52 protein-coding genes and 8 tRNA genes are annotated in these 57,671 nt (G+C 50.9%); 18 read left to right on the top strand and 42 right to left on the bottom strand.

Annotated features, from left to right (window positions below; all coding sequences use genetic code 11):
* Positions 1–248 precede the first annotated feature (248 nt).
* Genes AACS80_RS14785 through leuS form a run of 5 tightly spaced genes read right to left on the bottom strand, consistent with a single transcriptional unit; the run spans position 249 to position 5,733 of the window.
* The gene (locus tag AACS80_RS14785; protein WP_135404663.1) at positions 249–860 is read right to left on the bottom strand and encodes an adenosylcobalamin/alpha-ribazole phosphatase; all 612 of its coding nucleotides are present in this window, start codon (positions 858–860) and stop codon (positions 249–251) included.
* Positions 861–883: 23 nt separating this feature from the next.
* Positions 884–1,525 carry a nicotinate-nucleotide adenylyltransferase gene (gene nadD / locus AACS80_RS14780; protein ID WP_064528967.1) on the bottom strand — a complete coding sequence of 214 codons (642 nt, stop codon included), beginning with the start codon at positions 1,523–1,525 and terminating at the stop codon, positions 884–886.
* Between the two features lies 1 nt (position 1,526).
* Complete coding sequence (gene holA / locus AACS80_RS14775) at positions 1,527–2,558, bottom strand: DNA polymerase III subunit delta (protein ID WP_130222596.1); 1,032 nt, start codon at positions 2,556–2,558, stop codon at positions 1,527–1,529.
* On the bottom strand, positions 2,558–3,136 hold the full coding sequence (gene lptE / locus AACS80_RS14770) for an LPS assembly lipoprotein LptE (RefSeq protein WP_135409664.1): 579 nt from the start codon (positions 3,134–3,136) through the stop codon (positions 2,558–2,560). Before lptE ends, holA begins: the two co-directional genes overlap by 1 nt.
* 14 nt (positions 3,137–3,150) lie before the next feature.
* On the bottom strand, positions 3,151–5,733 hold the full coding sequence (leuS, locus tag AACS80_RS14765) for a leucine--tRNA ligase (RefSeq protein ID WP_138183871.1): 2,583 nt from the start codon (positions 5,731–5,733) through the stop codon (positions 3,151–3,153).
* 235 nt (positions 5,734–5,968) lie between these two features.
* Here leuS and AACS80_RS14760 point away from each other — a divergent pair, with 235 nt between their 5' ends.
* Positions 5,969–6,451 carry a zinc ribbon-containing protein gene (locus AACS80_RS14760; RefSeq protein WP_001044880.1) on the top strand — a complete coding sequence of 161 codons (483 nt, stop codon included), beginning with the start codon at positions 5,969–5,971 and terminating at the stop codon, positions 6,449–6,451.
* Between the two features lie 70 nt (positions 6,452–6,521).
* Here AACS80_RS14760 and ybeQ read toward each other — a convergent pair whose 3' ends face one another.
* Entirely contained in the window at positions 6,522–7,499 is a 978-nt protein-coding gene (gene ybeQ, locus AACS80_RS14755) for a Sel1 family TPR-like repeat protein YbeQ (protein ID WP_135409665.1), read from the bottom strand.
* A gap of 163 nt (positions 7,500–7,662) precedes the next feature.
* Here ybeQ and AACS80_RS14750 point away from each other — a divergent pair, with 163 nt between their 5' ends.
* Complete coding sequence (locus AACS80_RS14750; RefSeq protein WP_135409666.1) at positions 7,663–8,370, top strand: DUF1266 domain-containing protein; 708 nt, start codon at positions 7,663–7,665, stop codon at positions 8,368–8,370.
* On the top strand, positions 8,367–9,794 hold the full coding sequence (locus AACS80_RS14745; RefSeq protein ID WP_135409667.1) for a J domain-containing protein: 1,428 nt from the start codon (positions 8,367–8,369) through the stop codon (positions 9,792–9,794). The genes AACS80_RS14750 and AACS80_RS14745 overlap by 4 nt, the downstream gene beginning before the upstream one ends.
* 9 nt (positions 9,795–9,803) lie before the next feature.
* On the opposite strand, the gene AACS80_RS14740 is transcribed toward AACS80_RS14745, so the two are convergent.
* Complete coding sequence (locus AACS80_RS14740; RefSeq protein ID WP_130222604.1) at positions 9,804–10,358, bottom strand: tetratricopeptide repeat protein; 555 nt, start codon at positions 10,356–10,358, stop codon at positions 9,804–9,806.
* Between the two features lie 101 nt (positions 10,359–10,459).
* Here AACS80_RS14740 and AACS80_RS14735 point away from each other — a divergent pair, with 101 nt between their 5' ends.
* Together AACS80_RS14735 and djlC are read left to right on the top strand one after the other, a co-directional pair.
* Positions 10,460–11,167: a DUF1266 domain-containing protein gene (locus AACS80_RS14735; protein WP_135409669.1), complete on the top strand. Its 708-nt coding sequence runs from the start codon at positions 10,460–10,462 to the stop codon at positions 11,165–11,167.
* On the top strand, positions 11,164–12,615 hold the full coding sequence (djlC, locus tag AACS80_RS14730) for a co-chaperone DjlC (protein ID WP_135409670.1): 1,452 nt from the start codon (positions 11,164–11,166) through the stop codon (positions 12,613–12,615). Before AACS80_RS14735 ends, djlC begins: the two co-directional genes overlap by 4 nt.
* Before the next feature lie 59 nt (positions 12,616–12,674).
* Here djlC and hscC read toward each other — a convergent pair whose 3' ends face one another.
* The 11 genes from hscC to miaB form a co-directional block, all read right to left on the bottom strand.
* Complete coding sequence (hscC, locus tag AACS80_RS14725; RefSeq protein WP_135409671.1) at positions 12,675–14,345, bottom strand: molecular chaperone HscC; 1,671 nt, start codon at positions 14,343–14,345, stop codon at positions 12,675–12,677.
* A gap of 83 nt (positions 14,346–14,428) precedes the next feature.
* Entirely contained in the window at positions 14,429–15,364 is a 936-nt protein-coding gene (gene rihA / locus AACS80_RS14720) for a pyrimidine-specific ribonucleoside hydrolase RihA (protein ID WP_135409672.1), read from the bottom strand.
* A gap of 117 nt (positions 15,365–15,481) precedes the next feature.
* Entirely contained in the window at positions 15,482–16,207 is a 726-nt protein-coding gene (gltL, locus tag AACS80_RS14715) for a glutamate/aspartate ABC transporter ATP-binding protein GltL (protein ID WP_000631384.1), read from the bottom strand.
* Positions 16,207–16,881 (bottom strand): glutamate/aspartate ABC transporter permease GltK, encoded by a 675-nt coding sequence (gene gltK / locus AACS80_RS14710; protein ID WP_000272828.1) that lies wholly within the window; start codon positions 16,879–16,881, stop codon positions 16,207–16,209. Before gltK ends, gltL begins: the two co-directional genes overlap by 1 nt.
* Complete coding sequence (gene gltJ, locus AACS80_RS14705) at positions 16,881–17,621, bottom strand: glutamate/aspartate ABC transporter permease GltJ (protein WP_000020944.1); 741 nt, start codon at positions 17,619–17,621, stop codon at positions 16,881–16,883. The genes gltK and gltJ overlap by 1 nt, the downstream gene beginning before the upstream one ends.
* A gap of 169 nt (positions 17,622–17,790) precedes the next feature.
* Positions 17,791–18,699, bottom strand: coding sequence for a glutamate/aspartate ABC transporter substrate-binding protein GltI (gene gltI, locus AACS80_RS14700; protein ID WP_001309342.1), 909 nt, complete (start codon positions 18,697–18,699; stop codon positions 17,791–17,793).
* 395 nt (positions 18,700–19,094) lie between these two features.
* Complete coding sequence (gene lnt / locus AACS80_RS14695; protein WP_135409673.1) at positions 19,095–20,633, bottom strand: apolipoprotein N-acyltransferase; 1,539 nt, start codon at positions 20,631–20,633, stop codon at positions 19,095–19,097.
* Between the two features lie 24 nt (positions 20,634–20,657).
* Positions 20,658–21,536: a CNNM family magnesium/cobalt transport protein CorC gene (corC, locus tag AACS80_RS14690; protein WP_001278605.1), complete on the bottom strand. Its 879-nt coding sequence runs from the start codon at positions 21,534–21,536 to the stop codon at positions 20,658–20,660.
* Between the two features lie 89 nt (positions 21,537–21,625).
* Positions 21,626–22,093 carry an rRNA maturation RNase YbeY gene (gene ybeY, locus AACS80_RS14685; protein ID WP_130206518.1) on the bottom strand — a complete coding sequence of 156 codons (468 nt, stop codon included), beginning with the start codon at positions 22,091–22,093 and terminating at the stop codon, positions 21,626–21,628.
* A complete protein-coding gene (locus AACS80_RS14680; protein WP_001018040.1) occupies positions 22,090–23,130 on the bottom strand; it encodes a PhoH family protein in 1,041 nt (346 codons plus the stop codon). The genes ybeY and AACS80_RS14680 overlap by 4 nt, the downstream gene beginning before the upstream one ends.
* A 152-nt stretch (positions 23,131–23,282) precedes the next feature.
* Positions 23,283–24,707: a tRNA (N6-isopentenyl adenosine(37)-C2)-methylthiotransferase MiaB gene (gene miaB / locus AACS80_RS14675; RefSeq protein WP_000162740.1), complete on the bottom strand. Its 1,425-nt coding sequence runs from the start codon at positions 24,705–24,707 to the stop codon at positions 23,283–23,285.
* A 145-nt stretch (positions 24,708–24,852) separates the two neighbouring features.
* On the opposite strand from miaB, the gene ubiF reads away from it, so the two are divergent.
* On the top strand, positions 24,853–26,028 hold the full coding sequence (gene ubiF / locus AACS80_RS14670) for a 3-demethoxyubiquinol 3-hydroxylase (RefSeq protein ID WP_135406198.1): 1,176 nt from the start codon (positions 24,853–24,855) through the stop codon (positions 26,026–26,028).
* A gap of 153 nt (positions 26,029–26,181) precedes the next feature.
* Here ubiF and AACS80_RS14665 read toward each other — a convergent pair.
* From AACS80_RS14665 to AACS80_RS14630, 8 genes are all read right to left on the bottom strand, one after another.
* Positions 26,182–26,256, bottom strand: a tRNA-Gln gene (locus tag AACS80_RS14665).
* 37 nt (positions 26,257–26,293) lie between these two features.
* Positions 26,294–26,368, bottom strand: a tRNA-Gln gene (locus tag AACS80_RS14660).
* A 37-nt stretch (positions 26,369–26,405) separates the two neighbouring features.
* Positions 26,406–26,480 (bottom strand) — tRNA-Gln (locus tag AACS80_RS14655).
* A gap of 48 nt (positions 26,481–26,528) precedes the next feature.
* A tRNA-Met gene (locus AACS80_RS14650) sits at positions 26,529–26,605 on the bottom strand.
* Positions 26,606–26,620: 15 nt separating this feature from the next.
* Positions 26,621–26,695, bottom strand: a tRNA-Gln gene (locus AACS80_RS14645).
* A gap of 34 nt (positions 26,696–26,729) precedes the next feature.
* Positions 26,730–26,804: transfer RNA gene (locus AACS80_RS14640), tRNA-Gln, on the bottom strand.
* A 23-nt stretch (positions 26,805–26,827) separates the two neighbouring features.
* Positions 26,828–26,912, bottom strand: a tRNA-Leu gene (locus AACS80_RS14635).
* Positions 26,913–26,921: 9 nt separating this feature from the next.
* Positions 26,922–26,998 (bottom strand) — tRNA-Met (locus AACS80_RS14630).
* Positions 26,999–27,330: 332 nt separating this feature from the next.
* Here AACS80_RS14630 and AACS80_RS14625 point away from each other — a divergent pair.
* Positions 27,331–27,768 carry a hypothetical protein gene (locus AACS80_RS14625; RefSeq protein WP_135409674.1) on the top strand — a complete coding sequence of 146 codons (438 nt, stop codon included), beginning with the start codon at positions 27,331–27,333 and terminating at the stop codon, positions 27,766–27,768.
* A 41-nt stretch (positions 27,769–27,809) separates the two neighbouring features.
* Here the strand turns inward: AACS80_RS14625 and asnB are convergent, their stop codons facing one another.
* From asnB to nagB, 5 genes are all read right to left on the bottom strand, one after another.
* On the bottom strand, positions 27,810–29,474 hold the full coding sequence (asnB, locus tag AACS80_RS14620) for an asparagine synthase B (RefSeq protein WP_000337081.1): 1,665 nt from the start codon (positions 29,472–29,474) through the stop codon (positions 27,810–27,812).
* A gap of 396 nt (positions 29,475–29,870) precedes the next feature.
* Positions 29,871–30,623: a ribonucleotide monophosphatase NagD gene (gene nagD, locus AACS80_RS14610; RefSeq protein WP_000153129.1), complete on the bottom strand. Its 753-nt coding sequence runs from the start codon at positions 30,621–30,623 to the stop codon at positions 29,871–29,873.
* Positions 30,624–30,670: 47 nt separating this feature from the next.
* Complete coding sequence (gene nagC / locus AACS80_RS14605; protein ID WP_130260227.1) at positions 30,671–31,891, bottom strand: DNA-binding transcriptional regulator NagC; 1,221 nt, start codon at positions 31,889–31,891, stop codon at positions 30,671–30,673.
* A gap of 8 nt (positions 31,892–31,899) precedes the next feature.
* Entirely contained in the window at positions 31,900–33,048 is a 1,149-nt protein-coding gene (nagA, locus tag AACS80_RS14600) for an N-acetylglucosamine-6-phosphate deacetylase (protein WP_130259012.1), read from the bottom strand.
* 61 nt (positions 33,049–33,109) lie between these two features.
* Positions 33,110–33,910: a glucosamine-6-phosphate deaminase gene (gene nagB, locus AACS80_RS14595; protein ID WP_130260225.1), complete on the bottom strand. Its 801-nt coding sequence runs from the start codon at positions 33,908–33,910 to the stop codon at positions 33,110–33,112.
* Between the two features lie 333 nt (positions 33,911–34,243).
* Between nagB and nagE the strand changes: the two genes are divergently transcribed.
* The 4 genes from nagE to chiQ all read left to right on the top strand — a co-directional run bounded on the left by nagE (position 34,244) and on the right by chiQ (position 40,353).
* The gene (nagE, locus tag AACS80_RS14590) at positions 34,244–36,190 is read left to right on the top strand and encodes a PTS N-acetyl glucosamine transporter subunit IIABC (RefSeq protein WP_135409676.1); all 1,947 of its coding nucleotides are present in this window, start codon (positions 34,244–34,246) and stop codon (positions 36,188–36,190) included.
* 268 nt (positions 36,191–36,458) lie between these two features.
* A complete protein-coding gene (gene glnS, locus AACS80_RS14585; RefSeq protein WP_135490952.1) occupies positions 36,459–38,123 on the top strand; it encodes a glutamine--tRNA ligase in 1,665 nt (554 codons plus the stop codon).
* Positions 38,124–38,570: 447 nt separating this feature from the next.
* Positions 38,571–39,977, top strand: coding sequence for a chitoporin ChiP (gene chiP / locus AACS80_RS14580; protein ID WP_135409677.1), 1,407 nt, complete (start codon positions 38,571–38,573; stop codon positions 39,975–39,977).
* A gap of 49 nt (positions 39,978–40,026) precedes the next feature.
* Positions 40,027–40,353 carry a ChiQ/YbfN family lipoprotein gene (chiQ, locus tag AACS80_RS14575; protein WP_000733594.1) on the top strand — a complete coding sequence of 109 codons (327 nt, stop codon included), beginning with the start codon at positions 40,027–40,029 and terminating at the stop codon, positions 40,351–40,353.
* Positions 40,354–40,609: 256 nt separating this feature from the next.
* Here the strand turns inward: chiQ and fur are convergent, their stop codons facing one another.
* From fur to ybfF, 5 genes are all read right to left on the bottom strand, one after another.
* Entirely contained in the window at positions 40,610–41,056 is a 447-nt protein-coding gene (gene fur, locus AACS80_RS14570; protein ID WP_000131706.1) for a ferric iron uptake transcriptional regulator, read from the bottom strand.
* Positions 41,049–41,135 (bottom strand): fur leader peptide, encoded by an 87-nt coding sequence (gene uof / locus AACS80_RS14565; protein WP_010380762.1) that lies wholly within the window; start codon positions 41,133–41,135, stop codon positions 41,049–41,051. The genes fur and uof overlap by 8 nt, the downstream gene beginning before the upstream one ends.
* Before the next feature lie 209 nt (positions 41,136–41,344).
* The gene (fldA, locus tag AACS80_RS14560) at positions 41,345–41,875 is read right to left on the bottom strand and encodes a flavodoxin FldA (RefSeq protein ID WP_010346538.1); all 531 of its coding nucleotides are present in this window, start codon (positions 41,873–41,875) and stop codon (positions 41,345–41,347) included.
* Positions 41,876–42,014: 139 nt separating this feature from the next.
* A complete protein-coding gene (gene ybfE, locus AACS80_RS14555; RefSeq protein ID WP_064528940.1) occupies positions 42,015–42,308 on the bottom strand; it encodes a LexA regulated protein in 294 nt (97 codons plus the stop codon).
* A 139-nt stretch (positions 42,309–42,447) separates the two neighbouring features.
* The gene (ybfF, locus tag AACS80_RS14550; RefSeq protein ID WP_135409678.1) at positions 42,448–43,212 is read right to left on the bottom strand and encodes an esterase; all 765 of its coding nucleotides are present in this window, start codon (positions 43,210–43,212) and stop codon (positions 42,448–42,450) included.
* A 184-nt stretch (positions 43,213–43,396) separates the two neighbouring features.
* Here ybfF and seqA point away from each other — a divergent pair, with 184 nt between their 5' ends.
* The 3 genes from seqA to AACS80_RS14535 all read left to right on the top strand — a co-directional run bounded on the left by seqA (position 43,397) and on the right by AACS80_RS14535 (position 46,288).
* Entirely contained in the window at positions 43,397–43,942 is a 546-nt protein-coding gene (gene seqA / locus AACS80_RS14545) for a replication initiation negative regulator SeqA (RefSeq protein WP_130209830.1), read from the top strand.
* Positions 43,943–43,970: 28 nt separating this feature from the next.
* A complete protein-coding gene (pgm, locus tag AACS80_RS14540; protein WP_001295675.1) occupies positions 43,971–45,611 on the top strand; it encodes a phosphoglucomutase (alpha-D-glucose-1,6-bisphosphate-dependent) in 1,641 nt (546 codons plus the stop codon).
* Between the two features lie 182 nt (positions 45,612–45,793).
* A complete protein-coding gene (locus AACS80_RS14535; RefSeq protein WP_135409706.1) occupies positions 45,794–46,288 on the top strand; it encodes a hypothetical protein in 495 nt (164 codons plus the stop codon).
* A gap of 114 nt (positions 46,289–46,402) precedes the next feature.
* Here the strand turns inward: AACS80_RS14535 and kdpE are convergent, their stop codons facing one another.
* The 6 genes from kdpE to kdpF are packed head-to-tail and all read right to left on the bottom strand — an operon-like array spanning position 46,403 to position 54,168.
* A complete protein-coding gene (kdpE, locus tag AACS80_RS14530) occupies positions 46,403–47,080 on the bottom strand; it encodes a two-component system response regulator KdpE (RefSeq protein WP_130209834.1) in 678 nt (225 codons plus the stop codon).
* Complete coding sequence (gene kdpD, locus AACS80_RS14525) at positions 47,077–49,761, bottom strand: two-component system sensor histidine kinase KdpD (RefSeq protein ID WP_131162591.1); 2,685 nt, start codon at positions 49,759–49,761, stop codon at positions 47,077–47,079. The genes kdpE and kdpD overlap by 4 nt, the downstream gene beginning before the upstream one ends.
* A complete protein-coding gene (kdpC, locus tag AACS80_RS14520; protein ID WP_135409679.1) occupies positions 49,754–50,326 on the bottom strand; it encodes a K(+)-transporting ATPase subunit C in 573 nt (190 codons plus the stop codon). The genes kdpD and kdpC overlap by 8 nt, the downstream gene beginning before the upstream one ends.
* A gap of 8 nt (positions 50,327–50,334) precedes the next feature.
* Entirely contained in the window at positions 50,335–52,383 is a 2,049-nt protein-coding gene (gene kdpB / locus AACS80_RS14515) for a potassium-transporting ATPase subunit KdpB (RefSeq protein WP_135409680.1), read from the bottom strand.
* Between the two features lie 22 nt (positions 52,384–52,405).
* Positions 52,406–54,079 (bottom strand): potassium-transporting ATPase subunit KdpA, encoded by a 1,674-nt coding sequence (gene kdpA / locus AACS80_RS14510; RefSeq protein ID WP_135409681.1) that lies wholly within the window; start codon positions 54,077–54,079, stop codon positions 52,406–52,408.
* Positions 54,079–54,168, bottom strand: a complete 90-nt coding sequence (gene kdpF, locus AACS80_RS14505) for a K(+)-transporting ATPase subunit F (RefSeq protein ID WP_001365534.1) — start codon at positions 54,166–54,168, stop codon at positions 54,079–54,081. The genes kdpA and kdpF overlap by 1 nt, the downstream gene beginning before the upstream one ends.
* Positions 54,169–54,480: 312 nt before the next feature.
* Here kdpF and AACS80_RS14500 point away from each other — a divergent pair, with 312 nt between their 5' ends.
* From AACS80_RS14500 to AACS80_RS14485, 4 genes are all read left to right on the top strand, one after another.
* A complete protein-coding gene (locus AACS80_RS14500; RefSeq protein ID WP_000424924.1) occupies positions 54,481–54,687 on the top strand; it encodes a YbfA family protein in 207 nt (68 codons plus the stop codon).
* 274 nt (positions 54,688–54,961) lie between these two features.
* Positions 54,962–55,153, top strand: a complete 192-nt coding sequence (locus tag AACS80_RS14495; RefSeq protein WP_240727080.1) for a hypothetical protein — start codon at positions 54,962–54,964, stop codon at positions 55,151–55,153.
* Between the two features lie 151 nt (positions 55,154–55,304).
* Complete coding sequence (locus AACS80_RS14490; protein ID WP_138183849.1) at positions 55,305–56,849, top strand: hypothetical protein; 1,545 nt, start codon at positions 55,305–55,307, stop codon at positions 56,847–56,849.
* 5 nt (positions 56,850–56,854) lie between these two features.
* The gene (locus AACS80_RS14485; RefSeq protein WP_138183848.1) at positions 56,855–57,265 is read left to right on the top strand and encodes a hypothetical protein; all 411 of its coding nucleotides are present in this window, start codon (positions 56,855–56,857) and stop codon (positions 57,263–57,265) included.
* The last annotated feature ends 406 nt before the right edge of the window (positions 57,266–57,671 follow it).

Here is a 57,671-nt window from a genome sequence, read left to right as displayed (position 1 = left end):
GGGTGAAATAAAAAAGATAAAAATGGTCTGTCAGTATACCTGAAGCAGAGGCGATTTCGGGACAAATGTCAGCAAATCGGCTCTTGAAAGTGGGCTATCATCCCACCCCGCGTCACAGATTGCATCGCCATTTTTGTAAAACAATTTCTACAAAGTCGTGTATGGCGGAAACGTCAGGTTGCGGAGAATATCAGCCTGCCCGGGCCTGTCAATGTCCGTTGCGGCTTACCTGTAAAAAAACAGAAAAGTCATGCATCTTCGCACCAGATGGCGCGGCTATTGAGGACACGTAGAGTTGCGAACTCGTCATTGATATCAATGGCGCTCCAGCAGCCCTGGTCTACACGAAAATGCCACATTGCCTCGGGAGGCATGCCGATTAAGCGGGCAATCAACAGGCTCAACACACCCTGGTGGCTAACGATCAATATGTTTTTGTGCTGCTGATACTCACCAAGTCCGGCAATAAACCTTTCTATCCGCTGTGAAAATGCCTGAAAGCCTTCACCGCGAGTAGGGACGGTATGCTGCCAGTCATTGCACCAGGCACTATAGTTTTCGGCATCTTCTTGCATCAGCTCGCGATGATGCCGCATTTCCCAGTCACCAAAAAACATTTCGTTGAGTTCAGGGATGATTTGCACAGGGAGTTGACGGTCGTCAAGAACCAGGCGCGCGGTGTGCTGCGCCCGTTCCAGTTCACTGCATAAAACCCTATCGAAGGGAACATCACGTAGCAGTGTATGCAAGCTTTTCGCCTGCGCGATACCGCGCTCTGTAAGTGGTGTAGGCGCATGACCGCTGTATAACCCGTCGACATTCGCTTGCGTTTCACCGTGACGAATTAACCACAGTCGCATCATTCCCTCCGTGACGGCAGATATCAGCGATACAAGCCTTGTTGGTTAATGTAAGTCAGTACTGATTCTGGTAACAATTCCTCACAAGATTCGCCGTTTTGCAAACGTTCGCGGATGATTGTCGCCGAGATGTTGAACCACGGCGTTTCGGCGAGATAAATTTTACCAGCAGGCTGAAGATGCAGATCTTCCGGATTATGCGTCAAATGATCTTCCAGCCACTGCTGGTACTGCGGCTGTGCCATTTCCAGCGGATAACCTGGACGTCGACAGACTATCAAATGTGCATTGTCGAGAATCGTTTCGTATTCATACCAGGTCGGAAAGTTCAGCAGCGAGTCCTGACCGATAATAAACGCCAGCGGCACATCTGGGCCTTGCTCCTGTCGCCACTCTTTTAACGTCTGCGACGTGTAAGAGGGGGCATTACGCTTTAACTCGCGTTCATCAAGGGTAAACAGCGACTTGTCGGCAATCGCCAGTTCAAGCATATGTTTTCGCTGCACGCTGTTCGCTTCAGGCTGGGGGCGATGCGGAGGAACGTTGTTAGGGATAATCGTTACTCGCGTCAGACCAATCAGATTCGCCAGCGTTTCCACGGGTTTTAGATGGCCATAATGCACCGGGTCGAAGGTGCCGCCAAACAGAGCTTGTAAAGATTTCATATCAACCGTCGATAAATACGTCTGCCAGTGGTTTATGACACAAAAGAAGAGATAATCCCTCCAGTTCTGCCCACACGGACTGACCGTAATCTTGTTTGAGAGTAAGTTCCGTTCGTGTCAGGAGTTGTACAGCCTGACGTAACTGTGGCTGACTCAGGCGATTTAGCGCTTCGCTAATCATGTTACGACGGTTCTGCCATACCCGATGCTTATCAAACAGCGCACGCAGTGGAGTATGAGCAGACTGACGCTTCAGATTAACTAGCAGCAATAGCTCACGTTGCAAAGTACGCAACAATATCACCGGCTCACTGCCTTCCAGGCGCAACTGCTGAAGAATATGCAATGCACGCTTGCTTTTGCCACTCAACAAAGCGTCAACCCAATGAAAAGGGGTGAAATGAGCGGCATCATTCACCGCTTGCTCAACGCGCGGCAGTGTCAGTTTGCCGTCCGGCCAGAGTAGCGATAAACGCTCCAGTGCCTGTGCCAGTGCCAGCAGGTTTCCTTCATAACAGTAGCAGAGCACCTGATTCGCCGCGTCATCCAGTTCTAAATTGAGCTGTTTTGCTCGCGCGGCAACCCAGCGAGGAAGCTGGGCTTGTTCTGGGGTCTGGCAAGTAACCTGCACGCTACGGTTTGCAAGCGCGGTAAACCAGGCGGCATTTTCCTGCGCTTTGCTCAATTTATTACCGCGTACGATCAACAGCAAATCGTCATGCAGCAATCCGGTGAGCGTGAGGAGTTGTTCATTGATCGCCGCATTTGGTCCATTTTCAGGTAGCACTAACAACAAAGTTTGCCGACTGGCAAACAGGCTCATTGCCTGGCATAGCGAAAATATTGCGTTCCAGTCCGTGTTGGGATCAATGGAAAAAGTATGGTGTTCTTCAAACCCTTGTGCGGCGGCGACCTGACGAATGGCGTCCTGGCTTTCTTGCAACAACAGGGGATCGTTACCAAGTAAAAGATAGGCCGCGCGCAACCCTTCAGTGAGCTGCGCGCGGAGCTGTTCCGGGTACAACCGAATCATCAGTTACCCAGCGTGGTGGAGACGCGTGCAGGCGTTGCTGTGGTATCCGTTGTTGTCGACGTTTCTTCGTCGGAACGGACGTCCGCAGCGCGAATGCTTGGCAGCTTACGAATAAGCTGTTCGGCGGCACGGTCGTACATCTCTTTAATGATCATGTCCTGCTCGTTATCTTTCGCTAACGCCATTTGCGGGTTATCGAAGAACGAACGGAAGACTTTGGCGCTAATCGGGTAGATATCTCGTCCAGGAATCAATACCGACGCGCTAACAGTCATCACCATCTGATATTCCGCAGTTTGACCATTACGGAAAACCGACGCGGTATCCTGTGAGATTAATACAGCGCCCAGACGCAGGGATGGAACATCCTTACGCGTGGTTTCTTTATCGAGCAACTCGACGCCGTTCAGACGTAACTGATTACGCACTGCACGGCTTAACGGCCCGTTCGGGTCACCGGAGTCCAGGATCATAACCTTCATAGTGGAAGGGACCTGCGTGGTATCACGCAGATGCCAGCCACACCCGGCGGTGATTAACACCGCCAGAGATAACAACAATGTTGCCAGATATCGCACGCTTCCTCCCGCGCTTAGCCAACGACCAGATTGAGGAGTTTACCTGGTACGTAAATCACTTTACGCACGGTAACGCCATCAAGATATTTTGCTACCAGATGTTCCTGGCCAGCACGTTCGCGAACCTGTTCTTCCGTTGCGTCCACCGGAACGGTGATTTTGGCACGGACTTTACCGTTAACCTGAACAACGACCAGCGTGGAGTCTTCCACCATCGCTTTTTCGTCAGCCACCGGCCACGGCGCGTTGTCGATATCGCCTTCGCCTTTCAGCTCCTGCCACAGCGTGAAACAGATGTGTGGGGTGAACGGGTTAAGCATACGAACTACTGCCAGCAGCGCTTCCTGCATCAGGGCGCGATCCTGCTCGCCATCGGTCGGTGCTTTCGCCAGTTTGTTCATCAGCTCCATAATCGCCGCAATTGCGGTGTTGAAGGTCTGACGACGGCCGATATCATCGGTCACTTTAGCGATCGTTTTATGCACATCGCGACGCAGCGCTTTCTGATCTTCAGTCAGTGCATCGACGTTCAGTGCCGCAACATCGCCTTTCGCAGTATGCTCGTACACCAGTTTCCAGACACGTTTCAGGAAGCGGTTAGCCCCTTCCACGCCGGACTCCTGCCATTCAAGAGTCATATCCGCCGGAGAAGCAAACATCATAAACAGACGAACGGTGTCCGCGCCGTAACGTTCAACCATCACCTGCGGGTCGATACCGTTGTTCTTCGACTTGGACATTTTGCTCATGCCGGTATAAACCAGTTCATGGCCTGCCGCGTCTTTCGCTTTCACGATACGGCCTTTCTCGTCACGTTCAACGATAGCATCAACCGGGGAAACCCAGTTACGTTCGCCGTTTTCGCCAACATAGTAGAAGGCATCTGCCAGCACCATACCCTGACACAGCAACTGTTTCGCTGGTTCGTCAGAGTTCACCATGCCTGCATCACGCATCAGTTTGTGGAAGAAGCGGAAGTAGAGCAGGTGCATGATGGCGTGTTCGATACCACCAATGTAGATATCCACCGGCAGCCAGTAGTTAGCCGCTTCGGAATCCAGCATACCTTCTTTGTACTGCGGGCAAGTGTAGCGCGCATAGTACCAGGAGGACTCCATAAAGGTGTCGAAAGTGTCGGTTTCACGCAGCGCTGGCATACCGTTAACGGTAGTTTTTGCCCACTCCGGATCTGCTTTAATCGGGCTGGTAATGCCGTCCATCACCACATCTTCCGGCAGGATCACCGGCAGCTGGTCGTCCGGGGTCGGCATTACAGTACCGTCTTCCAGCGTCACCATCGGAATCGGTGCGCCCCAGTAACGCTGACGGGAAACACCCCAGTCGCGCAGGCGGTAGTTCACTTTACGCTCGCCAACGCCCATCGCAGTCAGTTTATCGGCGATGGCGTTGAAGGCCGCTTCATGGTCAAGACCGTTGAACTCGCCAGAGTTGAACAGCACGCCTTTTTCAGTCAGTGCCTGCTGAGAAAGATCGGGCTCAGAGCCGTCAGCTGCCAGGATAACTGGTTTGATGTTCAGGCCGTATTTAGAGGCAAACTCGTAGTCGCGTTGGTCGTGACCCGGAACCGCCATAACTGCGCCCGTGCCGTACTCCATCAATACGAAGTTTGCTGCCCAAACGGGAATTTCTTCGCCCGTTAATGGGTGAACCGCTTTAAAGCCAGTATCGACGCCTTTTTTCTCCATCGTCGCCATTTCGGCCTCGGCAACTTTGGTGTTACGGCATTCGTCAATAAAGGCCGCCAGTTCTGGATTATTTTCCGCCGCTTTCTGCGCCAGCGGATGACCTGCCGCTACCGCCAGGTAGGTACAACCCATAAAGGTGTCCGGGCGAGTAGTATAAACAGTCAGCGTGTTGTCATAGCCGTTAACGTTGAAGGTGATTTCTACGCCTTCGGAACGACCAATCCAGTTACGCTGCATGGTTTTAACGGTGTCTGGCCAGTGATCCAGTTTATCCAGATCGTTGAGCAGTTCGTCAGCGTAAGCGGTGATTTTGATAAACCACTGCGGGATCTCTTTACGTTCAACTTTGGTATCGCAGCGCCAGCAGCAGCCGTCGATAACCTGTTCGTTCGCCAGTACGGTCTGGTCGTTCGGGCACCAGTTGACCGCAGAGGTCTTCTTATACACCAGGCCTTTTTTATACAGCTCGGTGAAGAATTTCTGTTCCCAACGGTAGTATTCCGGCGTACAGGTTGCCAGCTCGCGGCTCCAGTCATAACCAAAGCCCAGCATTTTGAGCTGGTTTTTCATGTACGCGATGTTGTCGTACGTCCACGGTGCTGGCGCGGTGTTGTTTTTTACCGCCGCGCCTTCCGCAGGCAGACCAAACGCGTCCCAGCCGATCGGCTGCAGAACGTTTTTGCCCAGCATGCGCTGGTAACGGGCGATCACGTCACCGATGGTGTAGTTACGTACGTGGCCCATGTGTAGTCGACCAGAAGGATAGGGAAGCATAGACAGGCAGTAATACTTCTCTTTGCTCTCGTCTTCGGTTACTTCAAATGTGCGCTTCTCATCCCAGTGAAGCTGTACTTTGGATTCTATCTCTTCCGGGCGGTATTGCTCTTGCATGGCAGCCAGTGGTCCTGTTTTCATTACGGCTACAAAAGTAGCGTTAGAGGTGGTTTTTCAGATCCGCATAGCATAGCCCAAACGTCCGCGTCAAAACAGCCTTTCGCGCACTCGACGTTGAAATCGCACAGCGGTAATCCTTGCACGAATTTACACACTCTGTGGGCAGTCTTGCAAAGTTGAGCGTAAATAACGTCTATTATTATAGCCAGTTAACGACACGGGAGATGAAATGATGAACAAGGTTGCTCAATATTACCGTGAACTGGTGGCGTCATTAAGCGAGCGACTGCGTAATGGCGAACGCGATATCGATGCACTGGTAGAACAGGCGCGTGAGCGTGTAATAAAAACAGGGGAGTTAACGCGGACCGAGGTCGATGAACTGACTCGGGCCGTCAGACGTGACCTGGAAGAGTTCGCCATGAGTTATGAAGAGAGCCTGAAGGAAGAATCCGACAGCGTTTTTATGCGGGTGATTAAAGAAAGCCTCTGGCAGGAACTGGCGGACATCACCGATAAAACGCAGCTTGAATGGCGTGAAGTTTTCCAGGATCTCAATCATCACGGGGTTTATCACAGCGGAGAAGTGGTAGGGCTGGGGAATCTGGTCTGCGAAAAATGTCACTTCCATCTCCCGATCTACACGCCGGAAGTGCTGACGCTATGCCCGAAGTGTGGTCATGATCAGTTCCAGAGACGTCCGTTCGAGCCGTAATAGTTTGATTTTGCACACCAATAAAGAGAATTTGGGCCGAATGAAATTCCCCGGCCCTTGTTTTTTATCTCTACAGTAAATCTTCAATCTCACGGATTTCTTGACTGACATCTCTGGTACCGGATGACTGAACTTTACGATACAGGTCGAGAGCCTGTCGGAGATCAACAGGTCTTCCTTCTCCGTAGTGATACATAATGGCCAGGTTATACCAGGCAGTGGCATGATCGCATTCAGCGGCTTTCGTAAACCATTCAAAGGCCGCGTTATAATCTTTCTCAACGCCTTGCCCATGTTTATACATATAGCCGATGTTAACGTAAGCGCCGATGCTTCCCTGAGCGGCAGCCTTCAGATACCAGTACATCGCTTGTTTATAGTCCTGGTCTACCCCTTCGCCAGCGTTATAAGCCCACGCAATTTGAAACTGGGCGTGCCGATTACCCTGCTGTGCGCTTTTCAAATACCAGAATGCGGCGAGAGTCTTGTTTTGAGCAACGCCTTCTCCATCTTTATAAAGATCGGCCAGATTGTCTTGCGCGTCACTATGGCCTTGCAATGCAGCTTGTTTGTACCAGAAAAATGCCAGCGCATAGTCTTGTGCGACTCCGTTGCCATTTCTGTACATCCACCCAAGATTATTTTGCGCATAAGACATTCCGCTCTCCGCGGCTATCTGATACCAGGCAACCGCTTCTTTATCGTTGGGGTCTTCTCCACGATCCAGTATCCAGCCAAGGACGTTGGAAGCGAAAGTATGTCCTTGTAGGGCTGCTTTTTTCAGCCAAAAGATGGCTTGCTCATTATCTTTATGACGGCTTTTATCCTCGGAGTATTTCCGCCCTAAGGAATATTGTGCTTCACAATGGCCTTGCTCAGCGGCAAGCTTTAGCCAGTAAAAGGCCTTTTCGTCGTCCGGAGAGTCAATTGCACTATCGCGATTGTAATAAAATCCAACAATATATTGAGCTTCACTATCGCCTTGTTCAGCACGTTCGATAATCTCATCTATTGATAAATTATCGCAGCAACTTGACGTAAATATCATTATCATTTCCTTATGGTTGCAGATAAAGCATATTATATTTTTATATGTTCCATTTTTGCGTAAACCTTATTTTATGCGTATTATGTTGCGTCAGAAAAGTATAAATAAATGAGCCTCGTAATGTGGTTTGCATTCATTAAATGAATGTTTAAGGATAAATTATATGGACATGGAGTCGCAAAAAATATTGTTTGCACTTTCCACTCCGATGGAAATACGCAATGAATGCTGTTTACCTTCGCATTCATCCCCCAAAATGTATTTAGGTACATGCTTTTTTGACCTTTCTTCCTCCTGGGGAATTGATGACCGTGATGACCTGCTGCGCACAATTCACCGAATGATCGATAACGGTCATGCCGCTCGGTTGGCAGGATTTTATCACCGCTGGTTTCGTTATTCGCCATGTGAATGGCGTGACTATCTTGCTGAATTAAATGAGCAAGGTCAGGCTTACGCGCAATTTGTCGCCAGCACCGCCGAATGCTGTGGCGAAGGGGGGATCAAAGCCTGGGATTATGTCCGGATGGGTTTTTTAAGCCGGATGGGCGTACTTAATAACTGGTTGAGTGAAGAAGAAAGTCTATGGATCCAGTCGCGCATTCATCTACGGACTCTACGTTATTATAGTAACTGGCGGCAATACTTTGCCGGTTATACCTTTGGTCGGCAATATTGGCAGTCTCCCGAGGATGATAATCTGCCTTTATTACGTGAATTCTTAGCGCGTAAAGAATACGACGACTCCGGCAATGATATGTTTTATCAATTATTTGCCAGTGACGATGCATATTACGCGACCTTACCCTGGCAACAACTGGCTAACTACCCCGCATGCCCGGAAACGCTTAAGGATATGAGCGACCTATGAAAAATTGCTGGAAGATCCTCGACATAGAGGAAACAACTGACGTCGATATTATCCGTCGCGCTTATCTGGGGTTGTTACCGTCCTTTCATCCAGAAACCGATCCACAGGGCTTTAAACAACTGCGTCAGGCGTATGAAGACGCGCTACGGATTGCGCAGTCGCCTGCTAAATCTGTTTGGCAACCAGAAGAACATGAAGTTGCAGATCATGAAATTCTGCTCGCCTTTCGTGCGTTACTTGCCTCTGATAGCGAACGTTTTCTGCCCTCAGCCTGGCAGCGATTCATTCAGCAATTAAATTATTGCTCGATGGAAGAGATTGATGAATTACGCTGGTTGTTGTGCGCGATAGCTATGAACACTGCCCATTTATCCTTCGAGTGCGTGGTGTTATTAGCAGAAAGATTGCGGTGGTTGCAGGAGGAAAACACCGGGGAAATAGACGAAGAAGAACTGGAATCCTTTTTATATGCCATTGCGAAGGGGAATATTTTTAACTTCCAGACCATCCTGCATCTGTCCGTTGCCGTGCAAAATGACACCATTGATTTTTACCAAATGTTCGCTCGGATTTGGTCATCGCATCCAGAATGGCTGACACTGTATTTAGCGCAACATCGCGCAGTGATTATCCCCGATGATGCAAAACTGCACAGAAATTTACTGTGCTGGTATACCTCAAGCCGCCTGGGATTACCTGAACTCCTGGATTACGCCCGGTCGTGGCGGGAAACTGAACCTGATAATGAAGATGCGCGTTATTATGAATACGCGCAACGTGTCTATTGTGGAGAAGGCGAAAACCTGCTGGCAGAACTTTGTGATTACTGGCGCAAGTCTCCCTCTACCCAGGCGGATGCTTTAATGTTGCAATGGTGCCGTCAGCATCGGGTCGATTATTACCCATTAGTGGTGATGATGATTGAAGCTCGTGAACTGGTTAACGATCAGGGAAAATCGTTACTTTATGTTCCTGGCGACAGCGCCCGTACGCGCTTTCAATTATACGAAATACTCAGCGATGAAAAACTCTCCGCGCTGGGGCGTTCTCTGGTCGAGATGGTTTTGCACAAAGGGCGTAAGCCGCGAATCTCACTCACGCGTGATACAGAGCATCCCTTATGGCCATTATATTTAGTTGCGAAACAATTAGTGCTGGCGAACCAGCCTACAGAAGAATCATTAATGCCGATCGTCGCTCGTCTTGATGCAGAAGATCGTTGCCCACTGGAAGCATTAATTATTCGTCGATTATTAATTCAGTCGGCGAATTTTACCGAGAAGCAAACCGTCGAACCGGAGCCGCAACCGCAGCCAATGCCTGTTGATGATGGTGGGCCGGGCTGTCTGGGCATCATTAAAATTATTTTCTATATTTTTATTTTTGCTGGTTTGATAGGGAAAATACTCCATCTCTTCGGGTGACAGTCGACGTTAATGTGCGGGAAGCCCGGCAAGTAATCTTTCCGCATTTTTGTAATGTTGTTTGGCGGCCAGTTTTAACCATTTTTGAGATTCATAATGGTTAACATTAATACCAGTGCCATTTCTGTAGATCAAACCCAAAGTATATTGAGCATGAGCATACCCTTGTTCAGCTGCTTCCTTATACCAGAGAATTGCTTTACGGGTATCGGGTTTGACTCCCAGGCCTTTCAGGTAGATCCACCCCAGTTTGCTTTGTGCGCGCGGATTTTCCTGTTCTGCTGATTGCTCATACCAGTATCTCGCCTGTGTATAATCCAGTGGTTTACCGCCGCTACCATGAAGATAAAATTCGCCAAGGCGGTATTGCGACGTTGAGTGACCATGAATCGCGGAAAGCTCCGTTGCTGCCGTGGTAAACGGTAGACTGCCTGGTGATCTTAAATAATCAAAGACATAATTCACCATAGCTTTATCGCGCAAAGTCGTTTTCTTAGGTTGGCTAATACAAGTGATAGCCGCAACTATAAATATTGCGAATATAAAATATATTTTTTTGTTCATTTATCAATACTTCGATTTTCTTTTTATTTTGAAAGCGTCAAGTTTATACTCATCATTAATAAAAAAGTAGTCAGTTAATGTACTTAAAGGATTGTTAATAAATGGATAAGGAAGAACAACGCCTTCTATTTGCGCTTTCTACGACAATGGAGATTCTTAATAAGGGATGCAAGCCTGCACATGACTCGCCAAAAATGTATACCGGAATAAAAGAATTTGATCTGTCATCATCTTGGGGAATAAATAATCGTGATGATTTAATTCAGACTATTTACCAAATGACCGATGATGGTCACGCAAATGATTTAGCCGGGTTATATCTGGCATGGCATCGCTCTTCACCTGAAGAGTGGAAAGCATTAATTGCTGGCGGCTCTGACAGAGGGCTGATTTATACCCAATTTGTTGCACAAACCGCTATGTGCTGCGGGGAAGGGGGAATCAAAGCCTGGGATTATGTTCGAATGGGGTTTCTGTCACGGGTCGGTGTGCTCAACAAGTGGCTGACGGAAGAAGAGAGTTTATGGCTGCAATCGCGCGTCTATGAACGAGCACACCATTACTATCACAGTTGGATGCACTATTTTTCCGCCTATTCGTTAGGACGTCTCTACTGGCAATCCGCTCAGTGCGAAGACAACGCTTCGCTACGCGAGGCGCTGACCTTGTACAAATACGATAGCGCCGGGAGTCGGATGTTCGAAGAGCTGGTAGCGGGAAGCGATCGTTTCTATGCCACGCTTCCCTGGCGGCCATTAACTGACCAGCCTGAATGCCCGGCAACGCTTAAGGATGTGAGCGACCTATGAAAACATGTTGGCAAATCCTCGAAATCGAAAGCACAACACAAGTTGATATTATCCGTCAGGCTTATCTTGCTCGTTTACCGTTGTGTCATCCCGAAACCGATCCGCAGGGGTTTAAAGCGTTACGCCAGGCCTATGAAGAGGCGCTGCGACTGGCGGTAAATCCTGTCGAGGAAGCAGATAATGAAGATAAAGATGCCGCCGCTGAACATGAAATACTACGTGCATTCAGGACATTACTGGATTCAGAAAGTGATCGTTTTCAGCCCTCCGCCTGGCAGAAATTTATTCAGCGATTAAATACCTGGAACATGGAGGATGTCGAACAATTACGCTGGCCGCTGTGTGCAATCGCTATAGAAGCGCGATATCTTTCATTAAATTGTGCTTCTTTGCTGGCAGAGCGTTTGAACTGGCATTCATTTAGTGACAGCGAAGGAATGGATGAAGAAGAGCGGGAGGCTTTTCTTGAGGCTATTCAGGCTGGTGATTGTTTCGATTTCCGTAGCCTTCTGGAATATCCCGTCGCGTTACAGAACCAGACTGTTGAATATTACTTCGCGCTGGAACGTTGCTGTCGTTACCATCCTGACTATGTCACTGCATTTTTGGCGATGGCAGGTCCGTGGTTAATTCCTGATGATGCGAAGTTGCATCGCAAACTACTGCGCTGGTACAGCTCGGTGCAAACAGGTATGGCGGAACTCATTCCTGTTGCCCAACAGTGGCAAACGGAAGAACCAGAAAGCGAAGATGCCCGGCATTACCAGTGTGCACAACGTTTGTACTGCGGCGAGGGGGAAAGCCTGCTTGCCGATCTCTGCGTGTACTGGGAAAGTTACCCATCTACACAAGCCGATAATTTGTTATTGCAGTGGAGCAAACGTCATTGCCCGGATTACTTCGCGTTATTAGTGATGGTTATCGAAGCGCGAAGCATGATTGATGCACAAGGTAAGCCGCTGAAATATGTTCCTGGCGAGAGCGCCCGGACGCGGTTGCTATGGGCGGAAATTTTACATAGCGGAAAATTATCGCCGTTAGGTCAATCGTTTATCGAGTCGTTATTCTTCAAACGCAAAGCATGGGCGTGGTGGAAATCGAGAGTCGGTAGCGAGACAGGGCAAGATTCACCGTTACTGGATCTGTATCGGGTAGCGGAACAGGTAGTACTGGAAGCGTTTCCGAAACAAGAGATGCTGACCCGTCTTAATACAAGGCTGGAAGGCGGAGACGCTCATCCATTAGAGGCCATTATCACCCGGATGCTGTTAACGAAAGTGAAACTCGAACCGGTGGATGAAGATGTCGATGAGCCTATACCTGAAAATCATGAAGAGAAAAATGATGAGGATGAAAAACCACAGAGCATTACCAGCATTATTAAAATCAGCTTAACGGTGCTGGTGATAGGTTATGCTCTCGGCAAAATCGCGATGTTGTTTAGTTGACGATGTGTTTTTTGCGCCGATGCCAGATGCAGCGTTCACGCCGCATCCGGCAGCCGTGTTTAAGGGATCTCAATGGCCAAATAATCGCTCGCCCGTCGACGAACTTCATCGACGCGGGCCATATCGTTTGACTGTAACGCCTCATCAAAATCGGTGATCACCCGGCCAATCTCTTCTCGCTCGTCACCCAGCGCCCGCGCCCACAACTCTTCCAGTTTGGCTTTAAAGGTACGGTTGATGAGCATATCGCGCGGATAAATTTTCAATGCGGATAACCGCGCCCGACTCTCTTCAATCTGCTGAGCGCTCAATGTTACCGGACTGTGATTAATGACTCTGGACTTAACGCTGCCGTCTTCCAGAAGCACGTCAACTTCAAGCAACCCGTTGATATCATAACTAAAGCGAATATCAATTGACTGATAAGCCCCGGTTTTCTTCAACGGCACATCGAATGATTCCACCAGAATGTTATTTTTAACTTGGTGGTTTTCTCCCTGATAGACGTTAACCGTAATTGAATCCTGTTCCGGGTGCATGGTTGAATAAGTTTCTACACGCGATACAGGCACTGTGGTGTTTCGTTCAATAATCGGCGAGAAAATGCCGGAAACGCCCTGGCGGTTAACTTCAACGCCCAACGAGTAAGGGCAAATATCGGTGAGGATCACTTCTTCAATATCTTCGCTGCGTAAGCGGCAGGCGGCCTGGATCGCTGCGCCCAGCGCGACAATGGTGCTCGGATCGTAACTTTGATACGGTAGTTTGCCAAACAGACGCACGGCGATTCGCTGCACCAGCGGCATTTGTGACGCACCGCCGACCAGTACCAGGCTGTCGATTTGACTCGGCTTCAGACGTGCATCGCGCAACGCCTGTTCAATCGGCACACGCAAGCGGTTGAGTAGCGGTAACCACAAATCTTCCAGTTCGTTCTCGTAAAATTCGCATTCACGTGTTTCTTCCTGGTACTGCCAGCGAATGTGCATTGGCGATTGATTGCTACATTTTGCCGCTTCCACGCAGGCGTATAAGGCTGCCAGTTCGCTCTCGTTAAGCGTGGTTTTGGCAACTTCCGCGCGTTTTAAAACCTCATCGACCAGCATATGAGTAAAATCTTCGCCACCGAGGAAGTTATCGCCAGCGGAGGCGTGAACTTCAATCACCGGCGTGGCGTACTCGAGCACCGTGACGTCAAACGTGCCGCCACCGAGATCAAAAACCAGCGAGCGGGTATTTTGCTGCGTATGCAGGCCATACGCCATCGCGGCTGCCGTTGGCTCATTAATCAGGCGCACTGCATTTAGCCCGGCTAACTCTGCTGCTAAACGGGTATGCTTGCGTTGTTCATCACTGAAATAAGCAGGAACAGAGATCACCACATCTTTAATCGGTTGTTGCAGGAATTCTTCGGCATCTTCTTTTAATGAACGCAATACCAAAGAGGACAATTCCGGTGCATTAAATGTGTCACCGCCTAAACGCCAGTTGGTATTACTGCCCATCGCGCGTTTAAATAACGCTGCGGTTTTATCAGGATGCGATGTGCGCCTGGACACTGCCGGTTTACCGACCAGAATATGGTTATTTTCATCCATGCTAATTATGGATGGTGTTAAATATTCACCGAATTTATTTGGAATTAATTGTGCGGCACCGTCTTTCCAGACAGCAATTAAACTATTGGTAGTACCGAGATCGATACCAATGGCGAGTTCTGCATTATCCATTGCATTTATATCTTGAAAGAAAAAGAGATAACCAGATTAAGACCACCCTGGTAAAACGTGGTGATCTTAATCAATAAGGAGTATTAAGCGTAAAATTTCAGACGTTCAGCCAGTAAATCAACAAAGCCCTGACGATCAACATCGACCATTACAGTGGCATTCGGTTTATTACCGGTCAGATAGTAATAATCAACAACTGTCATCCCCTGGGTATATTTCCCCTGTGTTTCAACGCCGACCCAGCGCTCCGCGGTGGTAAACAACTCGGGTTTCAATAGCCAGGCAATGGTGCACGGATCGTGCAGCGGCGCGCCGACAAAGCCCCATTTTTCGTCTTTATGATATTCGAGGAAGAAATCCAGCAGTTCGGCAACAATGGTTGAAATCGGGTTACCAATCGCGCGGAAACGCTCGGTGTCTTCAACGTGGATTTGTGCTTTGTGAGTGACATCCAGACCGGCCATCACCACCGGAATCCCTGACTGGAAGACAATCTCCGCTGCTTCCGGGTCAACGTAAATATTAAACTCGGCGGCTGGCGTCCAGTTACCAAGCCCCATTGCACCGCCCATAATCACGATACGGGCGATTTTGCTGTGCAGTTCCGGATGGCTATTGAGCAGCAAGGCGACGTTAGTTTGCGGTCCGGTAGAAACAATGGTGACAGGTTCCGCACTTTCACGCAGCGTTTTCGCCATCAGCTCTACCGCCGTACAGTTTTGCGGTGCAAACGTCGGTTCCGGTAATGCCGGACCATCCAGACCGCTTTCGCCGTGTACGTTGTCCGCGATAATCAACTCACGCATTAACGGTTTCACCGCACCGCCTGCTACCGGAATATCGGTGCGATTAAGCAAGGTCAGCATACGCAGAACATTGCGTAATGTTTTATCGGGTGTCTGGTTTCCGGCGGAAGATGTGATGGCTTTGACATCAAGCTCTGGTGAGGCGAGGGCGAGAACTATTGCGATAGCGTCGTCATGACCTGGGTCGCAATCTAACAGAATTGGCAGTGCCATTGTTGCTCCTTGTTGTGTGTTTCTTTGCGACAAGGGTAACGCCGGAATGTAACAGATACGAGGACCGAAACGATAAAGCGTGAGATGGCGCGCACTTGGGTATGCGCGCCAGAAGGATTAGTGCAGGATTTTCGCGAGGAAGTCTTTTGCGCGGTCCGATTTCGGATCATCGAAGAAAGCGTCTTTCGGCGAGTCTTCGACAATTTTTCCCTCGTCCATAAAGATCACTCTATTCGCCACTTTACGGGCAAAGCCCATTTCGTGGGTCACCACCATCATGGTCATCCCCTCGTTCGCCAGTTCCACCATCACGTCCAGCACTTCGTTGATCATCTCCGGATCCAGCGCCGATGTCGGTTCGTCGAACAGCATGGCAATAGGATCCATGCACAATGCGCGAGCGATCGCCACACGCTGCTGCTGACCGCCGGAAAGCTGCGCCGGAAACTTATTGGCATGTGCGGAAAGTCCCACGCGCTCCAGCAATTTCAATGCTTTTTCACGAGCCGGCGCTTTATCGCGTTTAAGCACTTTCACCTGCGCCAGGGTCAGGTTTTCGATAATCGACAGATGAGGGAACAGCTCGAAATGCTGGAACACCATCCCGACGCGGGAACGCAGCTTTGCCAGATCGGTTTTCTTGTCGTTAACCACGATACCATCGACGGTGATTTCACCTTGCTGCACCGGTTCGAGGCCGTTGACGGTTTTAATCAGCGTTGATTTGCCAGAACCAGACGGGCCGCAAACCACCACCACTTCGCCTTTTTTCACTTCGGTTGAGCAGTCGGTCAGCACCTGAAAGTGACCATACCATTTTGAAACATTTTTCAGGGTAATCATTATGCTGTCCTTCTTTTCAAGTAGCTGACCAACAACGACGCGCTAAGGCTAATAACGAAATAAACAAATCCGGCAAACAGGATCATCTCAACCTGCGTACCATCACGCTCACCAATGGTTGAGGCGGTACGGAAGAAATCGGCCAGAGATAACACATACACCAGTGAGGTATCCTGGAACAGTACGATACCCTGAGTGAGCAGCAGCGGCACCATCGCGCGGAACGCCTGCGGCAGAATAATCAGTTTCATCGACTGCCAGTGAGTCATTCCCAACGCCAGCGCGGCGCTCGACTGACCACGAGAAATACTTTGAATACCGGCGCGGATAATCTCTGAATAGTAGGCCGCTTCAAACATCGAAAACGCCACCATCGCAGAAATTAAACGAATATCGGTTTTCGGCGATAATCCCAGCACGTTTTGCAGAAAACCCGGCACAATCAGGTAAAACCACAACAGTACCATTACCAGTGGGATCGAACGGAACACGTTAACGTAGGCTTTGGCAAACCAGGCAACGGGCGCAAAGCTCGATAAGCGCATCACCGCCAGCATGGTGCCCCACAAAATACCAATCACGACTGCCGTGACGGTGATTTTCAGGGTGATCACCAGCCCATCCAGCAGATACGGCAGGGAAGGGACAATAGAACTCCAGTCAAACTCGTACATTATTTGCCCCCCATATTGCCGGGCAGGCGAACTTTACGTTCAACCAGCGTCATCACCAGCATGATAACCGCGTTAATCAACACATACGCCAGCGTGATGGCGGTAAACGACTCCCAGGCGTGGGCCGAGTAGTCGAGCAATTTACCCGCCTGCGCCGCCATATCTACCAGACCGATAGTCGAGGCGATGGCGGAGTTTTTCACCAGGTTCATCATCTCGGAAGTCATCGGCGGGACGATAACGCGATAAGCGTTAGGCAGCAGCACATAGCGGTAAGCCTGCGGCAGCGTCAGCCCCATCGCCAGCGCGGCATTCTTCTGCCCGCGCGGTAGCGACTGAATGGCGGCGCGTACCTGTTCGCAAACACGGGCGGCGGTAAACAGCCCCAGGCAGAGCATGGATGAAAGGAAAAACTGAATATTGGGATCCAGCTCGGCCTTAAACCACATGCCGATTTTCTCCGGCAGCAGCTCTGGGATCACCAGATACCAGGTAAAGAATTGCACAATCAACGGCACGTTGCGGAACAGTTCGACATACAACGTACCCAGACCGGAGAGAAAACGGTTTGGAACGGTACGTAAAATGCCGAAAAATGAACCGACGAGGAAAGCGATAATCCAGGCGCAGATCGACAAAGCGATCGTCACCTGAAAACCACTCCAGATCCAACCAAGATAGGTGGTGTTGCCGAACGGGGCTTGTTGTAAAAAAATACCCCAGTTCCAGTCTATAGACATAAATCTACTCCAGAAAAAAGAGGGTAGCAGCGTTAACTGCTACCCTCGAAGATTGTTACCCAGCGTATTGCGGTTTTCAGGCCCGATGGGGAACGACCATCAGGCGTATAGTCTGTCCGTGCTACGTAACAATCGAGAGGGCTGGAATTTCCGCCCCTGGTTCTTGTAATTAGTTCAGTGCCTTGTCATTCGGTTCTTTGAACAGTGCTTTCATTTCGTCTGACAGTTCGAAATTCATGTTCAGGTTTTTCGGCGGAATTGGATTTTTGAACCATTTATCAAACCATTTTTCCGCTTCACCGGAGGTCTGGACCTGAGCGATGGTGTCATCCATCAACTTTTTGAACTGCGGATCGTCTTTACGCAACATGCAACCGTAAGCTTCCTGAGACTGCGGCTTGCCGACGATTTCCCAGTTGTCTGGTTTCTTCGCCTTTGCACGTTCACCGGCCAGCAGGGCATCATCCATCATAAAGGCAACGGCACGACCGCTTTCCAGGGTGCGGAAAGAGTCACCGTGGTCTTTGGCGCTGATGATGCGCATGTTCATTTTTTGCTCTTCATTCAGTTTGTTGAGCAGAACTTCAGAGGTGGTGCCGGAAGTGACTACGACGGCTTTGTCTTTCAGGTCGGCAAAATCTTTAATATCGCCGCCTTTTTTGGTCAGCAGGCGCGTACCGACCACGAAAATAGTGTCGGAGAAAGCCGCCTGTTTTTGGCGCTCGACGTTGTTAGTGGTAGAACCACATTCAAAATCGAAAGTGCCGTTTTGCAGCAGAGGAATACGGTTTTGTGAGGTGATCGGAATCAGTTTCACCTGCAAGTCCGGTTTGTTGAGTTTCTTTTTCACTGCTTCAACAATGGCGTTGGAGTAATCCTGCGAGTAACCCACCACTTTTTGCTGATTGTCGTAATAAGAAAAAGGTACTGAAGATTCACGGTGACCGACCACAATCACACCGTTTTTGGCGATTTTGTCTAGTGTACTGCCCGCTGCCGGGGCGGCGTCATCTGCCTGTGCCAGTCCTGCGGAAAGCGCCAGGGCCAGGATTGCTGTGGCAGGTTTACGTAATTGCATATCCAACTCCTTTATCTTCTGCGTTAAAAACGCATGGATACCCGTTGTGAGTGTTTGTGTTGTTATCATCTGCAACTTTATTGTGCAGTGTTGTGCTTGTTAGGTAACATTTAGTTTGGCCAAATGTAAAGATATTGCTGTTTTATTGTTTGTTTTTGCGAGATGCACCGCACCATTCCGAAGCAAAATTCTTAAAATGCACCTTTTTGGTGCTACCGGTGGATTGTTGTGGTGCAACCGGGTTGCGCTAATGCCGGTTCAAGGTTTGCCTTGTATAACAAAGCAATAGATGTGCCAGAAATGGACAGAAGAATGGTGAAGGTGGAAAAGGTGTGCATGCCGCATCCGGCGAGCGTGCCGAAATACGGGATGTATTCCGGCACGATAAGAAGGGATTATTTACGTCGCTGACGCAGACTCATCAACACAGCGGCAAAACCAAACAGCGCCGTCAGCACCCACAGCGGCCAGTTGCCGGTACGTGCGTATGGCGTGAGTCCGGTAGTCGGCGTCACGTTAGTGGTTAACACCTCGCGGGTGAATTGCGGGATCATCGCCTGAATCTCACCTTGAGGACCAATCACCGCCGTAATGCCGTTATTGGTGCTGCGCAGTAGCGGGCGCGCCAGCTCCAGCGCACGCATTCGCGCCATCTGGAAGTGTTGCCATGGACCAATAGACTTACCAAACCACGCATCGTTGGAGATAGTCAGCAGATAGTCGGTATCCGGGCGGAAGTTATCGCGCACTTGCTCGCCGAGAATGATCTCGTAGCAAATGGCCGCAGTGAGCTGAATGCCGTTCACCGACAGCGGTGGCTGGATATATGGCCCACGGCTGAATGACGACATCGGCAGATCAAAGAACGGTGCTAACGGACGCAGAATCGACTCCAGCGGGACAAACTCGCCAAACGGCACCAGATGGTTTTTGTTATAGCGATCGGCTGATTCGTAGCTGTACGGTGCACCTTTACCCAGCGTGATGATGGTGTTGTAGGTATCGTAGCGGTTCTGCTTATTGAGACGCGCGTCGACAATCCCGGTGATCAACGAGCTACCTTTCTCACGCAGAACGCCATCCAGCTCTTTGAGGAACGGTTGCTGATTAATTTCCAGATCGGTTATCGCTGACTCCGGCCAGATAATCAACGATGATTTGCCCATCAGCGGTGCCGTTGCGTTGTAGTAAATCTTCAGCGTATTAAGAAGCTGGCCTTCGTCCCATTTCAGCGATTGCGGAATATCGCCCTGAACCATCGAAACCTGAATGGTTTTCTCCGGTTGCGGGGTAAACCACTGGATGTAACGCAGCGGGAAGGGAAGGGCAAACAGCACGACGGCCACCGCCAGCGGACGCCAGTTGCGTTTGACCAACGCCAGTGCCAGCAGGCCGCTAACCATCATTAGCAGGAAGTTAATGGCTTCCACGCCCATTATCGGTGCCAGCCCTTTTAACGGGCCATCAATCTGGCTATAGCCGAACTGTAACCACGGGAAGCCTGTCAGTACCCAACCGCGCAGAAACTCGGTCACCTGCCAGAGAGCAGGGGCGGCAATCGCCACGCGTAGCCAGGTGGTTTTCGGCCACAGACGCGACAACACGCCAGCAAACAGTCCGGTATACAGCGACAGATACGCCGCCAGCAGTACCACCAGGAAGATGTTAACCGGGCCAGGCATTCCGCCAAAGGTCGCGATGCTGACATAGACCCAGTTAATACCGCTGCCAAAGAGGCCAAATCCCCAGCAAAAGCCAATAGCGGCAGACTGGAGTGGACGGCGGTTAAAGGTCAACGCCTGAAGCCCCATCAGCGAAATAATCGCCGCAGGCCAGACGTCATAAGGAGAGAAGGCCAGCGTTCCGCAGGCACCGAATAATAACGCCAGCAGCAGGCGAATGCGCTGGCGTTCAATTAATGAGGCAAAAGCCATGTAGTTATCTATCCAGTTTCGGTTTTATTCATCCAGCTTCGGCTGGGGTGAGTCATCCGGGATTTTGACATGAACCTGAATAATACGCCGACTGTCGGCCATCGCCACTTTGAACTGGTAACCGTCGATGTCGATAGTTTCGCCACGCGCCGGAAGATGCCCAAATGCCTGCATCACCAAACCACCGATAGTGTCAACCTCTTCATCGCTAAAGTGGGTGCCGAACGCTTCGTTGAAGTCTTCAATGGAAGCCAGTGCGCGCACGGTCCAGGTATGACGACTCAGCTGACGGAAGTCGATATCATCTTCTTCGTCATACTCGTCTTCAATCTCACCAACAATCAGTTCCAGGATGTCTTCAATGGTCACCAGACCGGAAACCCCACCGAATTCGTCAATGACGATCGCCATGTGGTAACGCTGAGAGCGAAACTCTTTCAGCATCCGGTCTACGCGCTTACTTTCAGGAACGACAACCGCCTGACGTAACACTTTGTCCATGCTGAAGGCTTCAGCATCGCTGCGCATAAACGGCAGCAAGTCTTTCGCCATCAGAATCCCTTCAATGTGATCTTTGTCTTCGCTAATCACCGGGAAACGTGAGTGGGCGGACTCGATGATGACATCAAGGCATTCGTCCAGCGTCTGGTTGCGTTTCAGGGTAATCATCTGGGAGCGGGGGATCATGATGTCGCGAACGCGTTGGTCTGCGATGTCCATTACCCCTTCGAGCATATCGCGCGTATCTTCGTCGATAAGGTCGTTCTGCCCGGAATCACGGATCAGCGCCAGCAGTTCGTCACGGTTTTTCGGTTCACCGTGGAAAAGTTGGCTGAGTAACAGGGAGAAAAATCCCTTCTTGTTGCTTATCGTGTCACTACTGTGTGAATTGTCGTCGCTCATGGCGTCGTATGGGTTCTCATGTTAGTTAATCAAAACGCCGTCGTTAATCACCAACGGCGGGGACATCTGCCAGTCAAATGCCTGGCAAATTATTCTTTCTCGGCAATGTACGGATCCTCATAGCCCAGAGCAAGCATAATCTCTGTTTCGAGGGCTTCCATTTCTTCTGCTTCGTCATCTTCGATGTGATCGTAACCTAACAAATGCAGACTGCCGTGCACCACCATATGCGCCCAGTGCGCCTCCAGTGGTTTGCCTTGCTCCTGAGCTTCCTTCTCAACCACCTGACGGCAGATAACCAGATCGCCCAGTAGCGACATCTCCATGCCAGGCGGCACTTCAAACGGGAAGGAGAGCACGTTGGTCGGCTTATCCTTACCGCGATAGGTCATATTCAGACTGTGGCTTTCGGCGGTGTCGACCACGCGAATAGTCACTTCCGACTCTTCCTGAAACTGCGGGATCACCGCATTCAGCCATGTCTGAAACTGGCTCTCTTCCGGTAACCCGGAATTATCTTCACATGCCAGTTGTAAATCGAGGATCACCTGACTCATTTTTGTTCCTGTTCTTCGCGCTTGCGTTCTGCCGCCAGCGCCGCTTTACGTTTTTGTTCGGCTTCTTCCCAGGCTTCATAGGCGTTAACGATACGCGCCACCACCGGGTGACGAACCACGTCTTCGCTGTGGAAGAAGTTAAAGCTGATCTCTTCGACATCGGCCAGCACTTCGATGGCGTGACGCAAACCAGACTTGGTATTACGCGGCAGGTCGATCTGCGTGACGTCGCCGGTGATAACCGCTTTTGAGTTAAAACCGATACGGGTCAGGAACATCTTCATCTGTTCGATGGTGGTGTTCTGGCTCTCATCAAGAATGATAAACGCGTCGTTCAGCGTACGACCACGCATATAGGCCAGCGGCGCGACTTCAATAACGTTGCGCTCAATCAGTTTCTCGACTTTCTCAAAGCCGAGCATTTCAAATAGCGCGTCGTACAGCGGGCGCAGATACGGGTCTACTTTCTGGCTTAAATCGCCAGGCAGGAAGCCCAGTTTCTCACCGGCTTCTACTGCCGGACGAGTCAGCAGAATACGGCGAATTTCCTGACGCTCCAGGGCATCAACTGCCGCAGCCACTGCCAGGTAGGTTTTACCCGTACCCGCCGGGCCAACGCCGAAGGTAATGTCATGGTCGAGAATATTGGCGATGTACTGCGCCTGGTTTGGCGTGCGCGGCTTAATTACGCCGCGTTTGGTTTTGATATTGACCGCTTTGCCGTACTCCGGCACGCTCTCTGCGCTTTGCTCCAGCACGCGCGCTTCTTTAATCGCAAGGTGGATCTGTTCTGGTTCGATATCCTGAATCTGACCGCGCATTGGGGCGGTATCGACATACAGGCTGCGCAGAATGTCTGCCGCGGCGGTGACGCAAATCGGGCGGCCGGTCAGTTTAAAGTGGTTATCGCGGCGATTGATTTCGATGCCGAGACGGCGTTCGAGTTGTTTGATGTTGTCATCAAACGGGCCGCACAGGCTCAACAGACGCGCGTTGTCTGCTGGCTCCAGGGTGATTTCGCGAGTGTCTATGTTCAAACCGTTCCTCTTATCTGTATGCCGCCGGAAGCTGAACATTCACCGGCCTATAAGGAAATTATTCACGCCACAGGAAAAAGGCGCAAGCATTGCGATAAAGATGGGGATAAAGAGAGAAAAAACAAGGCCCACCGGAACGGCAGGCCTGAGAATTACGGCTGATAATAACCCACGCCAAGGTCGTTTTCTTTGCGGGTACGGGCAATCACTGATTCCGGTGTTTCTGCCACGCGCAGACCCATTTCATCTTCAGTACGCACCACTTTACCGCGCAGAGAGTTCGGGTAGACGTCGGTAATTTCTACATCGACGAATTTACCGATCATATCCGGCGTGCCTTCGAAGTTGACCACGCGGTTATTTTCCGTACGCCCGGAAAGCTCCATGATGCTCTTACGCGATGTACCTTCTACCAGAATACGCTGGGTGGTGCCGAGCATCCGGCGGCTCCACGCCATCGCTTGCTGATTAATGCGCTCTTGCAGAATATACAGACGCTGCTTCTTCTCTTCTTCCGGAACATCATCAACCATATCGGCGGCTGGTGTACCCGGACGTGCAGAGAAGATAAAGCTGTAGCTCATGTCGAAATTGACGTCGGCAATCAGCTTCATCGTTTTCTCGAAGTCTTCGGTGGTTTCGCCAGGGAAGCCAACGATGAAGTCAGAACTGATCTGAATATCCGGACGCGCCGCACGCAGTTTACGGATGATCGCTTTGTACTCCAGTGCCGTATGAGTACGGCCCATCAGGTTCAGAATGCGATCAGAACCGCTCTGTACCGGCAGATGCAGGAAGCTCACCAGCTCCGGCGTGTCGCGATACACTTCGATGATATCGTCGGTGAATTCGATCGGATGGCTGGTGGTAAAGCGAATACGATCGATCCCGTCGATCGCAGCAACCAGACGCAGCAGATCGGCAAACGATCCTGTGGTGCCGTCGTAGTTTTCACCACGCCAGGCGTTCACGTTCTGACCGAGCAGGTTGACTTCACGCACGCCCTGAGCCGCAAGCTGGGCAATTTCAAACAGAATATCGTCGGACGGACGGCTTACCTCTTCACCACGGGTGTAAGGCACCACGCAGTAGGTGCAATATTTATTGCAGCCTTCCATGATGGAGACAAACGCGGTCGGCCCTTCGGCGCGCGGTTCCGGCAGACGGTCAAACTTCTCGATTTCCGGGAAGCTGATATCTACAACCGGGCTGCGGTCGCCGCGCACGGAGTTGATCATCTCCGGCAGACGATGCAGCGTTTGCGGCCCAAAAATAATATCGACATAGTGGGCGCGCTGGCGAATGTGCTCGCCTTCTTGCGATGCCACGCAGCCACCGACGCCGATAATCAGGTCTGGATTCTTCTCTTTTAACAGTTTCCAGCGACCCAACTGATGGAAGACTTTTTCCTGAGCCTTCTCGCGGATTGAGCAGGTGTTCAGCAGCAGCACATCCGCTTCTTCCGCCACGTCGGTCAGTTGATAGCCGTGGGTGGCATCCAGCAGATCGGCCATCTTCGATGAATCGTACTCGTTCATCTGACAGCCCCAGGTTTTAATATGGAGTTTTTTGGTCATCGACTTGCTCTTGCGAAATAGTAGCCAGGAATGCAGGGCGCATAGTGTAATGCTTTGCTGCCGTTGTGACCAGTATGAGCGTTATCAGCCCTTGGGGGTAAAAATCCTGTAAACTTAAAGCATATTGCTAACAGGATGATTGACCATGACAAATCAACCAACGGAAATTGCCATTGTCGGCGGAGGAATGGTCGGCGGTGCACTGGCGCTGGGACTGGCACAGCACGGATTTTCGGTAACGGTAATCGAGCACGCAGAACCTGCGCCGTTTGTCGCTGACAGCCAGCCGGATGTGCGGATCTCGGCGATTAGTGCGGCTTCGGTATCATTGCTTAAAGGTTTAGGCGTCTGGGATGCAGTACAGGCTATGCGTTGCCATCCTTACCGCAGACTGGAAACCTGGGAGTGGGAAACGGCGCATGTGGCGTTTGACGCCGCTGAACTTAAGTTACCGTTGCTGGGCTATATGGTAGAAAACACTGTCCTGCAACAGGCGCTTTGGCAGGCGCTGGAAGCGCATCCGAACGTGACGTTACGTGTGCCAACCTCGCTGATTGCGCTGCATCGCCATAATGATCTTCAGGAGCTGGAACTGAAGGGCGGCGAAGTGATCCGCGCGAAGCTGGTGATTGGTGCCGACGGCGCAAATTCGCAGGTGCGGCAGATGGCGGGAATTGGCGTTCATGCCTGGCAGTATGCGCAGTCGTGTATGTTGATTAGCGTACAGTGCGAGAACGATCCCGGCGACAGCACCTGGCAGCAATTTACCCCGGACGGACCGCGTGCGTTTCTGCCGCTGTTTGATAACTGGGCATCGCTGGTGTGGTATGACTCTCCGGCGCGCATTCGCCAGTTGCAGAATATGAATATGGCGCAGTTACAGGCGGAAATCGCGAAGCATTTCCCGTCGCGTCTGGGTTACGTGACACCGCTTGCCGCTGGTGCGTTTCCGCTGACACGCCGACATGCGTTGCAGTATGTGCAACCAGGGCTTGCACTGGTAGGCGATGCCGCGCATACCATCCATCCGCTGGCGGGGCAGGGAGTGAATCTTGGTTATCGTGATGTTGATGCCCTGATTGATGTTCTGGTCAACGCCCGCAGCTATGGCGAAGCGTGGGCCAGTTATCCTGTCCTCAAGCGTTACCAGATGCGGCGCATGGCGGATAACTTCATTATGCAAAGCGGTATGGATCTGTTTTATGCCGGATTCAGCAATAATCTGCCTCCGCTGCGTTTTGTGCGTAATCTTGGGTTGATGGCTGCGGAGCGTGCTGGCGTGTTGAAACGTCAGGCGCTGAAATATGCGTTAGGGTTGTAGCCTTATAACATTGCCGGATGCATGCCAACCGTAGGTCGGATAAGACGCGGCAGCGTCGCATCCGACATTGAAGGATAAGACGTGTCAGCATCACATTCGGCATTGAATATACGCAGAAAAGCAAAAAGCTCGCCGAAGCGAGCTTTTTTAATGTGGCTGGGGTACGAGGATTCGAACCTCGGAATGCCGGAATCAGAATCCGGTGCCTTACCGCTTGGCGATACCCCAACTGGGTGCACTTACAAAGTAAGCGTCTTGAATAAATTGGCTGGGGTACGAGGATTCGAACCTCGGAATGCCGGAATCAGAATCCGGTGCCTTACCGCTTGGCGATACCCCAACTGGGTGCACTTACAAAGTAAGCGTCTTGAATAAATTGGCTGGGGTACGAGGATTCGAACCTCGGAATGCCGGAATCAGAATCCGGTGCCTTACCGCTTGGCGATACCCCAACAAATTTGTTTTTGAATTTGCCGAATCTATTCGACAGATTCAGAATTTGGTGGCTACGACGGGATTCGAACCTGTGACCCCATCATTATGAGTGATGTGCTCTAACCAACTGAGCTACGTAGCCAGATTATTTCTTCGATGGCTGGGGTACCTGGATTCGAACCAGGGAATGCCGGTATCAAAAACCGGTGCCTTACCGCTTGGCGATACCCCAATAACCGGGCGGTGAACCGCTTACTCGAAGAAGATGGCTGGGGTACCTGGATTCGAACCAGGGAATGCCGGTATCAAAAACCGGTGCCTTACCGCTTGGCGATACCCCATCCGTACAACGCTTTCTGGTGAATGGTGCGGGAGGCGAGACTTGAACTCGCACACCTTGCGGCGCCAGAACCTAAATCTGGTGCGTCTACCAATTTCGCCACTCCCGCAAAAAAAGATGGTGGCTACGACGGGATTCGAACCTGTGACCCCATCATTATGAGTGATGTGCTCTAACCAACTGAGCTACGTAGCCATCTTTTTTTTCGCGATACCTTATCGGCGTTGCGGGGCGCATTATGCGTATAGAGCCTTGCAGCGTCAACATCTTTTTCAAGGAAAATTGCTCGAAAGTGACTGTTTGGTTAGGTTGCGAACAGCGTGGCGCTATATTCGTCAATTATTGTTTACTTTGTGTTTTTTCCCCACCCTACAGCCATTCTTTTGTCATACAGGATGAAATTCGGAATTCAACAATAGTGGTGGGAAATTAATCCATGAAATACTGGCCCGTTGCAACAGGACAGGGCAGGGATCGCTACGCCTGCATCTCTGCTATCACTTCAGGCGATTTATTGAGGGAATACTATGCTGCGTTTTATGACGATGTTGATGGGTGTCTTAATACTTATGCAATCCGCGTTTGCCGATACGGTCAAACCGGAAATCGGTAAATATGTTTTTGGCTATCGTGGGCAGGAAGGCGCTGTGGTGTGGATGATGCGAATCGGGCCGAAAGCGTCTAATGAGGCACTCGTTCAGGTATCGCATGTTGATAATGACATCGATGGTCAGATTTTTCGCTGCAAAGTAAAAGTATTACAGGAAGGTGAGAAATCTTATACCGCTGTAATCAAGGGTGAATCTTTTGAGTTATTACGCCTGAAAGAGGGAAATGGAAGCCTGCATATCCCGGAGGAATCGGCAACCTGGTCAGTCGATTACAGTAATGAGTTATCTGACAGCGATGTAGCAAATCCGGAACATTTCCTCACTGCATATCAGAATCAACAAGCTCCACAGTAACTGAAATTGCCCCGGATTTCTCCGGGGCAATATTACACGTCTTATTTATACGCTGACTGGTGAACGCCAACCGCACGACCAGACGGATCGTCCATTTTCTTGAACGCCTCATCCCACTCAATCGCTTTAGCGGAAGAACAAGCGACGGAAGGACCGCCCGGCACGCACTCAGCGGCGCTCGGAAGCGGGAACAGTTCTTCAAAAATCTCCCGGTACAGGTACGCTTCTTTTGAGGTCGGCGTGTTGTATGGGAAGCGGAAGCGGGCTGTTTCCAGTTGCTGATCAGAAACCTGCTGTGCCGCCACTTCTTTCAGTGTGTCAATCCAACTGTAACCGACGCCATCGGAGAACTGCTCTTTCTGCCGCCAGGCAACACTTGCAGGCAGGTACGACTCAAAACATTCACGCAGGATGTGTTTTTCCATCTTACCGTTACCGCACATTTTATCCTGCGGGTTAATACGCATCGCCACGTCGAGGAATTTCTTGTCGAGGAACGGAACGCGTGCTTCCACGCCCCAGGCTGACATCGCTTTGTTGGCACGCGCGCAGTCATACATATGCAGGGCCAGCAGTTTACGCACTGTCTCTTCATGCAGTTCTTTAGCGTTCGGCGCTTTGTGGAAGTAAAGATAACCGCCAAACACTTCGTCAGAACCTTCACCGGACAACACCATTTTAATGCCCATAGCCTTGATCTTACGCGACATTAAATACATCGGTGTTGAAGCGCGAATAGTGGTCACATCATAAGTTTCGATGTGGTAAATCACATCGCGGATGGCATCCAGACCTTCCTGTACAGTGAAGTGAATTTCGTGGTGCACAGTGCCCAGATGGTTCGCCACTTCCTGGGCTGCTTTCAGATCAGGAGAACCCGGCAGACCTACGGCAAAGGAGTGCAACTGCGGCCACCAGGCTTCAGAGCGTTCCTGATCTTCCACGCGACGGGCGGCGTATTTCTTGGTGATTGCGGAAATAATTGAGGAATCCAGACCACCCGAGAGCAGCACGCCGTAAGGCACGTCTGACATCAGATGGCTTTTAACGGAATCTTCCAGCGCCTGACGCAGCTCGTTTTTGTCGGTCACGTTATCTTTCACCGCATCGTAGTCGAACCAGTCGCGATGATAATAAGAACGGATTTCGCCGTCCTGACTCCACAAATAGCTCCCTGCCGGGAACTCTTTAATCGTGCGGCAAACTGGCACCAGGGCTTTCATTTCTGAGGCCACATACAACTGACCGTGTTCGTCATACCCCATATACAGTGGGATGATCCCCAGATGGTCGCGACCAATCAGATATGCATCTTTTTCGCTGTCGTACAGGGCAAAGGCAAACATGCCCTGCAAGTCGTCGAGAAATTCCGGCCCTTTTTCCTGATACAGCGCGAGGATCACTTCGCAGTCAGATCCAGTCTGGAACTGGTAACGATCGCCATACTCGGCACGCAATGCCTGGTGGTTGTAGATTTCACCGTTTACCGCCAGTACGTGGGTTTTTTGTTGGTTGTAGAGAGGTTGCGCCCCCGCGTTAACGTCAACAATTGACAGACGTTCGTGGGCGAGAATGGCGTTATCGCTGGCATAAATACCGGACCAGTCCGGGCCACGATGACGCATCAGGCGTGACAGCTCGAGTGCTTTCTTCCGCAGCTCAACTGCGTCTGTTTTGATATCGAATACGCCAAAAATTGAACACATAACCTTCTCCGTTAACCTGGTATTTGTTGCTTGTTGTGTTTGCTTGTTTAAAAAAATGCCGCAAAGCAGCACTGTGCGCAAGCGATTTGGCGGTGAAAAAATAAAAAACGTAATGGTGATTGTCGATTGGTGAAAAAAGGTCTGGTGTGAGGATATATTTATTGATGAATCGATAATTTCTAGCGGGTTTTATTGAATGGTTATATTTTACGGTGGCCAAATTGCTGACAAAGTGCGATTTGTTCATGCCGGATGCGGTGTGAACACCTTATCCGGCCTACAAAATCATGAAAATTCAATATATTGCAGGAGCTGCGTGGGCCTGATAAGCGTAGCGCATCAGGCAGTTTGGCGTTTGTCATCAATATCAACCACGCCCTGAGACGTGGTTGGTATTCAGATAACGTCGATTTCAGCGACTGACGGGTAAATCCAGCTGGGGCGGAAAGGCATACTGTCGATATCGTCGAGTGACGAAACACCAGAAAGCACCAGAATCGTCTCCAGACCTGCCTGGAAGCCGGCCAGAATATCGGTACGCAGGTTATCGCCGACAATCACCGTTTCTTCCGAATGCGCCTGCATTTTGTTTAATGCCGCGCGGATGATCCACGGACTCGGCTTACCAACATAGAACGGTTTGCGCCCGGAGATTTTCTCAATCCCTGCACACAACGCGCCACAGGCGGGATAAAAACCGCGCCCGTGGGTGTCCGGGTTGGTGGCGATAAAGCGTGCACCATTAGCGACGAAATAGGCCGCTTTATGCATCATGTCCCAGTTGTAGGAGCGTGTTTCGCCAACAATCACAAAATCAGGGTTCACATCGGTAATCGTAAAACCAGCTTTGTACAGCTCATGAATCAGCGCGCCTTCGCCCACCACATACGCTTTCTTGCCTTCCTGGCGACGCAGGAAATCGGCGGTTGCCATCGCGGAGGTATAAAACACGCTGTCCGGCACATCGACACCGGCAGTGGCAAAGCGGTTCGCCAGATCTTGCCCGGTCTGCGAAGGATAGTTGGTCAGCAACACCAGCGGCAGGCCTTTATCCATAATCCCGTGCAAAAATTCCGCTGCACCCGGTACGGCGACGTTATCGTGCATCAGCACGCCGTCGATATCGCAAATTACATTTTTAATGGTCATGGACTACTCAGAATATTGACAACAATAAGCGCCACTATAAAAGCACATTAATTTTCCAGCAAATGCTGGAGCAAAATACCGTTGAGCATGGCGCGTTTTACCAGCGCAAAAGCGCCGATTGCCGAGCGGTGATCCAGCTCAGAACGTACCACCGGTAGATTAGTGCGAAACGCCTTCAGTGCCTGAGTATTAATGCAGCTTTCGATAGCAGGGAGCAGCACTTTATCGGCTTCGGTGATCTCACCAGCGATAACAATTTTTTGCGGATTAAATAAGTTGATAGCAATGGCGATGGTTTTGCCCAGATGACGACCGACATACTCGATCACTTCCGAGGCCAGGCTATCGCCTTTGTTCGCGGCTTTGCAGATTGTTTTGATGGTGCAATCGTCCAGTGGTACACGGCTCTGGTAGCCCTGCTTTAATAAATTCAACACCCGTTGTTCAATGGCAGCGTTGGCAGCGATAGTTTCCAGGCAGCCGAAGTTGCCACAGTGGCAGCGTTCTCCCAGCGGTTCGACCTGAATATGGCCAATTTCACCGACGTTGCCGTTGCGGCCAATAAAAATGCGCCCATTAGAGATAATCCCGGCCCCCGTTCCGCGATGGACACGCACCAGAATGAAGTCTTCGCAATCCTGACTTGCACCGAAGTAGTGCTCTGCCAGCGCCAGACTGCGGATATCGTGGCCGACATAACAGGTCACTTTAAAACGTTCTTCCAGTGCTTCAACCAGCCCCCAGTTTTCCACCTGAATATGCGGCATGTAGTGAATTTTGCCGCTGTCCGGATCGACCAGCCCTGGCAGGATCACTGAAATGGCGATCAGCTCCCGCAGCTTGCGCTGGTGGTTATCAATAAACTGAGTAATGGCATTCAGCAGGGCATGTTCCAGCGTCTGCTGGGTACGTTCCGGTAGCGGGTAATGTTCTTCTGCCAGAACTTTGCTGCTGAGATCAAACAGGGTGATGGTGGCGTCGTGGCGACCGAGACGTACGCCAATTGCGTGGAAATTGCGGGTTTCGGTGACGATAGAGATAGCGCGGCGGCCTCCGGTGGAGGCCTGCTGATCAACTTCTTTGATCAGCCCGCGTTCGATAAGCTGACGCGTAATTTTGGTTACGCTGGCGGGGGCAAGCTGGCTTTGCTCAGCAATCTGAATTCGCGAGATTGGCCCATGCTGGTCAATCAGGCGATAAACCGCCGCGCTGTTAAGCTGTTTTACGAGATCAACATTACCTATCTGAGCTTGTCCGCCTGGTGTCATACTTTCTCTTATTGGGTTACGACCTCGTTACCGTTAACGATGGTCCTGGTGATTTTAAAATCAGGTGTGAATGCGGTCAGGTTGGCCACTTTACCTGCGGCGAGCGTGCCGAGACGTTTTTCAACGCCAATCGCACGAGCCGGATAGAGCGTCGCCATACGCAGCACTTCATCCAGTGCGATACCGCAATGTTCAACCAGATTACGCACGCCTTCAATCATGGTTAAGGATGAACCACTTAACGTACCATTCTCATCCACACAAAGTCCGTTGCGGTAGTATATTGTTTTACCCGCAAAAATGAACTGTTCAATATTGGCACCTGCTGGCGCGGTGGCATCGGTAACCAGACACAGTTTGTCGCCTTTCAGACGTTTAGCGTTACGAATGTTGGCGTAATCAACATGCAGGCCATCAGCGATAATACCGCAATAAATGTCAGCTTCGTCGAGGATCGCGCCCGCCAGGCCCGGCTCACGGCCCGTAATATACGGCATCGCGTTGTACAGATGGGTGGCAAAGGTAATCCCCGCGCGGAAACCGGCTTTCGCTTCTTTCAACGTCGCGTTGGAGTGACCGGCAGAAACCACAATCCCGGCATTTGCCAGTTTGCTGATGACTTCCGCAGGAACCATTTCCGGTGCCAGCGTCACTTTGGTAATGACGTCGGCGTTTTCACACAGGAAATCGACCAGCGCGGCATCCGGTTTCCGTACGAAATTCGGATTATGGGTACCTTTTTTCACCAGATTCAGCCATGGGCCTTCCAGGTGTAAACCTAATGCCTGATTCGGATGTTTTGCCAGGTACTCACGCATCACGCGAACGCCCTGTTTCATCAGGTCATCGCTGGTGGTGATAAGCGTCGGCAAATAGTTAGTGCAGCCTGATTTCTCATTGGCTTTCTGCATGATTTCCAGCGTTTCCACGCTGACCGCTTCAGCGGTATCGTTGAACTGCACGCCGCCGCAGCCGTTTAACTGCACATCGATAAAACCGGGGGAGAGAATGGCCCCATTCAGTGAACGTTGTTCGATCTCTGGCGGCAGTTCCGCTACTGGGCAGACGCTTTTAATCAGGCCATCAGCGATAACAACTGCATGGTCATCAAGAAATTCATGACCGGTAAAGATCCGGCCCTGGGTTAATGCATACATTCCGACCCCCGATTTCAAAAATAATAATGCCCTGAGCAAGGCGTCAGGGCAGGGATAACAATTACAGACCTTTGATATTTTCTGCTTCTAATTCGTTGAAATATCTTAAAGTCTTAACTTTCAGCTCCATGGTGGAAGGTTCATCACACACCATGATGGCTTTCGGATGCAGTTGCAGACAGCTGATGGTCCACATGTGGTTAACGCAACCTTCAACGGCAGCCTGCAGTGCCAGTGCTTTCTGGCTGCCCAGCACCAGAATCATCACTTCTTCGGCATCCAGCAGTGTACCCACACCTACGGTCAGCGCATATTTTGGCACCTGATTAACATCGTTATCAAAGAAACGAGAGTTTGCGACGCGAGTGTCATGTGTCAGGGTTTTGATACGGGTGCGAGAGGCAAGAGAAGAGGCCGGTTCGTTAAATGCGATATGACCGTCGTTACCTACACCGCCCATAAACAGGTGGATTTTACCGTAAGATCGGATTTTTTCTTCATATTGGCGGCATTCGGCGTCGATATCCGGGGCATTACCGTTGAGAAGGTTGATATTTTCTACTGGAATATCAACGTGATCGAAGAAGTTACGGTGCATAAAACTGTAATAGCTTTCCGGATGCTCTTTCGGCAGACCGACATATTCGTCCATGTTGAAGGTGACAACGTGCTTAAAGCTGACCTGGCCTGCTTTATGCATTTCGACTAACGCCTTGTAAGTGGTCATCGGCGTGCCGCCAGTCGGCAGGCCAAGCACAAACGGACGATCGGCTGTCGGTTTGAACGCATTAATACGATTAACGATATGGCGAGCAGCCCATTTGCCGACCTGTTCAGCGGTAGTCAGGGGGATCAGTCTCATTATTCACCTCAAGTAAGTAAAAAGTAAGCCGTTGGCGGATTAGGCATCTTTAAGCGTAACCTGGATTTGCGCAGACAGGCGTCAATCCGACCTGATTTTTTGAATGATAAAATAAGTTTTCTGATTTAGCCAGTAAATGGGAGTGGTGATAACGATATTTGGTGACAAAACTCACAAAAGGCACGCTTTTAATTTGCGATACGAATTAAATTTTCACAAACTCTGAGGTAGATTATCTAATAATCTGAACTCAGACCATCGGCAGTAAAAACGGTAGCAAAATAAAAAAACGGCTTTAAACAAGCCAAATAGGGGTTTCATAGGGGGAATAAGATGAATATTTTAGGTTTTTTCCAGCGACTCGGTAGGGCGTTACAGCTCCCTATCGCGGTGCTGCCGGTGGCGGCACTGTTGCTGCGATTCGGCCAGCCAGATTTACTTAATGTTGCGTTTATTGCCCAGGCAGGTGGCGCGATTTTTGATAACCTGGCGTTGATCTTTGCGATCGGCGTGGCCTCCAGCTGGTCCAAAGACAGTGCAGGTGCAGCTGCGTTGGCGGGTGCGGTTGGTTACTTTGTGTTAACTAAAGCGATGGTGACCATCAACCCAGAAATTAACATGGGGGTTCTGGCAGGTATCATTACCGGTCTGGTCGGTGGTGCAGTCTATAACCGTTGGTCTGATATTAAACTGCCGGACTTCCTGAGCTTCTTCGGCGGCAAACGTTTTGTGCCGATCGCCACCGGCTTCTTCTGCCTGGTGCTGGCAGCCATTTTTGGTTACGTCTGGCCGCCGGTACAGCACGCTATCCATGCAGGCGGCGAGTGGATCGTTTCTGCGGGCGCGCTGGGTTCCGGTATCTTTGGTTTCATCAACCGTCTGCTGATCCCAACCGGTCTGCATCAGGTACTGAACACCATCGCCTGGTTCCAGATTGGTGAATTCACCAACGCTGCGGGTACAGTTTTCCACGGCGACATCAACCGCTTCTATGCCGGTGACGGCACTGCGGGGATGTTCATGTCCGGCTTCTTCCCGATCATGATGTTCGGTCTGCCGGGTGCGGCGCTGGCGATGTACTTCGCAGCACCGAAAGAGCGTCGCCCGATGGTTGGCGGGATGCTGCTTTCTGTGGCAATCACCGCGTTCCTGACCGGTGTGACTGAGCCGCTGGAATTCCTGTTTATGTTCCTTGCTCCTCTGCTGTACCTCTTGCACGCACTGCTGACGGGTATCAGTCTGTTTGTGGCAACGTTGCTGGGGATCCACGCGGGCTTCTCCTTCTCTGCGGGCGCCATCGACTATGCGTTGATGTATAACCTGCCGGCCGCCAGCCAGAACGTCTGGATGCTGTTGGTGATGGGCGTTATCTTCTTTGTTATCTACTTCGTGGTGTTCAGTGCGGTTATCCGTATGTTCAACCTGAAAACGCCAGGTCGTGAAGATAAAGATGACGAGATCGTTACTGAAGAAGCGAACAGCAATACCGAAGAAGGCTTAACTCAACTGGCAACCAACTACATTGCAGCAGTTGGTGGTAGTGACAATCTAAAAGCGATTGACGCCTGTATTACTCGTCTGCGCTTGACTGTGGCTGACTCAGCACGTGTCAACGATGCGATGTGTAAACGCCTGGGGGCCTCTGGTGTGGTGAAACTGAACAAACAGACCATCCAGGTGATTGTCGGCGCGAAAGCAGAATCCATCGGCGATGCGATGAAGAAAGTCGTTGCTCGTGGCCCGGTAGCCGCAGCTTCTGCTGAAGCTGCACCGGCAACTGCCGCTCCGGTAGCGAAACCGCAGGCTGTACCAAACGCAGTGTCTATCGCTGAGCTGGTATCGCCAATTACCGGTGATGTTGTCGCACTGGATCAGGTGCCAGACGAAGCATTCGCCAGCAAAGCTGTGGGCGACGGTGTGGCGGTGAAACCGACGGATAAAATCGTTGTATCACCAGCGGCGGGAACCATCGTGAAAATCTTCAACACCAACCACGCGTTCTGCCTTGAAACTGAAAAGGGCGCAGAGATCGTCGTCCACATGGGTATCGACACCGTAGCGCTGGAAGGTAAAGGCTTTAAACGTCTGGTGGAAGAGGGCGCGCAGGTAAGCGCAGGGCAACCGATTCTGGAAATGGATCTGGATTACCTGAACGCTAACGCCCGCTCGATGATTAGCCCGGTGGTTTGCAGCAATATCGACGATTTCAGCGGCTTGATCATTAAAGCTCAGGGCCATGTTGTGGCGGGTCAAACACCGCTGTATGAAATCAAAAAGTAATCTGCTTTATGCCTGATGCGACGTTTGACGCGTCTTATCAGGCCTACAAAAGCGCTGTGTAGGTTGGATAAGACGCATAAGCGTCGCATCCAACAATGACTCCTGACTGGTAAAAGCGGCGGATACCATCTTCGCCGCTTTTTTTTTCATCAACTATCCCCATAATCTCTGTTAGATTTTTCGATTTTCTCTAACTAACAGTTGTCAGCCTGTCCCGCTTATAAGATCATACGCCGTTATACGTTGTTTACGCTTTGAGGAATCCACGATGAGTGAGGCAGAAGCCCGCCCGACTAACTTTATTCGTCAGATCATCGATGAAGATCTGGCCAGTGGTAAGCACACCACAGTACACACCCGTTTCCCGCCGGAGCCGAATGGCTATCTGCATATTGGCCATGCGAAATCTATCTGCCTGAACTTCGGGATCGCCCAGGACTATAAAGGCCAGTGCAACCTGCGTTTCGACGACACTAACCCGGTAAAAGAAGATATTGAGTACGTCGAGTCGATCAAAAACGACGTAGAGTGGTTAGGTTTTCACTGGTCTGGTAACGTCCGTTACTCCTCCGATTATTTTGATCAACTCCATGCCTATGCTGTTGAACTGATCAATAAAGGCCTGGCGTATGTCGATGAGCTGACGCCGGAACAGATCCGCGAATATCGTGGCACTCTGACGCAGCCGGGTAAAAACAGCCCGTACCGCGACCGCAGCGTTGAAGAGAACCTGGCGCTGTTCGAAAAAATGCGTACCGGTGGTTTTGACGAAGGTAAAGCCTGCCTGCGCGCGAAAATCGACATGGCTTCGCCGTTTATCGTGATGCGCGATCCGGTGCTGTACCGCATTAAGTTTGCTGAACACCACCAGACTGGCAACAAGTGGTGCATCTACCCGATGTACGACTTCACCCACTGCATCAGCGATGCGCTGGAAGGCATTACGCACTCTCTGTGTACGCTGGAGTTCCAGGATAACCGTCGTCTGTACGACTGGGTACTGGACAACATCACCATTCCTGTTCATCCGCGCCAGTACGAATTCTCGCGCCTGAATCTGGAATACACCGTGATGTCCAAGCGTAAGCTGAACCAACTGGTCACCGACAAGCACGTAGAAGGTTGGGATGATCCACGTATGCCGACCATTTCCGGTCTGCGTCGTCGTGGTTACACTGCGACTTCTATTCGTGAGTTCTGCAAACGCATTGGCGTGACCAAGCAGGACAACACCATTGAGATGGCGTCGCTGGAATCCTGCATTCGTGAAGACCTCAACGAGAACGCGCCGCGTGCAATGGCAGTTATCGATCCGGTGAAACTGGTTATCGAAAACTATCAGGGCGAAGGCGAAATGGTCACCATGCCGAACCATCCGAATAAACCGGAAATGGGCAGCCGTCAGGTGCCGTTTAGCGGTGAGATTTGGATCGATCGCGCCGATTTCCGCGAAGAAGCTAACAAGCAGTACAAACGTCTGGTGCTGGGTAAAGAAGTGCGTCTGCGTAATGCTTACGTGATTAAAGCGGAACGCGTGGAGAAAGATGCCGAAGGCAATATCACCACCATCTTCTGTACTTATGACGCCGATACCTTAAGCAAAGATCCGGCTGATGGTCGTAAAGTCAAAGGCGTTATTCACTGGGTAAGCGCGGCACATGCGCTGCCGGTTGAAATCCGCCTGTACGATCGTCTGTTCAGTGTGCCGAATCCAGGCGCTGCGGATGATTTCCTGTCGGTGATTAACCAGGATTCTCTGGTCATCAAACAGGGCTTTGCTGAACCGTCTCTGAAAGATGCGGTGGCAGGTAAAGCATTCCAGTTTGAGCGTGAAGGCTACTTCTGCCTCGACAGCCGCCATTCCACAGCGGAAAAACCGGTATTTAACCGCACCGTTGGGCTGCGTGATACCTGGGCGAAAGTAGGCGAGTAATTTTAAGTTCTACCAGGCCGGGTGAGGCGTTTACACCGCATCCGGCAAGGAACATGCAAACAATTCAAAACGCCGCGTTCAGCGGCGTTTTTTCTGCTTTTCTTCGCGAATTAATTTCGCTTCGCAATCTATTCATGCAACAAATTTAAAATCACAAATTATAATTAATTTAAATATAACCGCTTTCATCTTACTGGAAAGCCACATATTTTTTCTTCTACCCGCTCGCCTGGTACACATTTAAACCTTGTAACAAAAATCATCAAAATATGTGCGGTTGCTCATGTTCTTACATTCTCGTTACAGAAAGAGATTGATAATTCGCGTCGCGAAAAATAGTCTATTCCTGTAGTCAGCGAGATTTTTCTCAACGCTACTTTTTTAATTTTTATTTTTTTCGCTGTTCACCTGTGGTGCAGCAATTTATACGTCAAAGAGGATTAACCCATGCGTACGTTTAGTGGCAAACGTAGTACGCTGGCGCTGGCTATCGCCGGTGTTACAGCAATGTCGGGCCTGGTGGCAATGCCGGAGGCTCGCGCCGAAGGATTCATCGACGATTCAACCTTAACCGGCGGTATCTATTACTGGCAGCGTGAACGTGACCGTAAAGATGTTACCGACGGCGACAAATACAAAACCAACCTTTCTCACTCCACCTGGAATGCCAATCTCGATTTTCAGTCCGGTTATGCTGCTGATATGTTCGGCCTTGATATTGCCGCGTTTACGGCGATTGAAATGGCGGAAAACGGCGACAGCTCCCACCCGAACGAAATCGCGTTTTCAAAAAGTAATAAAGCCTATGACGAAGACTGGTCCGGCGATAAAAGTGGTATAAGCCTGTATAAAGCAGCGGCCAAATTTAAATACGGTCCGGTGTGGGCGAGGGCAGGTTACATTCAGCCAACTGGTCAAACGCTGTTAGCGCCGCACTGGAGCTTTATGCCGGGTACCTATCAGGGCGCGGAAGCCGGGGCTAATTTTGATTACGGCGATGTTGGTGCGTTGAGTTTCTCCTACATGTGGACCAACGAATACAAAGCGCCGTGGCATCTGGAAATGGATGAGTTTTATCAGAACGATAAAACCACCAAAGTTGATTATCTGCACTCCATCGGTGCGAAATACGACTTCAAAAATAACTTCGTGCTGGAAGCGGCGTTTGGTCAGGCGGAAGGGTATATCGATCAGTACTTTGCCAAAGCCAGCTATAAATTTGATATCGCCGGTAGCCCGCTAACCGCCTGCTACCAGTTCTACGGTACGCGCGATAAAGTTGACGATCGTAGCGTCAACGATCTTTATGATGGCACCGCCTGGCTGCAGGCGTTGACCTTTGGTTACCGGGCGGCTGACGTAGTGGATTTACGCCTCGAAGGCACCTGGGTTAAAGCAGACGGTCAGCAGGGATACTTCCTGCAACGTATGACGCCAACCTACGCTTCATCGAACGGTCGCCTGGATATCTGGTGGGATAACCGTTCTGACTTTAACGCCAACGGCGAAAAAGCGGTCTTCTTCGGCGCGATGTATGACCTGAAAAACTGGAATCTTCCAGGCTTCGCCATCGGCGCTTCCTACGTTTACGCATGGGATGCTAAACCTGCGACCTGGCAGAGCAATCCGGATGCGTACTACGACAAGAACCGGACTATCGAAGAGTCAGCTTACAGCCTGGATGCGGTCTACACCATTCAGGACGGTCGTGCCAAAGGCACGATGTTCAAACTGCACTTCACCGAATACGACAACCACTCCGACATCCCAAGCTGGGGCGGCGGTTACGGTAACATCTTCCAGGATGAGCGCGACGTGAAATTCATGGTAATCGCACCATTCACCATCTTCTGATGCCCGACGCGGCAGGTTTTGTGCCTGCCGCACATTTGAGGAATTCGCTATGAAAAAACTGATTCTCATCGCCATGATGGCATCGGGGCTGGTGGCTTGTGCGCAATCAACCGCACCACAGGAAGACAGCCGCCTGAAAGAGGCGTACAGCGCCTGTATCAATACCGCGCAAGGTTCGCCGGAAAAAATTGAAGCCTGTCAGAGCGTGTTAAACGTGCTGAAGAAAGAGAAACAACATCAGCAATTTGCCGAACAGGAAAGTGTCCGCGTGCTGGATTATCAGCAGTGCATCCAGGCAACGCAAACCGGTAATGACCAGGCAGTGAAAGCCGATTGTGATAAGGTCTGGCAGGAAATTCGCAGTAATAACAAATAAGTGAGGGCTGTAACTCTCACTTTTCTTATTTCCCTTGTATAAAAAAGCCAACCTGAAGGTTGGCTTGATACTTATGGCAAACGCCAATTTGCCTGATGCGCTGCGCTTATCAGGCCTACCTTTTTATGCAATATATTGAATTTGAGATGATTTGTAGGTCGGATAAGGCGTTCACGCCGCATCCGGCACGAACAAAGCGCATTATGCCAATAATATAAAGCCAACCCGCAGGTTGGCTTTTTTCGTTCAGGCTGGCTTATTTGCCTTCGTGCGCGTGCTCATCTTCGCGGCAATCGCCTTCGGCACAGTGACCGTAAAGATAGAGACTATGGTTAGTCAGGCGAATGCCATGCTTCGCGGCAATTTCACGCTGACGCGCTTCGATAGATTCATCACTAAATTCGATAACCTTTCCGCAGTCGAGGCAGATCAGGTGATCGTGGTGATGTTGTTGAGTCAGTTCAAATACGGATTTACCGCCTTCAAAATTGTGGCGGGTGACGATACCGGCGTCGTCAAACTGGTTCAGTACACGATATACCGTAGCCAGACCAATTTCTTCACCCATATCGATCAGACGTTTGTATAAATCTTCCGCACTGACGTGATGGTTGTCCGGCTCCTGAAGAACTTCCAGGATTTTTAAGCGAGGAAGCGTTACTTTCAGGCCAGCTTTCTTTAGGGCGGTATTGTTATCAGTCATGCGGAATCTGTCCTGTTACTAAGCGGTTCACTTCATTAAAAGAAGTGACAGAATTTGCTCTTGAGATAATGCGTATCATTATAGATTTGCCATGCCTAAATGAAAACTACAAGTCCCTGGCAAATATTGTTAATAAAAACGTGGCTTAGCTTACATTTACATCGGTAAGGCCACTTCAATACTGGAACATTGTACAGGTACTACGGCAAAAGTTACAAATTTGTAGCAATTATTTTGATTGGCATTATCTATTAATACGGCGTAGACATGAGTCTACGCCGCAGTACATCAGGCATTGATAATTTCGTCGAGATGCAGTTCTTCAGAAATTTGTTTTACCCATTTTTCTACACGTTCGGCGGTCAGTTCTGGCTGACGGTCTTCGTCGATAGCCAGGCCGACAAAGTGGTCATCATCCGCCAGACCTTTTGATGCTTCGAAATGATAGCCCGCAGTTGGCCAGTGACCGACGATGGTCGCGCCGCGCGGTTCAATGATGTCACGAATGGTGCCTAAGGCGTCGCAGAAATATTCTGCGTAATCTTCCTGGTCGCCACAGCCAAACAGCGCAACCAGTTTACCATTGAAATCAATCTCTTCGAGTGTCGGGAAGAAGTCGTCCCAGTCACACTGTGCTTCGCCATAGTACCAGGTTGGGATGCCCAGCAGAAGAATGTCATAAGCTTCCAGATCTTCTTTGCTGCTTTTTGCAATGTCATGGACATCGGCAACGTCTTTACCAAGCTGTTTTTGAATCATTTTTGCGATATTTTCGGTATTACCGGTGTCGCTGCCGAAAAAGATGCCAGTGATAGCCATGAGTGAAATAACCTCTTGAAACTTATTGAAATGGGGGTGGCAAATTGCCCACGGATAAAGGCAATCATAGCAGAACAGGCAGTCTTGCGGAATCAGCAAACGAGCAGGACTGCACACTGTGCTACACGAAAGTGGATATTTAAACGATGCCCTGGTTACGCAGCGCCGCCAGTTGCTGCATCAATATCTCTTCGATCAGTTCGCTACGGCTCATATTGCGCGACTCCGCCAGCTCGTTCAGCGCCTCGACAGCTTCCGCGTTCAGCTTCAGTTCGACACGCTTAAGGCCACGTACTTTGTCGCGTTTTAGCTGGTTGCGTTTATTAATACGCAGCTGTTCATCGCGCGAAAGCGGATTGGTTTTCGGTCGTCCCGGTCGACGCTCGTGCGCGAACAGATCTAATGTCGTACGGTCCGTTTGTTCTTTGGCCATGATCTTGGTGACTTCGGGGGAAACAATCAGCCAGGCGCCTGCCCGGATGGATAGCCCGCCATAATACAACAGCGTGAGGAATCTCGCCAACGCCCACGCGCGGAATGCCGCGCGGACGCTGGGTTTTTAATCAGTTGCGTTAATCATTAAGATAGCGACGGATAGCCCGCAGCACAGCATCCGGTTTTTCTGCGTGTACCCAATGCCCCGCGCCTGCAATGACATGCGCCCGTGCTTGTGGGAATTGTGCCAGCAAATCATCACGATACTGTTCAGTAACATACGGGGAATTGCCGCCAGGAATAAACAGAGCAGGGTGGTTCCATGCCGGAATCTTCTCCCAGCCAACAATATGTGGATACTGATCCCATAATACTGGCACGTTAAAACGCCACTCACCGTCAACAAAAGATTTCAGCAGGAATTGAATCACGCCCTCTTCATTAATATATTGGCGCATCACTACAGCGGCCTGTTGGCGCGTTTGCGCGTCGGATCCACTGACCGCGTTGATAGCTGCGAAAATTTCATCATGACGGCGTACGTGATAGTCCACCGGCGCGATATCGATCGCTACCAGTTTCTCGATGCGATCGGGCGCCAACGCGGTCAGTGCCATCACAGCTTTACCACCCATTGAGTGACCAATAAATGTCGCCTTATCGATCTGCAGCGCATTCAGAGTATCAACAAGATCCTGGGCCATCGCCGGGTAATTCATGTGTGGATCTCGTGGCGAAAGTCCGTGGTTACGCATATCAACCTGGATGATATTGTGATCGTTTACCAGGCCGCGCGCCAGCACGCCGAGGTTGTCAAGGCTACCAAACAACCCGTGGACGAGGACGATGGGAGAATTATTATGCTGATTTTGTGCAGATTGCGCGCGGATATTCAATTTCATGGCAAAGTTCTTTTTTTCGTGTAGTTGGGTTAGGGTATTATGTTGACCATTGTGCCACAGGGCTGCAACAAATAAGGTTTAATCCGATTTTTTCTGCAAGCCAGGCTTGACGCTATCCGCTGCCGGGATTTATTCATATACTCCTGGCGACTTGTATTCAGCTAAGACACCGCACTGGATTAAGATGAAAACGATTGAAGTTGATGATGAACTCTACAGCTATATTGCCAGCCACACTAAGCATATCGGCGAGAGCGCATCCGACATTTTACGGCGTATGTTGAAGTTTTCCGCCGCATCACAGCCTGTTGCTCCGGTGACGAAAGAGGTTCGCATTGCGTCGCCTGCTATCGTCGAAGCGAAGCCGATCAAAACGGTGAAAGACAAAGTGCGCGCGATGCGTGAACTTTTGCTTTCCGATGAATACGCAGAGCAAAAGCGAGCGGTCAATCGCTTTATGCTGCTGTTGTCTACACTATATTCTCTTGACGCCCAGGCGTTTGCCGAGGCAACGGAATCGTTGCACGGCCGCACGCGCGTTTACTTTGCAGCAGATGAACAGACGCTGCTGAAAAATGGTAATCAGACCAAGCCGAAGCATGTGCCAGGCACGCCGTATTGGGTGATCACCAACACTAACACTGGCCGTAAATGCAGCATGATTGAACACATCATGCAGTCGATGCAATTCCCGGCGGAATTGATTGAAAAGGTTTGCGGGACAATTTAAAACAACGTTGCAGATAAAGGACAAAGCAATGGCAATCCACAATCGTGCAGGCCAACCTGCACAGCAGAGTGATTTGATAAACGTCGCCCAACTGACGGCGCAATATTATGTACTGAAACCAGAAGCAGGGAATGCGGAGCACGCGGTGAAATTCGGTACTTCCGGTCACCGTGGCAGTGCAGCGCGCCATAGCTTTAACGAGCCGCATATTCTGGCTATTGCTCAGGCGATTGCCGAAGAACGGGCGAAAAACGGCATCACTGGCCCTTGCTATGTGGGTAAAGATACTCACGCCCTGTCCGAACCTGCGTTTATTTCTGTACTGGAAGTGCTGGCAGCGAACGGGGTAGACGTTATTGTGCAGGAAAACAATGGCTTCACTCCAACACCGGCCGTCTCTAATGCCATTCTGGTTCACAATAAAAAAGGTGGACCGCTTGCAGATGGTATCGTGATTACGCCGTCCCATAACCCGCCGGAAGACGGTGGTATCAAGTACAACCCGCCAAATGGTGGCCCGGCTGATACCAATGTCACAAAAGTGGTGGAAGACAGGGCCAACGCGCTGATGGCCGATGGCCTGAAAGGCGTGAAGCGTATCTCCCTCGACGAAGCGATGGCATCTGGTCATGTGAAAGAGCAAGATCTTGTGCAACCGTTCGTAGAAGGTCTGGCCGATATCGTTGATATGGCAGCGATTCAGAAAGCTGGCCTGACGCTGGGTGTTGATCCGTTGGGCGGTTCCGGTATCGAATACTGGAAGCGCATTGGCGAGTATTACAACCTCAACCTGACCATTGTTAACGATCAGGTCGATCAAACCTTCCGCTTTATGCACCTCGATAAAGACGGCGCAATCCGTATGGACTGTTCCTCCGAGTGTGCGATGGCGGGCCTGCTGGCGCTGCGTGATAAGTTTGATCTGGCGTTTGCCAATGACCCGGATTATGACCGTCACGGTATCGTCACTCCGGCTGGTTTGATGAACCCGAACCACTACCTGGCGGTGGCGATCAACTACCTGTTCCAACATCGTCCGCAGTGGGGCAAAGATGTTGCCGTCGGTAAAACGCTGGTTTCATCTGCGATGATCGACCGTGTGGTCAATGACCTGGGCCGTAAACTGGTCGAAGTACCGGTAGGTTTCAAATGGTTTGTTGATGGACTGTTCGACGGCAGCTTCGGCTTTGGCGGCGAAGAGAGCGCGGGGGCTTCCTTCCTGCGTTTCGACGGCACGCCGTGGTCCACCGATAAAGACGGCATCATTATGTGTCTGCTGGCGGCGGAAATCACTGCTGTCACCGGTAAGAACCCGCAGGAACACTACAACGAATTGGCAAAACGCTTTGGTGCGCCGAGCTATAACCGTTTGCAGGCAGCTGCGACTTCCGCACAAAAAGCGGCATTGTCTAAGCTGTCTCCGGAAATGGTGAGCGCCAGCACCCTGGCAGGCGACCCGATCACAGCGCGCCTGACCGCAGCGCCTGGCAACGGTGCTTCTATCGGCGGCCTGAAAGTGATGACTGACAACGGCTGGTTCGCCGCGCGTCCGTCAGGTACGGAAGACGCATACAAGATCTACTGCGAAAGCTTCCTCGGTGAAGAACATCGCAAGCAGATCGAGAAAGAAGCGGTTGAGATTGTTAGCGAAGTTCTGAAAAACGCGTAATCACATTAAATAAGAAAAAGGGCGGTCGGAAGATCGCCCTTTTTTACTTATGACTGCCTGATGCGCTACGCTTATCAGGCCTACGCGGATGGTACAATGTATTGAATTTGCGCGATTTTGTAGCATCCGGCATGACCAGAGCGCACTTTGCCTACAAACTGAATAGCTCAAGGGAATTCCAAATGAAGACCAAAAGGAGTCTGGTCGTCAGAGTGGCATTCATTGCCGCCACATTACTGCTAACTGCATGCGCCCAACCTGAACAATCATCAATAGCTGGCGACTGGTTACTGACTCCTAAGGATAAAACCAGAGGATTAACGGGTAGCATTGCGGTGAATATTGCGCCTTCCCAGTGTAAAACAAATTGCCGTGGCGATAACTTACCTGATTATACCCGCCGCTGGCAGTTGTCAGGCGGGAACGAAAAAGAAGTGACTTATCTTCATGATATGTCAGCACAAGAAAAGATCGGTTTAAATCACGGTTGGCAGTGCTATACCTCATTTTTTATGAGGATTTGCCAGGGCAAGCCTGGCACTCGACCGATAGTTAATGAGGATTATGTCAGCGAAAGCGGATTTTTTGGTTCGATGATGCATGTCGGGATTATTGAGTTGCAACGCTGCCAGTCAGAAAAATGCCAGCAAGAGTTGAAAGCGATAAATACGTATTAAAATATTTAGCGATGAGAGCCAATGCCTGATGCGACGCTGGCGCGTCTTATCATGCCTACGGGAGCAATATGTAGGCCATATAAAGCGTTTACGCCGCATCCAGAAATTCAGCCCCTAAAGCATAAACCGATACCCAATCCCGGTTTCAGTAATGAAATGGCGGGGGCGAGCGGGATCCTGTTCCAGTTTTTGTCGCAGATGCCCCATATAAATACGCAAATAGTGGCTGTGTTCGACCGCGTTTGGTCCCCATACCTGGTTGAGTAACTGGCGCTGGGTGAGCACTTTTCCGGCATTGTTGAGCAGCACGGCCAGCAGACGGAACTCAATAGGCGTGAGATGTACTTCTTCCTCACCACGGTGAATCACGCGGGCGGCTAAATCGACGGTAACATCGGAAAATTTCACCACTGGCTCGGGCGCGGTGGTAGCTGAGTGGCGGCGTAACGCGACGCGCAGACGGGCCTGCAATTCGCCAATGCCAAACGGCTTACTCAGATAATCATCCGCTCCGGCGTCCAGCGCGGCGATTTTGTCGCTCTCTTCGCTACGTGCGGAAAGCACAATCACCGGCACCGCGCTCCACTGGCGCAGGTCGCGGATAAACTCAATTCCATCGCCATCGGGCAGGCCGAGATCGAGAATAATCAAATCTGGCTTACGAGTCGCCGCTTCCAGCAGCCCCCGTTGTAGCGTTTCGGCTTCAAAGACGCGCATACCGTCGCCCTCCAGCGCCGTGCGCAGAAAGCGACGAATAGCCTGTTCATCTTCAACAATCAGAACGTTTGTCACATATCCTCATGAAATTCTTCAAGTTCAGGGGCAGTTTGCTGGGGAAGTGTAACACGAAAACAAGCACCACCTTCCGGTCGGTTGAACGCGGTAATGGTGCCGCCGTGTACATCCACAATCGCCCGACAAATTGCCAGTCCAAGCCCTACACCTGGTACCGCCGACTCTTTATTCCCGCGAGCAAACTTATCGAAAATCGTCTGCTCCTGGCCTGGTGGAAGACCGGGGCCGTTATCCCAGACATCCAGTTGTAGATTTTCGCCCTCAACGTGGGCATCAATACCAATTTCGGCCTGCGCACCCGCGTATTTCACCGCGTTCTCCAGCAGATTAATCAGCACCCGTTCAAAGAGTGGCCCGTCAACGTGGATTAAGGTCAGCGGTTCTGGCAGAGAAAGATTGATGGGCGACGATAAACCCGGTTCCAGCATTTGCAGCGCGCTGCCGACCACTTCTTCCAGCGTTAACCACTCTTTCTTCAAATTAAAGCCGCCGGACTGAATTCGCGCCATATCCAGTAGATTATTCACCAGTCGGGTAGTGTTCAGCACATGCTGACGAATCTCGCTAGCCTGGCGGGCGTGGGGCGATCCTTCGCTTGCCAGATCGAGCGTTAAGATTTCTGCCTGACCGAACAGCACCGTAAGCGGAGTGCGTAAATCATGCGAAAGCGCCGCCAGCAGGGCGTTGCGGATCTGTTCACGTTCGCTTGCCATCCGCGCCTGTTCTTCGCTGGCGGTCAGCGTCAGCCGCTCAAGGGCATTGGCGACTAACAGCGTAAACGTCTCCAGCAGGCGCTGCTGTTCCGGGATCATCAACTGGCGCAGATTCCCCGGTTCCACCACCACCAGTCCGTAGGTTTTCTCGCCGCTTTTTAACGGCAAAATCTGGTACGGTACGCCGGGTAACGTGTCGGTGCCCGCGCCCGCAGGCAGGCCTTTATCAAAACTCCACTGCGCGATGGCATCGTCCCACGGCGTCATTCCTTGCGGATGTGTTAACGGCTGCAATTTACCGTTGTCATCGGGCAACAACACCTGACTGCGGGCATGAAACGTGGAAGCAATAAATTGTTCGCTGGTGGCGGCGATGTCCTGCGGACTGCGGCCCACAGCCAGAGCTTTGGACATTTCATATAAGTGCCGTGTGCGTTGCTCGCGGTAACGGGCTACCCGCGCCTGATAACGCACGCCAGCAGTAAGATTCCCGATCACCAGCCCGACGGTTAACATCACCGCGAAGGTCAGCAGATATTGCACATCAGAGACGGCGAGCGTGCCGCGTGGGGCGATAAAAAAGAGATCGAAACTCACCACATTAATGACGGTGGCAACCACCGAAGGCCAGCGTCCATAAAATAGCGCCACCACCACCACGCCAAGCAGATACAGCATCACCAGGTTGGCGGCATCAAACGTCATCAGCCACTGCATGGCAATTAAGGTGATAACGGCGCATAACGCGGCGGCAACCACGCATCCCTGAATCTGTACCCGCCACTTGTCTTTAAAAGAGCGGCTATCCGGCGCGTTGTTAATCGTGCGGGCGGGTGGCTCATCAAGTGCGACCAGAACCTGATCGAGATCGGGGGCGATGCGCGCCAGTCGGTCAGCAAACGTTTCCCGACGCCACCAGCGGCGCGAGGCCGGGCGACCGAGAATAATCTTGCCGAGATTATGTTCACGGGCATAACGCACTACCGCTTTTTCTTCCGCTGGATCAGAGAGTGTTGCCGTCTCTGCGCCCAGCTCCTGCGCCAGACGTAAGGCGCTGAGAATTGCCCGACGTTTTTTCTCCGGTAAGCGGTGCAGGGCAGGGGTTTCAACATACACCGCGTGCCAGACGCTGCCCAGGCGCGACGCCAGCCGCGCCGCCGCGCGGACCAGTTTCTCACTGCCGGTGTTATGTCCGATGCATAAAAGGATCGCGTCGCGCGTGTGCCAGACTTTTTCTTCGCCAGGATGCCCCCGCCAGGCGCGCATTTGCTCATCTACGCGATCGGCAGTACGGCGCAGTGCCAGCTCGCGCAGGGCGATCAGATTACCTTTGCGGAAAAAATGTTCAATGGCGCGCTCCGCCTGCCCGGCAATATAGACTTTGCCTTCTTTCAGCCGCTGGCGCAGATCGTCCGGGGGCAAGTCCACCAGCACCACGTCGTCGGCGGCATCGAAAAAAGGATCGGGCACGGTTTCCCGTACCTGAATTCCGGTGACGCCGCTGACCACATCATTCAGACTTTCCAGATGCTGAACGTTGACGGTTGTGAAAACATCAATGCCCGCTTCCAGCAGCTCTTCGATGTCCTGCCAGCGTTTAGGATGACGAGAACCTGGCGCATTACTGTGCGCCAGTTCGTCCATTAAGATCAGCGCCGGACGGCGGGCGAGGGCGGCATCGAGATCAAACTCGCTGATATGCCGCCCACGGTACGCCTGGCGTTTTAACGGCAGAACAGCCAACCCTTCCAGCATTGCGGCGGTATCTTTCCGCCCGTGAGTTTCTACCACGCCAACCACAATATCCAGCCCTTGCGCCCGCAGTCGCTGGGCTTCTGCCAGCATCGCCCAGGTCTTCCCGACGCCAGCGCAGGCACCGAAGAAAACTTTCAGCTTCCCCCGATGCGGCGCGGCAGTTTGTTCCAGCAGACGATCGGGGTCGGGACGTAAGGGTTCGTTATTCATCAAGCTTATCCAGCGCCAGATTGAGTTCGACAATGTTGACGACCGGCTGGCCGATATATTTCACCAGCGGTTGTTGGCTGTATTTTGCGATCAGTTGCGTGAGCTGTTCAACGCTGATATTACGAGCTTTCGCCACGCGTGGGATCTGCCAGACCGCCGCTTGCGGGGTGATGTTATTGTCCAGCCCGCTTGCCGACGCCGTCACCAGTTCAACCGGAACGTTCGTGCTGGCATCCGGGTTAGCGGCCCGTAATGCGGCAACGCGTGCGGCTATCTGTTTATCCAGCTCAGGGTTACTGACCGCCAGATTGCTCCCGCCAGAAGCCTGTGGATTATAGGGCATTTCTGCCGTTGCCGACGGGCGACCCTGAAAATAGCCGTTGCCGGTAAAATTCTGCCCGATTAATGCCGAACCGCGCACCGTATCACCTTCACGGATCAACGAACCATTGGCCTGCCAGGGAAACCACCATTGCCCCAGCGCGGTGGTCAGCAGCGGGTAAACGCCACCAGTAATCAATAACAGAAAGATAAATGTCGATAATACCGGACGTAATCCACGCATGGTAAACCTCACACCAGACCGCAAACGGTCAGCAGTAAATCAATGACTTTGATACCAATAAACGGCACCAGCAGCCCACCCAGACCGTAAATCCATAAGTTACGGCGCAACATGGCAGAAGCGGTAAGCGGTTTATAACTCACGCCTTTTAACGCCAGGGGAATCAAAAAGACGATAATCAAGGCGTTGAAAATGACCGCACTGAGAATGGCAGAGTCGGGCGAATGCAGGCGCATGATATTCAGCGCATTTAACTGCGGATACGTTGCCGCGAACGCCGCCGGAATAATGGCGAAGTATTTCGCCACATCGTTGGCAATGCTGAAGGTGGTCAGCGAGCCACGGGTCATCAGCATCTGTTTGCCAATATGCACCACCTCGATCAACTTGGTCGGGTTAGAGTCCAGATCCACCATATTGCCCGCTTCTTTCGCCGCCTGAGTACCGGAGTTCATCGCCACCGCGACATCGGCCTGCGCCAGAGCCGGAGCATCGTTGGTGCCATCGCCGGTCATCGCCACTAAACGGCCCTCCGCCTGATACTGACGGATCAATGCCAGCTTGGCCTCCGGTGTCGCTTCGGCGAGGAAATCATCGACGCCCGCTTCCGCAGCAATGGCGGCGGCAGTCAGACGGTTATCGCCGGTAATCATCACTGTTTTAATGCCCATTTGGCGCAGTTGCGCGAAACGCTCTTTAATGCCGCCTTTGACGATATCTTTCAGCGCAATAACGCCCAGCACACGAGCACCTTCCACCACCACCAGCGGCGTGGCTCCCTGACGCGCAACCTGATCGACTTTGTGATCAACATCGGCAGGGAAGTGACCGCCGTTAGCCTCAACATGGCGGCGAATGGCATCGACAGAACCTTTACGGATCATGCGGTTGTCGATGTTGATCCCGCTCATCCGGCTTTGCGCAGTAAACGGTACAAAGGTGGCATGGAGCGACTGCACATCGCGCTCGCGCAGGTTAAAACGCTGCTTGGCGAGGATCACAATACTGCGGCCTTCCGGCGTTTCATCAGCCAGCGAAGCCAGTTGTGCGGCATCGGCCAGCGTTTTTTCCTCTACGCCCTGCGCGGGGATAAACTCCGATGCCTGACGGTTACCCAGCGTGATGGTGCCGGTTTTATCCAGCAACAGGACGTCAACGTCACCTGCCGCTTCAACTGCACGTCCGCTGGTGGCAATCACATTCGCGCCCAGCATCCGACTCATCCCGGCGACGCCGATCGCTGACAACAGGCCGCCAATAGTGGTTGGGATCAGACAGACCAGCAGCGCCACCAGTACCGTTACGCTGACTGCATTACCGCCCCACGCGGAAAACGGCCACAGCGTGGCGGTTGCCAGTAAAAAGACGATAGTCAGGGCAATCAGCAGGATGGTCAGGGCAATCTCGTTCGGCGTTTTGCGTCGCTGTGCGCCTTCCACCATCGCGATCATCCGATCCAGAAACGTCTCGCCGGGGTTAACGCTGCACTCAATCACCAGCCAGTCAGAAAGAATGCGCGTGCCGCCGGTGACGGAGGCAAAATCGCCGCCGGATTCACGGATCACCGGTGCCGATTCCCCGGTGATGGCGCTTTCATCGACCGATGCGCCCCCTTCAATGACTTCACCATCGCAGGGGATAATATCGCCTGCTTCTACTAGCACGATATCGCCTTTACGCAGTTGATCGGCGGGAACTTTGTCCGCCGCAGCGCCATATTTCGGCTCACGCAGCTTGCGGGCAAAGGCAGTTTTTTTCACCCCTTTCAGACTGTTGGCCTGCGCTTTACTGCGGCCTTCAGCCAGCGCCTCGGCGAAATTAGCGAACAGTACGGTGACCCACAGCCAGCCGCTAATTGCCGCGCTAAACAGCGCATTGCCAGGCATCGCGCCGCTTGCCATCGCGATGCTAATACAGGTGGTCAGCAAACTGCCGATCCAGACGATAAACATCACCGGATTGCGCCATTGCGCCTGCGGGTTTAATTTTTTCACCGCTTCTTTCAGCGCCTGAACGACAAGTGTTGGTTCGAATAGCGCCAGTTGTTTACGACTCATATTCAGTGCTCACTCAATATCATCAGGAGAGATATTCCGCCACCGGACCAAGCGCCAGGGCAGGGATAAAGGTCAGTGCGCCAACCAGCAACACGGTGCCGATTAATAGTCCAACAAACAGCGGGCCGTGCGTTGGCAGCGTGCCGGAGCTGGCGGGTTGGCTCTTTTTACTCACCAGCGAACCGGCAATTGCCATCACCGGGATAATCACCCCGAAGCGACCTACAAACATGCAGAACGCCAGCAAACAGTTCCAGAACGGAGAGTTGGCGCTTAATCCGGCAAAGGCGCTGCCGTTGTTGTTAGCGGCGGATGACACGGCGTACAGCACTTCGCTAAAACCATGCGGGCCAGGGTTGAGCATGGCGCTACGTCCGGCGTCGGTCATCATTGCCAGCGCCGTGCCCATCAGCACCAGCGTCGGGGTGACCAGAATCGCCAGCGCGGTCAATTTCATCTCGCGTACATCGATTTTTTTACCCAGATATTCCGGTGTACGACCAATCATCAGCCCGGCAATAAACACCGCCAGCAGGACAAACAGCATCATGCCGTAAAGGCCAGAACCGACACCGCCGAATACCACTTCACCAATTTGCATCAACCACATCGGCACCATGCCACCGAGAGCGGTAAACGAATCATGCATCGCAATCACCGCGCCACAGGAAGCCGCCGTAGTCACGACCGCAAACAGGCTACTGACCAGCACGCCGAAACGGCTCTCTTTACCTTCCATATTGATGCTGCTGTCCGCGCCCAGTGCCAGCAGATGCGGATTACCCTGAACTTCTGCCCACATCACCACGCCTACGCAGATAACAAAAATCACCGACATCGCCCACAGCAACATGCGCCCCTGACGGCGATCGCCCGCCACTTCACCAAAGGCAAAGCACAGCGCTGTTGGGATCAAAAAGATCGCCAGCATCTGCACGAAGTTGGTCAGTGCGGTTGGGTTTTCAAACGGATGCGACGAGTTGGCATTAAAGAAGCCACCGCCGTTAGTACCGAGCATTTTGATCGCTTCCTGAGAAGCCACCGGCCCCATCGGCAACATTTGTTGCGCCCCTTCAACGGTCGTCACAGCCTGATAAGGCTGAAAGTTTTGCAGCGCACCTTGTTGAATAAAAAACAGTGCGATCAACAACGCCACAGGGGCTAACACCCATAACGTGATGCGTAGCAGATCGACCCAGGCATTCCCGAGTGTGCTCATGCTCTGGAGGGTAAACGCGCGGATAAGGGCAAAAATCACCGCAATCCCGCTGGCGGCAGAAAGAAAGTTTTGCACCGTTAAGCCCGCCATCTGGCTGAAATAGCTCAACGTGGTCTCACCGCTGTAAGATTGCCAGTTGGTGTTAGTGACAAAGCTGACGGCGGTATTCAGCGCCAGATCCCACGACAGCCCCGGCAACTGTTGTGGATTAAGTGGCAGATAGTGCTGGCCGAGCAATATAAAAAACAGCACCGCCAGCCCCAGCATGTTCAGGCCAAGAATGGCAGAGAGATATTGCTTCCAGTTCATCTCACGGTCAGAGACGCCAAGTACACGAAAGAGTACGCGTTCAACGCCCGCTGTACCGGGAAGAGGAATATCATTAATCAGCCGCGCCAGCCCGCTGCCTAAAGGGCGCGCCAGCACCATTAACACCAGTAAAAATGTGGCGATCAGTAAGAACCCTTGCGCAGCCATCAGAACGCCTCCGCATTGATCAGGGCATAAACCAGATAACCCAGTAATAAAAACACCAGCAACACGCCGGCTATCACGCCTGCACTCACAGTGCACCTCCAGTGGCCTAAAAGTGATACCGGAAGGGTAGAATTCTGGCTGCAAAGATTTCGCAAAAATCTGCGGACGGGGTGTAAAAAAAGTATAAAAATGGCAAAAGCCATGACTTAACTAATGATTAGTATCAATTTAACTTTTATGTAACTTAATTACATGGTGAATGTAAATAAACCATCAATAAGCAAAAATAAGTGGTCGGATGAGTAGCAAAATTACACAAAAGGCGGTACTATTTTCATCAGATAAACAAATTCATTTTTCCGGTGCCATTCACCGGTTAGATACAAAAGGGGGAGAAAAGTATGGAACTCTACAGAGAATATCCTGCATGGCTTATCTTTTTACGCCGTACTTATGCGGTTGCAGCGGGCGTTCTGGCGCTGCCTTTCATGCTTTTCTGGAAAGACCGCGCCCGCTTTTACAGCTACCTGCATCGCGTCTGGTCGAAAACCAGCGATAAACCGGTGTGGATGGATCAGGCCGAAAAGGCAACCGGCGATTTTTATTGATTGTTGAGTTCTGAATACATTGAAAACCGCCAGCGGAAACGCTGGCGGTTTTTTTGTATCAGGAAGATGTTCAGAGAAATATTTAGACACCGTTATACCAATCGAAATATATATTCATGAAATGTATATAAATATTTTCTTAATTGTTCTTATCTGACAGATATCTCACTTAAGGCTTTCTTATGAGTCTTTAGAGTTAGAACCATGAGTGCGGTAGCTATGGGGGGGATATGTCCTCAGAAGGATTCGTTTCACGCTGTCGGTGGACGGTATCGTGGAGATGGCGACAGCGGTGGTGAGCTTCCGTCTGTACCAGCACCACTGCACACCGTTCATCCTGGATGTGGATATCGCCAGCGGACTGTCTGACCTGACGGCGGAGGATTTTCTGGAGAAGAGCGCAGTGCTGACAGTCTGGCAGGGTGATATCCTGCAGCGTTACCGACGCGGCAACCGACGGTACTGACGGCGCTGGCAGATAGATAATGGAGATGGCAGCGCTGGGACTGAAGGGGGCGGAGCCTCCACGGAAAAATGTACAGGAAGCCTTTGCTCCTCTCCAGCAGGATAAGGTACCGCCACAACGGCCAGGAAGATTCTCACGATAAGGACTGAAGATGAAAATCAGCTATCCCATCAGGGATAAAGAAGGCAAAGAGTTCCGCTCACTGGATGAGATAATGCGGCTTATTGACGCAGAAGCGCACGGAACCTGGCTGCTGGGTGGAAACGGGCTGTGGCACGGCGGGATACATATCAGTGACGCGTCTAATCCGTTATCAGCCCTGAAACCGGATACCGCCGCTACCGGAGAACCGGTTCCTCTTCAGTTTATGGCCGATGGCACCATTGCGGCGTACCGGATAAATAATGATTACCTGAAAGGCCCCTACAAAGGGCAGCAACTCCGTTACAGCAGCGGTGACATGACGTACAGCCCGTACGAAGGATGGGTGCCGGAAGCGTTTGACTCAATAAGCCGTGCCGCAGAACAGGGAGATGAGTGGCTGTATGAGCAGGTACCGCCCTTTTATCGTGAGCTGATGGCAGAGATGGATCAGGACGGTGATGGAAAAGTGACGGAGGAAGAGATCAGACAGGCGCTGACCGTGCGTGAACCCCTGGTGAGAAATGTGGTGAATCATCTGACAGTCAGACACCACAGCGAGTGGTACGGCGGTCGCCCGACGGGACGCTGGGAAGGGTTTTATAAAGATCTGGACACCGAGGAAGTGGCATATTGTGAAAAGTGGCAGCTGGATCTGGAGTGGATGAGCGGAGTGTCACCGTTTAATAATGATGATGCAGTGTGGCATTTTCATCCGGTTGTGTTTTTGGACGCTATTAATTCAAAATCTGTGTGTGCTTGCAACAGAGATATAACATTAGATGAATTAAAAAAAGTTGCTCCTGCAGTAAGTGAAGATCTTCTCAAAAGGTATCTCTACGATATAAATGCAGGGTTTATTCGGTTTGGTATGACCACTTGTAGAGAAAAAGCCCATTTTCTTGCACAAATTATTCACGAGAGCGGTTATTTTAGATATACCAAAGAAATTAATGGTGAATCAGCTTCATATAGTCCGTGGTATAGCCGAGGCTTAATACAAGTTACAGGGGAAAGTAATTACACCGCCTATGGGGAATATATTAATGAGGACGTAACATCTTCGGATTCCGCAAGAGATAAACTCATATCCTCCCCACATTGCGTATTATCTGCGTTTTGGTATTTCAATATATTCAAAAGAATAAATGAAGATGCAAAAAATGATGATTTTAATAAAATTACAGCAGTGATTAATGGAGGGTATCATCATTATGATGAACGGTTGTCGCTATTTAATAAATTGGTTACCTCACTTACTGCCGAGCATTTAAATCAGAAAGAAGTGAATGACGATTTCTTGTTTGATGATAGTGGCGTATATGATAATAAAGTATATGCCTTGGGATGGGGGATATGGCATGATCCTGATAGCTCCCGAAGAGGTACAATCAAGAGTAACGAAGAAGCATTAAAAGGTTATAGAAGAGCGAAAGAATTAATTGACCTGCATCCGTTTCCTCAGGAAGGGCGTGAGGGTGAAAGAAAAGTATATGGAATAGAAAAAAGAAACATATCCACATTTGTAGAGAGACGAATAACTGAACTGGAGTAATTAATATGAAAGTTAAATTATTGGTTTTACTGTTTTTTTTGGTGCCTTTTAGTTTATTGGCTAAACAACAAACAACGGTAGGCTGTTTTAGCGCTGGGAAAACAAATTTAAAGTTTGTTGAAATATCGTCTGGCGATATTTTTTTAGGCTATGTGATTTATGAGAAATCCTCAAAATTCATACCTCTTGCGTTTATAAATAAATTAGAAGTGACTTTCGACGACAGGCCTTCTGAATTTACTTATGCATGGAGTGAGGTTATAAATGGAAAAATTAATGGGTCGTATGTTGTTTCCACACAAGGTGCAAGATTTAATTGGTTTTATTATAAGTCAATAAGTGGAAAAATAACTGAGTTTGAAGAAAATATTGAGGCGTATAATAATGATGGTACTGATTGCAAATGGCCTGCATAACCATTGTGCAGTTTTTTATGAAATCGATGCCGTGTTATTAAAATAATGATGCGACTAGGTTGAATTTGTTTATTATTAATTTAAATGTTTTATGATTTTAAGTTAGACATGAATAATTGACTGGAAAATTATTTTTGAGGGATATCGTACAGGCAGGGAAGCTCATGGCACAAAGATGCAAAACGGGACGTTTTGCATGTAATAAGCATAAGCTTGTGAAGAGATGGTGGCAGGCCCACCGGGATCTGCTGTCGGAAGTCGGTCCCAAACAACTCCGGCTTCTGTGGTAAAGAGCCATGGTAGTGAGCGCAGGGTACGGTAAATATAGGCTGATTAATTATCAGGGAGGTTATATGTCCTCAGAAGGATTACGTTTCACGCTGGCAGTGGACGGCATTGTGGAGAT

Origin of the sequence: Escherichia sp. E4385 (genome assembly GCF_963883145.1) — a bacterium.
Lineage (GTDB): Bacteria > Pseudomonadota > Gammaproteobacteria > Enterobacterales > Enterobacteriaceae > Escherichia.
This window is presented reverse-complemented; position numbering and strand designations above follow the sequence as displayed.

What these genes read in the sequence shown, in the direction of transcription:
- AACS80_RS14785 (WP_135404663.1), bottom strand. Translation starts at nt 860, where the DNA reads ATGCGACTGTGGTTAATTCGTCACGGTGAAACGCAAGCGAATGTCGAC.
- nadD (WP_064528967.1), bottom strand. Translation starts at nt 1,525, where the DNA reads ATGAAATCTTTACAAGCTCTGTTTGGCGGCACCTTCGACCCGGTGCAT.
- holA (WP_130222596.1), bottom strand. Translation starts at nt 2,558, where the DNA reads ATGATTCGGTTGTACCCGGAACAGCTCCGCGCGCAGCTCACTGAAGGG.
- leuS (WP_138183871.1), bottom strand. Translation starts at nt 5,733, where the DNA reads ATGCAAGAGCAATACCGCCCGGAAGAGATAGAATCCAAAGTACAGCTT.
- AACS80_RS14760 (WP_001044880.1), top strand. Translation starts at nt 5,969, where the DNA reads ATGAACAAGGTTGCTCAATATTACCGTGAACTGGTGGCGTCATTAAGC.
- ybeQ (WP_135409665.1), bottom strand. Translation starts at nt 7,499, where the DNA reads ATGATATTTACGTCAAGTTGCTGCGATAATTTATCAATAGATGAGATT.
- AACS80_RS14750 (WP_135409666.1), top strand. Translation starts at nt 7,663, where the DNA reads ATGGACATGGAGTCGCAAAAAATATTGTTTGCACTTTCCACTCCGATG.
- AACS80_RS14745 (WP_135409667.1), top strand. Translation starts at nt 8,367, where the DNA reads ATGAAAAATTGCTGGAAGATCCTCGACATAGAGGAAACAACTGACGTC.
- AACS80_RS14740 (WP_130222604.1), bottom strand. Translation starts at nt 10,358, where the DNA reads ATGAACAAAAAAATATATTTTATATTCGCAATATTTATAGTTGCGGCT.
- AACS80_RS14735 (WP_135409669.1), top strand. Translation starts at nt 10,460, where the DNA reads ATGGATAAGGAAGAACAACGCCTTCTATTTGCGCTTTCTACGACAATG.
- djlC (WP_135409670.1), top strand. Translation starts at nt 11,164, where the DNA reads ATGAAAACATGTTGGCAAATCCTCGAAATCGAAAGCACAACACAAGTT.
- hscC (WP_135409671.1), bottom strand. Translation starts at nt 14,345, where the DNA reads ATGGATAATGCAGAACTCGCCATTGGTATCGATCTCGGTACTACCAAT.
- rihA (WP_135409672.1), bottom strand. Translation starts at nt 15,364, where the DNA reads ATGGCACTGCCAATTCTGTTAGATTGCGACCCAGGTCATGACGACGCT.
- gltL (WP_000631384.1), bottom strand. Translation starts at nt 16,207, where the DNA reads ATGATTACCCTGAAAAATGTTTCAAAATGGTATGGTCACTTTCAGGTG.
- gltK (WP_000272828.1), bottom strand. Translation starts at nt 16,881, where the DNA reads ATGTACGAGTTTGACTGGAGTTCTATTGTCCCTTCCCTGCCGTATCTG.
- gltJ (WP_000020944.1), bottom strand. Translation starts at nt 17,621, where the DNA reads ATGTCTATAGACTGGAACTGGGGTATTTTTTTACAACAAGCCCCGTTC.
- gltI (WP_001309342.1), bottom strand. Translation starts at nt 18,699, where the DNA reads ATGCAATTACGTAAACCTGCCACAGCAATCCTGGCCCTGGCGCTTTCC.
- lnt (WP_135409673.1), bottom strand. Translation starts at nt 20,633, where the DNA reads ATGGCTTTTGCCTCATTAATTGAACGCCAGCGCATTCGCCTGCTGCTG.
- corC (WP_001278605.1), bottom strand. Translation starts at nt 21,536, where the DNA reads ATGAGCGACGACAATTCACACAGTAGTGACACGATAAGCAACAAGAAG.
- ybeY (WP_130206518.1), bottom strand. Translation starts at nt 22,093, where the DNA reads ATGAGTCAGGTGATCCTCGATTTACAACTGGCATGTGAAGATAATTCC.
- miaB (WP_000162740.1), bottom strand. Translation starts at nt 24,707, where the DNA reads ATGACCAAAAAACTCCATATTAAAACCTGGGGCTGTCAGATGAACGAG.
- ubiF (WP_135406198.1), top strand. Translation starts at nt 24,853, where the DNA reads ATGACAAATCAACCAACGGAAATTGCCATTGTCGGCGGAGGAATGGTC.
- AACS80_RS14625 (WP_135409674.1), top strand. Translation starts at nt 27,331, where the DNA reads ATGCTGCGTTTTATGACGATGTTGATGGGTGTCTTAATACTTATGCAA.
- asnB (WP_000337081.1), bottom strand. Translation starts at nt 29,474, where the DNA reads ATGTGTTCAATTTTTGGCGTATTCGATATCAAAACAGACGCAGTTGAG.
- nagD (WP_000153129.1), bottom strand. Translation starts at nt 30,623, where the DNA reads ATGACCATTAAAAATGTAATTTGCGATATCGACGGCGTGCTGATGCAC.
- nagC (WP_130260227.1), bottom strand. Translation starts at nt 31,891, where the DNA reads ATGACACCAGGCGGACAAGCTCAGATAGGTAATGTTGATCTCGTAAAA.
- nagA (WP_130259012.1), bottom strand. Translation starts at nt 33,048, where the DNA reads ATGTATGCATTAACCCAGGGCCGGATCTTTACCGGTCATGAATTTCTT.
- nagB (WP_130260225.1), bottom strand. Translation starts at nt 33,910, where the DNA reads ATGAGACTGATCCCCCTGACTACCGCTGAACAGGTCGGCAAATGGGCT.
- nagE (WP_135409676.1), top strand. Translation starts at nt 34,244, where the DNA reads ATGAATATTTTAGGTTTTTTCCAGCGACTCGGTAGGGCGTTACAGCTC.
- glnS (WP_135490952.1), top strand. Translation starts at nt 36,459, where the DNA reads ATGAGTGAGGCAGAAGCCCGCCCGACTAACTTTATTCGTCAGATCATC.
- chiP (WP_135409677.1), top strand. Translation starts at nt 38,571, where the DNA reads ATGCGTACGTTTAGTGGCAAACGTAGTACGCTGGCGCTGGCTATCGCC.
- chiQ (WP_000733594.1), top strand. Translation starts at nt 40,027, where the DNA reads ATGAAAAAACTGATTCTCATCGCCATGATGGCATCGGGGCTGGTGGCT.
- fur (WP_000131706.1), bottom strand. Translation starts at nt 41,056, where the DNA reads ATGACTGATAACAATACCGCCCTAAAGAAAGCTGGCCTGAAAGTAACG.
- uof (WP_010380762.1), bottom strand. Translation starts at nt 41,135, where the DNA reads ATGATACGCATTATCTCAAGAGCAAATTCTGTCACTTCTTTTAATGAA.
- fldA (WP_010346538.1), bottom strand. Translation starts at nt 41,875, where the DNA reads ATGGCTATCACTGGCATCTTTTTCGGCAGCGACACCGGTAATACCGAA.
- ybfE (WP_064528940.1), bottom strand. Translation starts at nt 42,308, where the DNA reads ATGGCCAAAGAACAAACGGACCGTACGACATTAGATCTGTTCGCGCAC.
- ybfF (WP_135409678.1), bottom strand. Translation starts at nt 43,212, where the DNA reads ATGAAATTGAATATCCGCGCGCAATCTGCACAAAATCAGCATAATAAT.
- seqA (WP_130209830.1), top strand. Translation starts at nt 43,397, where the DNA reads ATGAAAACGATTGAAGTTGATGATGAACTCTACAGCTATATTGCCAGC.
- pgm (WP_001295675.1), top strand. Translation starts at nt 43,971, where the DNA reads ATGGCAATCCACAATCGTGCAGGCCAACCTGCACAGCAGAGTGATTTG.
- AACS80_RS14535 (WP_135409706.1), top strand. Translation starts at nt 45,794, where the DNA reads ATGAAGACCAAAAGGAGTCTGGTCGTCAGAGTGGCATTCATTGCCGCC.
- kdpD (WP_131162591.1), bottom strand. Translation starts at nt 49,761, where the DNA reads ATGAATAACGAACCCTTACGTCCCGACCCCGATCGTCTGCTGGAACAA.
- kdpC (WP_135409679.1), bottom strand. Translation starts at nt 50,326, where the DNA reads ATGCGTGGATTACGTCCGGTATTATCGACATTTATCTTTCTGTTATTG.
- kdpB (WP_135409680.1), bottom strand. Translation starts at nt 52,383, where the DNA reads ATGAGTCGTAAACAACTGGCGCTATTCGAACCAACACTTGTCGTTCAG.
- kdpA (WP_135409681.1), bottom strand. Translation starts at nt 54,079, where the DNA reads ATGGCTGCGCAAGGGTTCTTACTGATCGCCACATTTTTACTGGTGTTA.
- AACS80_RS14500 (WP_000424924.1), top strand. Translation starts at nt 54,481, where the DNA reads ATGGAACTCTACAGAGAATATCCTGCATGGCTTATCTTTTTACGCCGT.
- AACS80_RS14490 (WP_138183849.1), top strand. Translation starts at nt 55,305, where the DNA reads ATGAAAATCAGCTATCCCATCAGGGATAAAGAAGGCAAAGAGTTCCGC.
- AACS80_RS14485 (WP_138183848.1), top strand. Translation starts at nt 56,855, where the DNA reads ATGAAAGTTAAATTATTGGTTTTACTGTTTTTTTTGGTGCCTTTTAGT.